This window comes from Pseudomonas sp., assembly GCF_049301935.1.
In the GTDB taxonomy this organism is placed as follows: Bacteria; Pseudomonadota; Gammaproteobacteria; order Pseudomonadales; family Pseudomonadaceae; genus Aquipseudomonas.
On the sequence record NZ_JBAQLP010000120.1, the window covers coordinates 1 to 56521 of the forward strand.

Sequence of the window (56521 nt, forward strand, 5' to 3'; positions counted from 1 at the left end):
GAGCCGCACAGCTTGTTGATGGTGGTGCAACCGGTGGCGGCGGGCAGGCCGGCATTCAGCGAGGCCTGACGCGCCGGGCCTTGCTTGAGACCGGCGGGCAGCACGCAGCCCATGATCACTTCCTCTACATCGGCGGCGGCAATGCCGGCGCGCTCAACGGCAGCGCGGATCGCGGCAGCGCCCAGATCGACGGCGGCCACGCTCGACAGGTTGCCCTGGAAACCACCCATTGGGGTGCGTGCGCCGCTGACGATGACGATATCGGACATCGGAAAACTCCTCATGCTGAGCCAAACAAACGGGGTAACGAACAACTGATTCTACTGCGTGACTAAAAATGCCCAAAGAGTCACGGGAAAAATCATTCTTTGGGTTGATTTGGCCGGGCGCGTAGCGCTCTAGATTGGCCGCACTGAAAAAACCGTGAATAAGGTATCGCCATGCTGCAGACCCGCCTGATTGCCCCCGCCGACAACGCCCACCAAGCGCCCTTGTTGATCAAGCGTCTGCTGTTGTCCGGCGTTCGCTATGAGAAAACCCGCGAAATCGTCTACCGCGACCAGCTGCGTTACAGCTACGCCACCCTTAACGAGCGCGTGGCGCGGCTGGCCAATGTGCTGACCGAGGCTGGGGTCAAGGCCGGCGACACCGTAGCCGTGATGGACTGGGACAGCCACCGCTACCTGGAGTGCATGTTTGCTATCCCGATGATCGGCGCGGTGCTGCACACCATCAACATCCGCCTATCGGCTGAGCAGATTCTCTACACCATGAACCATGCCGAGGATAAGTTCGTGCTGGTCAACAGCGAGTTCGTGCCGCTGTACAAAGGCATCGAAAGCCAGCTGACCACGGTGGAGAAGACCATCCTGCTGACCGATGCAGCAGAGAAAACCGCCGAGCTGGGCGGCCTGGTTGGCGAATACGAAAACCTGCTGGCCGCCGCCAGCCCGCGTTACGACTTCGCGGATTTCGACGAGAACTCGGTCGCCACTACCTTCTATACCACCGGCACCACCGGTAACCCCAAAGGCGTGTACTTCAGCCATCGCCAGCTGGTGCTGCACACCATGGCCGAAGCCAGCGTGCTGGGCAGCCTGGACAGCATCCGCCTGCTGGGCACCAACGATGTCTATATGCCAATCACTCCGATGTTCCACGTGCATGCCTGGGGCATCCCCTACGTGGCCACCATGCTGGGGATCAAGCAGGTCTATCCCGGTCGTTATGAGCCGGAAATGCTCTGCCACCTGATCAAAGAGGAGAAGGTGACCTTCTCCCATTGCGTGCCGACCATTCTGCAGATGGTCCTGGCCGCCCAAGGCGCCCAGGGCCACGACTTTGGCGGCCTGAAGATGATCATCGGCGGCAGCGCGCTGAACCGCTCGCTGTACGACGCAGCCAAGGCCCGCGGCATCCAGCTGACCGCCGCCTACGGCATGTCGGAAACCTGTCCATTGATCGCTTGCGCGCATATCAACGATGAGTTGCTGGCCGGCAGCGAAGATGAACGCACCACTTACCGGATCAAAGCTGGCGTACCGGTGCCGCTGGTGGAGGCGGCGATCATGTCTGCCGATGGCACCCTGTTACCGGCCGATGGCGAAAGCCAGGGTGAGCTGGTGTTGCGCGCGCCGTGGCTGACCCAGGGCTACTTCCGCGAGCCGGAGAAGGGCGCCGAGCTGTGGCAGCACGGCTGGCTGCACACCGGTGACGTGGCGACCATCGACGACTTCGGCTTTATCGATATCCGCGACCGCATCAAGGATGTGATCAAGACCGGCGGCGAGTGGATCTCCTCCCTGGAGCTGGAAGACCTGATCAGCCGTCACCCTGCAGTACGCGAAGTGGCGGTGGTCGGCGTGGTCGATCCGCAGTGGGGCGAGCGGCCGTTTGCCCTGCTGGTATTGCACGAAGGCCAGAGCCTGGATGCCAAGGGGCTGAAGGAGCACCTCAAGCCCTTTGTCGACCAAGGCAGCATCAACAAGTGGGCGATACCCTCGCAAATCGCTCTTGTTACCGAAGTTCCCAAAACCAGTGTCGGCAAGCTGGATAAGAAACGCATTCGCCAGGATATCGTCCAGTGGCAGGCTGCCGGCAGCCCGTTCTTGTCGACTGTTTAATGCCCTGTGGCACGGGCAGCGCGCAGGTTTTGTCCGTGAATAAGCTTGCCTTGCAGTAGCGGGAAAGCCCATGGATAAAGGCTTCTGGACGATTCCGGAGGATTTTTCAGGGATGGTCTGCAGGAGCGCCGAGCGGTTGTTTACGCCAGGCCAGCAAAGTCACTTTTGGTGACTGATCAGTCAAACAAGCGTTTGGCTTGGTAATTGCTGTTCCAAGCCATTCTTGCTTGTGATGGTTGTGCAAAACACGCCGAAACCTGCGAGCCAGAGTGCCTGGGGGCTGCAAATCACACTTTAGAGGGATCAAGCAGAAGTACCCGCTGGCTATAGTCCGCACCATCCATAACAAAAACACATGGAGTAGCGTCGATGACAAAAACCAAACAAACCTGGCGCCTGGCAAAACTGCCGCTGGCCGTCAGCCTCGCATCCACTCTCGCCGCTCCCGCGTTCGGCGTTACCTTCAACATCGGTGAAATTGAAGGCCAGCTCGACTCGTCCTTGTCGGTCGGTGCCAGCTGGTCGGTGCGTAGTGCAGACCCGGATCTGATCGGCACCCGTAACGGTGGCCAGGCCTCCTCGCAAACGGGCGACGACGGCCGTCTGAATTTCAAGCGCGGCGAAACCTTTTCGAAAATCTTCAAGGGTATTCATGACCTTGAATTGAAATACGGCGATACCGGGGTTTTTGTTCGTGGCAAGTACTGGTACGACTTCGAACTGAAAGACGAAAGCCGCCTGCTGTACGATATCAGCGACAGCAACCGTAAAGAGGGCGCCCAATCATCAGGTGCGCAAATTCTGGATGCCTTCGTTTATCACAACTACGAAGTCGCTGAGCAGCCTGGCTCGGTTCGTCTGGGTAAGCAGGTGGTTAGTTGGGGTGAAAGCACCTTTATCCTCAACAGTATCAACGCGATCAACCCGGTTGACGTCGCTGCATTCCGCCGTCCGGGTGCCGAAATCAAAGAAGGTCTGATTCCGGTCAACATGTTCTATGTGTCCCAGAGCCTGGGCGAGAACCTCTCGGCTGAAGTCTTCTATCAGCTGGAGTGGGACCAGACCATCGTCGATAACTGCGGTACCTTCTTCTCGATTGACGTGTTGGCCGATGGCTGTACCGACCGTCTGGCCGTTGCCGGTAGCGATTTTGATGGCCCTGGCACACCAGGCTATCGCTATGTAGGTCGTTCCGGTGACCGTGACGCGCGTGACAGCGGGCAGTATGGTCTTGCCCTGCGCTGGTTCTCGCAGGAGCTGGACACCGAGTTCGGCTTCTACACCATGAACTACCACAGTCGCACCCCGAGCCTGTCCTATACCGCGGGCCAAAGCGTGTTCCTGTTGCCTAACTCCGTGGAAGATCCAAGCACCGGCGAAATGTTCGCCAAGTACTACCTGGAATACCCGGAAGATATTCGCCTGCATGGCATGAGCTTCTCCACCACAGTTGGCTCCGCCTCGGTTGCTGGTGAACTGAGCTATCGGCCGAATATGCCGATGCAAATCAATACCATCGATCTGACGCTCGGTGCCGTTGCACAAGGCCCGCTTGCTCAAGCGTTGGGTGTGAATGCCAATCTGCCAATCTACACCAGTGGCCATGCGGCCTTTGGTCCGGGTGAAGAGCTGAAGGGCTATGTGCGCAAGCCGCTGACCCAGGCTCAGGTTACCGTTACCCAGTTCTTTGATCAGGTTATGGGGGCCTCGCGCCTGACCCTTGTCGGTGAAGTCGGTTATTCGCACGTCAGCAACCTGGGCAAGAACGAGCTGCGCTTTGGTCGTGCACCAGAGTTTGGTGCCGGTGAGTTCCCAACCAACAGTCTGTGTACTGCCATTGCCAACCCGGCCAACCCGGATGAGTGCAATAACAAGGGCTTTTACACCAATACGTCCTGGGGCTATCGCGCTCGCGCCATCCTCGATTACAGCGACGTGTTTGCCGGTGTAAACCTCAAGCCGAACGTTTCCTGGTCGCATGACGTCGATGGTTACGGCCCAACCTTCAACGAAGGCAACAAGGCCATCAGCCTGGGCCTGGATGCCGAGTACCAGAACACCTATACGGCCAGCCTCGCCTACACCGATTTCTTCGGCGGCGAATACAACACCAACGTTGACCGCGATTTCGTTGCGCTCAGCTTTGGCGTGAACTTCTAAGCAGACAGGAATCTTGAGGAAGAATATGCAGATGAAAACAACAAAAAACCTGTTGCAGACCGGTGTGTTGGCCTTGTCGCTGATGGCATGCAGCGTAATGGCTGCGGTGTCCTCGGACGAAGCCGCCAAGCTGGGCAAGAGCCTGACGCCGGTTGGTGCGGAAATGGCCGGTAATGCCGATGGCTCGATCCCGGCTTGGACCGGTGGCCTGCCAAAAACTGCGGGTACTGCCGACGCCGCTGGTTTCCTGCCGGATCCGTTCGCCAGCGAGCAACCGCTGTTCACCATCACCGCGGCCAACGCGGAGCAGTACAAGGACAAGTTGACCCCGGGTCAGCTGGCGCTGTTCAAGCGTTATCCGGACAGCTACAAGATGCCGGTATTCCCGACTCACCGTTCGGCCAGCATGCCTGATTTCGTGCTGGAAGCGGCCATGCGTAACGCCTCTAACACCAAGATGGTCGAGGGCGGTAACGGTCTGGAGAACTTCGAGCAGGCCATTCCGTTCCCGATTCCCAAGGACGGCCTGGAAGCGATCTGGAACCATATCACCCGCTATCGCGGCGGCAGCGTCAAGCGTCTGGTAACCCAGGCGACTCCGCAGCCGAACGGTTCCTACAGCATGGTGTACTTCCAGGACGAGTTCACCTTCCGTGGTGCGCTGAAGGATGCCGACACCAGCAAGCCAAGCAACGTGCTGTTTTACTTCAAGCAGCGGGTAACTGCGCCGTCGCGTCTGGCGGGTAACGTGCTGCTGGTGCACGAAACCCTCAACCAGGTGAAGGAGCCGCGTCTGGCGTGGCTGTACAACGCCGGTCAGCGTCGCGTACGTCGCGCACCGCAGGTCTCCTATGACGGTCCAGGTACCGCCGCCGATGGTCTGCGTACGTCCGACAACTTCGACATGTACAACGGTGCACCTGACCGTTACGAGTGGAAGCTCAACGGCAAGAAGGAAATCTACATTCCTTACAACAGCTACCGTCTGGACTCGCCGAAGCTGAAGTATGACCAGATCATCAAGGCTGGCCATATCAACCAGGACCTGACCCGTTATGAGTTGCACCGCGTCTGGCATGTGACCGCGACCCTGAAATCGGGCGAGCGTCATATCTATGCCAAGCGTGACTTCTTCATCGACGAAGATACCTGGCAAGCGGCCCAGATTGACCACTACGACGGTCGCGGTACCCTGTGGCGTGTGGCTGAGGCTCATGCTCAGTACTACTACGACATGCAAGTGCCGTGGTACAGCGTAGAGACCCTGTATGACCTGCTGTCCGGTCGTTACCTGGCTCTGGGTATGAAGAACGAAGAGAAGAGTGCTTACCAGTTCAACTACCCCGCGAAGGAAAGCGATTACACCCCAGCGGCCCTGCGCCAGGCGGGCGTTCGCTAAACCTGAGTAACGCTGCATAAAGAACCGGCCTGCAAAGGCCGGTTTTTTTATGCCTGCGCAAAGCCAGTGAATATGCAGCAGATGGATCAACAATCATTGCCGTTTGCTACCTGATGGCCCTAAGGGCTTCAAATACCGGCATCAAGACGCTAGTCTGCAGGGCATTGGTAGTGCCTCTGCCTGACTACTACAAGAACCGCTTGATGACTGATCTGTCTCCAATCCCTGGCTTGGCTGCCGCGCCCTCTGTAGCGGGCGGGCATTTCTATCGACCGCCGTTACCGGCCAGCTACGTATCCCGCCCAGGCTTGTGTGAGCGTCTGCTGAATGGCTTGGCGGGGCGTTTGCTGCTGGTCAGCGCGCCGGCTGGTTTTGGTAAAAGCTCGTTGGCCACCGAGTTCTGTGAGCATCTGCCGGAGCACTGGCAAAGCCTGTGGCTGGGGTTGAGTCCACGCGACAGTGACCCAGGGCGTTTTCTGGAGCGTTTGCTAAGCGGCCTGCAGCTGTTTTTCCCCGGTGTGGGTCAGGAAGCGCTGGGTTTGCTGCGTTTGCGCCAACGGCATCAGCCCTTCGCCTTCGAAGAGTGGCTCGATGGCCTGCTCGATGAGCTGGTACTGCGCCTCGATCCGCAGCAGCCGCTGTTGCTGGTGCTGGATGATTACCACCTGGCCCAGGGCGCGGTGCTCGACCGCTGTTTGCAGTTCTTTCTAAGCCACCTGCCAGCGGGTTTGGTGATGCTGGTAACCAGTCGCCAGCGCCCGGACTGGCACTTGGCGCGCCTGCGTCTGTCCCGTCAGTTGCTGGAGCTGCATGAGCAGGATCTGCGCCTGACGGATAGGGAAAGCACCGAGTTGCTCGCGCTGCAGGGCAGCGTGTTGTCGGCCGATGCGCTGGCTGTTCTGCTGCAGCGCAGCGAAGGGTGGGTGGCCGGTTTGCGCCTGTGGTCGCTGGCTGCCAGCGAAACCCAGGACTCAGCCACGCTACCGGCGCCGGCCCAGGGCGCTGACGGGCTGATCCATGATTACTTGCTCGAAGAGGTGATCGAGCGCCAGCCCGCCGAGGTACAGACTTTTCTCTATCAGACAGCCAGCCAGGAGCGCTTCTGCGCCGAGCTGTGCGACGCCCTGCGCGACGCTTATGACAGCGCCGCGATTCTGCGTCATCTGCAGGCCCATCAGGTATTTCTGGTGCCGCTGGATGAGCAGGGTAAATGGTTTCGCTACCACCACCTGTTTTCTGATTTGCTGCGCAGTCGCCCACAGTCAACCTCAGGCTTGCACTTGCGTGCGTGCCGCTGGTTCAGCGCCGAGGGGCTACTGGACGAGGCCATCGAGCAGGCATTACGCGCCGGTCAGCCGGATGTGGCGGCCAACCTGGTACAGAGCCTCTCCGAAGAGCAACTGCTGGCAGAGCAGAATATCGCCACCTTGCTGCGTTGGAAGATGGACTTGCCGGACAGCCTGCTGACCAGTACGCCACGCCTGATTCTGCTGTATGGCTGGGCGCTGGCGCTGGCCTGTCAGCTGGACGCCGCCGAAGAACTGCTGGCTGCCCTGGGGCGTTTTCTCCCCGCCCGCGAGCGCTGCGAGCAGGAGGGCCTGCTGGCCCAGTGGTTGGCCCTGAGTGGGGTGATTGCCCGCGGTCGGGGTGACAGTGCCAAGGCCCAGGCCTATTGCAGTGAGGCGCTGAGCTGTTTGCCGCTGGATCGTTACGGTCAGCGGCTGATGTGCCTGTCCAGCCTGGCCAACCTGGCCATCGTTCAGGGCGATCTGTGGCGCGCGCGCGGGCTGAACCGCGAGGCCCTGGAGTTGGCGCAGCGGGTCGGTAACCCATTGTTTGAGGCCCTGGCTCATTACGACCGGGCGCGGGTACTGCAGGCCCGGGGGGAAGTGTTGCGTGCGCTGGATGAAGTGCGCCAGGGGCAGCAGCGTCTGGCCAGTCTGCCAGCCCAGCGACAGTATGCCGCGCGCGGGCGGCTGACCCTGTATGAAGGCTATCTGCTAAGCCTGCGCCTGCAGCCGCAGCAGGCGCGGCAGCGCTTGTTGGCTGGGATTGCCGAGGCGCGTGGTTGTCGCGATATCAGTGTGCTGATCGGTTACTGCGTGCTGGCCAGCCTGGAGGGGCGCAGCGGTAACCTGCCGGAGGCCTTTGCCCAGTTGGCCGAGGCCGAACGGCTGATGCATATCTGGGATATTCCGCCGATCTACTACCTGGCGATGATCACTCTGGCCAAATGTGAACTGTGGTTGCGTCAGGGGCAGACCGAACTGGCGGGCGTCTGGCTGAGTCGTCTGCTGGATGCCTATGGCGGTGAGCAGGCCGCTGCGGCCCCGGAGTTTCATCCGCAGTTGCCGTTGCATATCCAATTGCACCTGGCCACCTACGAGCGTCTGCAGGGTGAGCAGCAGCAGGCTGAGCGGCGTTTGCGCGGGCTGATTCAACTGGCGCAGAACGCCGGCGGACAGTTGCTCGGGGCGATTGCGCAGATGCAGCTGACGGCCTTGCTGCGTGATGGCGGACGCGAGCGCGAGGCGCAGCAGCAGTTGCGCAGTGCCTTGCAGGCTGCAGCCGGTGGCGGCCTGCTGCCATTTCATGGGCTGCTGAGTCAGCAACCCGAGTGGCTGCGCGAGCAGTTGCTGGGGCAGGAAGCGAGCCCCTTGCTTGAAGCCTTGCAGCAGCACCTGCCGCCACCAGCGCAGGCGGTCAGTCCGGGCGAGCAGGCCGCCGGGGTCGATGCCCTCAGCTCGCGCGAACTGTCGGTGCTGCAGTTGATTGCCCAAGGCTGCTCCAACCAGGAGATCAGCGACAGCCTGTTTATCTCCCTGCACACGGTGAAGACCCACGCCCGGCATATCAACAGCAAGCTCGGTGTGGAGCGGCGCACCCAGGCCGTGGCGCGAGCCAAGAGCCTCGGCCTATTGCGCTGACTGCGCCGGCACCGATAGGTCGAGGCTGCGCGTCGGTGCTTGGCGCGGTTGCGTTGCGGCCGCCGCGAGCTTGCTCTGCACATCCTGCTGGATGCTCAACAACACCGGTTGCAACTCGCGCATATTGGCCTGCACTTCGGCATAGGCATGCTGCTGGGCAAGCTGCTCGACGCGTTGTAGCAGCGTTTCACGCACCTCCCCACTTAAATGGATAAACAGCTCGGGCAGCTGTTTGCTCAGCTCGGCGCTGTAGAGCACCAGTTCTTCACGGCCAAATTGTTTGGTCAATCCCAGATAGTCCAGGGCGCTGGAGGTGAGCATGGCCGCTGCCGCCTTGGTTTCATGCAGGCCCTGCAGGCGCACCGGGTTGCTTTGCTCGGTTGCCGAGAGGGTCATCCAGAATTCGGTGGTCAGGGTGAACAGCACCGCCTGCTGGCGCAGCGAGTAACTCATCAGGCCCAGCGCCTCGGCGGCATAGGGCTGCTGCACGGCGCGAAAATCAAAGTACAGGCGCATCAGCTCCTTGAGGCGAAACAACGCCTCGCGCGCCTCGTTCTGCCGCAGCTCCAGCGGTGCGTAGATATTCAGCTGCGGACGGAAGTTCTCCTCGCTGACCATGCGCTGGTAAATCGGCCCGGTGAACTCGCCGCTGCGCCGGGGCAGGGCGTTGAGCTGGGTGCTGTCGACTTTGTTTAGCGCTTCCAGCAGTTGCTGGTAGTCGGCGCTGTTCCAGGGTTTGTGGATATCGGGAATCTTCTGCCCGAGGTAGAACAGCTCAGTGGCCTGCACGGGTGACAGCAGAACCAGCAAAAGGATGGCCGGCAGTAGGCAAAGGCGGCGTGTTAGCGTGGTCAGCACAGCAATAATCCTGCGGGGATGGCGTGGCTCAGCGTAACCAGCTTGGCGGCTGGCGTCACCCGCGCCTTGGTTGGGAAGGTGACCATGCAACAGGCGTTGGCCGACTTGGGCGCGGTGCGTGCGGTGTTTGAAGACCTCGGCGGTTACGGCGCGGTGGCCCAGCAGCAGGAGCAGGAGGGCGACGGGCCGCTGATTGGCCATCTGCAGCGCACCAATATCCAGTTGGCGGCGATTCCGGTGTTTGCTCGCAAGGGCCTGGCGGACACCACAGTGAATGACCTGCTGGCGGCGGCCAATGTGTCGCGGCGCACCTTCTACAAATACTTTGCAAACAAGATGCAGGTGCTCGCAGGCATCTACCAGACGGCGGTGTCCCTGCTGCTGTCGCGCTTCAGTGAGATGCAGACTCTCGCCGGCAGCCCGCAGGCCTGGTTGCAGGGCATGGTCGGGCGCTATTTCGACTATCACCTGGCGGTTGGGCCGATTATCCGCCTGATGCAGGAAGAAGCCCTGCGCGCCGATTCACCCCTGGCCACGCATCGGCAGCGGGCCCATACCGAAATGGCGCGGCTGCTGGCTGAGCGGCTACATGGGGCGACCCCAGCGACCGAGCCGCTGACCTACCGCGCGCTGATCTGGGCCATGGAAGCGGCCTCGCTGGAACTGCTCGGCCGCGCCGCCAGCCGCGCCGAAATCGAACAGGCCAAACGCGTGCTTAGCGAGCTGCTGATCGCCTCGCTGTGTCCTGCACCACGCTCAACCTAGGTTAGGCGTCAGGTTGACGTGGACATGCTCTGATAGACCGGATGCGTCTTCCCCATAACAACAATCTAGAGGTGCCTGCATGTCTGCTTCCAGTCTTCCGCTGACGCCACCGCTGGCGGCCGGGTTTGCCCGTCTGGGCTTCGGCGCCCTGCCGCTGGAGCGCCTCAAGGCGCGCTATGGCAATGCCGCCAATGGCTCGCGTTACATCGAACTAGACGGCTTCAATCTGCATTACCGCGATGAGGGCCGCCGCGACAAACCGGTGCTGGTGTTGATTCACGGCGTGGTCGCCTCGCTGCACACCTGGGACGACTGGTTGCCGGCTTTTGCCGCCGATTACCGGGTGATCCGTTTTGATGTGCCGGGTTTCGGCCTTACCGGCCCGGCCCGCGATGGCCTGTACTCCGCCGCGCGGATGATCAAGGTGTTCGGCCTGCTGCTCGACTACCTGGGCGTGAGCAAGGCCTCGATTGTCGGCAACTCACTGGGCGGTTATATCGCCTGGAACTTCGCCCTGGCGCAGCCGCAGCGGGTGGAGAAGCTGGTGCTGATCGACCCGGCCGGCTATCACATGCACAAGGTGCCCTGGATGATTGCCGCCGCCGCTTTGCCCGGTGCCACCGTGGCCATGCCGCTGTGGATGCCGCGCGCGCTGATCGCCCAGGGCATCAAGGAGGTCTACGGTGAGCCGGCGCGGATCAAGCCGGGCGTGGTGGATCGCTACAACGACCTGACGCGGCGGCCGGGCAATCGCCGGGCGATGATGGATATCTTCCGCGTGCTGCTCAAAGTGAATAAGGAAGAGTTGCATGGTACTTCGGCGCGGGTCGCGCAGATCCAGGCGCCGACGCTGCTGCTATGGGGCGAACGTGATCGCTGGATTTCGCCCAAGCATGTGCCGCTGTGGCAGCGCGACCTGCCGGGCATTCAGGTGAAAACCTACCCGGGCGTTGGGCATATTCCGATGGAAGAAATCCCGCAGCAAAGCGCGGCTGATACCTTGCGTTTTCTACAGGGCTGAAATGATCTGATAGCGGCGGCACAAGCCGTCGCTGTCGATGAAATTGACCTGCATAAAAAAGGGAGCCTGTAGGCTCCCTTGTCGTTACTGGCTCTCAGGCTATGCCGCCTGGCTCTGCGCAGGCGCATCAAACTCGCTGCGGGTCTGGTAGAGCAACTCGAGGTTGTTGTGCTGCCAGGGGTGGAAGCCGGGTTTGAAAAAATCGCGGTAGGTGCTGATCAGTGGGCGGAACACGCCTTCCTTGCCCCACATCCACTGGATGCCATCGCGCCACACGCGCCAGTTCCACAGCAGGCCGTCCTGTTTGAGCATATGCGCCAGGCCGCGCGTGGTGTCGAGGACGAAGAAGAAGGTGCCCATGATCATCGCCCGGCGCAGCAGTTTACGGCTGCCGCAGACCTGGTTGTACACGTCGAAGGCCACCGCCTTGTGCTCGGTTTCCTCCAGCGCATGCCAGCGCCACAGGCGCACCATGGTCGGATGGGCGCCGGCCATATGGCGTGGGTCCTTGAGCAGGCCGTCAGCCATGATCGCGGTGATGTGTTCCAGTGCGGCGGTGGCTGCCAGTTGTCGCTGTGGCGAGAACTTTTTCTGGGTGTAGCGAATTCGCGCCTGGGCGCGTTTCTCGATGCGGGTGATGTTGTAACCCAGGTCGCGCAGGCGGTTGCTGTATTCCAGATGCTCGCGGCTGTGGTGGCCTTCCTGGCCGATAAAGCCACGGATCTGCTCTTTCAGCGCCGGGTCGTCGATCTGCTCGCGGAAGTGCCGTACCGAGTCGATAAAAAAGCGTTCGCCGTCGGGAAATAGCACCGACATGGCATCGAACAAATGGCTTTTGAAGGCGTCACCGCCGTGCCAATGGCGGGGCAGAGGATTGGGGAAATCGAAATCCATATGCCGTGGACGAATCTGCAAACCTTCCGGGGTAGTGCTGATCATGCTGACTCCCTGAGTCTGTGACGAAAGCGTGGTTTCACTATGGATCCGCCAGGCGCGTCGGCACAGGTTCACAACAGCCAATATTTCGGTCATTTATGGCCAATATTGCACGGGTGTGCCAAATGCTAGGGCTTGTCCAGGGCCGGGGCTGTGTTACCAAGCGTAGGTGCTAGAGCGCTGCAAGGGCTGAAAAAGCACCCGCGCCATGCCTGCGCCCAACCTTCGGTTGTGGTGATCGGCTGACCAAGTCCTGAGTATGGCTAAAGCCTTCGCATAAACCACGTAGGTGGGCTGACCTGGCACTGCGGCGTAGGGATGCCCTTGTCGGGTTTTGTCGAACAAGGTTATCGTCGCTGTCAGTGGTCATATCTGGCCAGATAATAAGAAGCCCATGAAGCCATCATTTAATTTCTCCGCCGAACTGGTTCCCGTTGCCTACGCGGCGGCTTTGCTCGACCTGGTCGAGGAATTGGGCGTGCCACGCGCGCAGCTGTTTGCCGAGGCGCGGGTACGCCCCGCAGTGCTGGGCAATCCTCAGGGGCGATTGTCCTTTATCGATTTCACTCAGCTCACCAGCAGCGCCTTGCGCTTATGTGATGAGCCGGCGCTGGGTTTACTGCTCGGGCAGCGGCTGAACGTTTCGACCCACGGCATCCTCGGCTATGCGGTGCTGTCCAGTGCCAATCTGGGCAAGGCCATGCAGTTCGCCCTCAAGTACTACCGCGTGTTGGGCCTGACCTACGAGCTGGAAATGGTCGAGCTGGGCGCACGGATTGAATTGCGTGCCAGTGAAACCATGCCCTTGGGCCCGCTCAGTCGTTTCGCCGCAGAGGGCTTGTTGACCAGCCTGTACACCATCGCGCGCTTTCTGGTGGGCGAGCGCTTGCAGGACGTGGAGGTGGGGTTTGCCCATGCCGCGCCGCATTATGCCGAGCGCTACGAGCGGCTGTTTGGCGTCGCGGTGGCGTTTGATCAGCCCTACCACCGCCTGAGTATGCCGATTGCCTACCTGGACCGGCCCATGGCCCTGGCCAACCCGGCTACGGTGCAGATGTGCGAGCAGCAATGTGAAGCCCTGCTGGCCAGCCTGGATGTGCAGGACGGCCTGCTGACCCGCGTGCGCCGCCTGCTGTTGGCGCGCCCGGGCGACTTCCCCGACCTGGCCAGCGCCGCCGAGGCCCTGCACACCAGCGGCCGCAGCCTGCGTCGGCACCTGTCCAGCATGGGCACCAGTTACCAGCAAGTGCTCGATGAAGTGCGCAAGAGCCTGGCCCTGCAATACCTCACCACCACCCACCTGCCGTTGTATGAAATCGCCTACCTGCTGGGCTTTAGCGACCCGTCGAATTTTCGCCGTGCGTTCAAGAAATGGACGGGTAAACTGCCCAGTGATTACCGCGCTGAGGAATAACCATGAGTTCTGCCGCAACCCCGACCCTGATCCGCGAAACCTTCCCCGTCGGGCCTTTGCAGTGCAACTGCACGATTATCGGTGACCCGCTGACCAAGAAGGCCATCGTCGTCGATCCGGGTGGCAATCCCGAGCTGATCATGGCGCGCCTGGAGGCCCATGGCCTGAAGGTGGTGAGCATCATCCACACCCACGCCCATCTGGATCACTTCCTCGCCTCGGGGCAGATGAAGGAGAAGACCGGCGCGACCTTGCACCTGCATAAGGAGGATCAGTTCCTCTGGGACAATCTGGAGATGCAGTGCCGCATGTTCGGTGTGCCCTACACCCCGGTGCCGGCGCCGGATCAATGGTTGAGTGATGACGAGGAACTGGCCTGCGGTTGTGGTGTGGCCCTGCATACGCCGGGGCATACCCCAGGTTCGATGAGCTTCTGGTTCCCCCAGGACAAGCTGCTGATCGCCGGCGACACCCTGTTCAAGCGCGGTATCGGCCGCACCGACCTGTGGGGCGGCGATTACCCGACTATCGAGCGTTCGATCAAGCAGCGCCTGTACAGCCTGGATGAGGACGCCACGGTGGTCACCGGCCATGGTGCCGATACGCGCCTCGGTGATGAAATGCGCGATAACCCGTTTATTCGCGCATAGTTCCCCGCACTATCACCGCGTGGCGAGGGAACTTTAACCGCGCTTATGGCTCGTAAACTCAGGTATAAACTTTTCCCGATCACGAATTAAAAGGATGTACGCATGAAACTGTGGCGAAATCTGGCTGTTGTTACCCTCGGTCTTGGCGTTCTCGCTGGCTGTACCACCAACCCCTATACCGGTGAGCGTGAGGCGGGCAAGGCAGGCATCTACGGTGGTGTCGGCGCAGTGACCGGTGCGGTGATCGGTGCGGCCACGTCCAGCAAGAAAGACCGTGCCAAAGGTGCCTTGATCGGCGCGGCAGTCGGTGGTGCCGCAGGTGGTGGCTATGGCTACTATGTCGACACTCAGGAAGCCAAACTGCGCCAGACCTTGCAGGGCACTGGCGTGCAGGTGCAGCGCAATGGCGATGAGCTGAAACTGATCATGCCGGGCAATATCACCTTCGCCAGCAACTCGGCGGATATCTCCAGCAGTTTTTACCCGACCCTCAATTCCCTGGTCACGGTGTTCAAAGAGTTCGACAAGAACGGGATCGATATCGTCGGCCATACCGATAGCACGGGCTCCCTTGAGTTGAACCAAAATCTGTCGAATCGCCGTGCGCAGAGCGTGGCGTCCTACCTCAGTGCCAACGGCGTTCAGGCGTCGCGGATTTCCTCCTATGGCGCAGGCCCGAACCAGCCGATTGCCAGCAATGCCAATGAAGCAGGCCGCGCGCAGAACCGTCGGGTAGAGATCAACCTGCGTCCGCTGTAAGCGCAGGCTGCATAAAGCCGTGCATTCGCCCGAATGCGCGGCTTTTTTGGTTCTGTCATTTAGCTCGGCCAAGCGTTCAAACCGTGACTAGGCTGCGGGCGGTGGTTCCAATAATCCTGCCGCATCGGCGCGCTGCCTGGAAGCGTTGATCGTCTGGCAGTGGCAGGTCTTCGAGCAGCGCGAGCGTGAGCAGAACCAGCAGCGCTTCGAGTTGGAAGCCAGGGTATTGGTCAGCGCGTGAAAAGCTGCATGCGTGCCTATGAAATGGTCTTGCGCGGTGTGCCCGGGTTGATGAGCGGCAGTGATCACGTTGCCCTGACCGAATCGGACCGCGCCATCGATCAGCTGCTGCTACAGGAACGCTATCCGGGCATCCCGGGCCTGGCGTGGTTGCGTTGTCTGCCCGCCGATCAGCTCGATGCCCATCTGGCCACGCATTTCCCACGGGGGGCGTGAGCACTATCTGTTGATCGACTAAATCAGCCCGCTGGCTAGGCGGGCTTGAGAATGCAGCGAGAGAGGCTTAGCGCGCGGGATAACGCTGCTTCAGCTCGTCGAGCTGGGCATCCTTGTCCAGCCACAGCTGGTTGACCCACTGCTGGAACTGCAGGCGGTAGGCTTCGTCCTGATCGTAGTTGCCGCCGATAAATTCCTCGGGAATCTGCAGCTGATCGAAGCGCACCACCACTTGCTTGATTCGCCCGCATAACAGGTCCCAGAAACCTGGGGTGCCCTGCGGGTAATGAATGGTGACGTTGACCAGGCTGTGCAGCTGTTCGCCCATGGCATCCAAGACAAAGGCAATACCGCCGGCCTTGGGTTTGAGCAGGTGCTTGAACGGCGACTGCTGCTGCGCATGTTTAGCCGGCGACAGGCGCGTGCCTTCGAGGAAGTTGAACACCGACACCGGGTTGCTCTTGTAGCGCGCGCAGGCCTTGCGTGTGGTGGCCAGGTCCTGACCGCGCTTTTCCGGATGCTTGGTCAGGTATTCCTTGCTGAAGCGCTTCATAAAGGGGAATTCCAGCGCCCACCAGCACAGGCCGATCACCGGCACCCAGATCAGCTCCTGCTTGAGGAAGAACTTGAGAAAGGGGATGCGCCGGTTGAGCTGGTATTGCAGCACCAAGATATCCACCCAGCTCTGGTGGTTACTGGTCACCATATAGGAGTGCTGCATGTCGAAACCCTTGAGTCCTTCGACATTCCACTCGGTATTGCCCACCAGGTGCATCCAGAATTTATTGGCGGAAATCCAGAACTCGGCAGTCGCATGCATGGCTGAGCGCAGCGCGCGCTGCACCTTGGGAATGGGCAACAAGAATTTCAGTAGGGCGCCGATAAACAGCGGCCAGCAACAGATCAGGGTGTTAACGGCGAGCAGCAGGCTGGCAAGCAGACCGCGCAAGGGAGCAGGCAGAAAATGCAGCATGGGGACAGGTGCCTCCAAAAATGGGCATAGGCCCCGTTTTATCTGTGCCTGTGGTTTTCCACCACAGATCGGTCGGCGCACAGGTTAACGCCTGTGCATCGAACTGCAAGCCTTTCGAAACGCTGGTAATCGCTGCGGTTCGCGGATTTTTAGCGCTTTTGCCTGGCCAGGACGGCTCTAACAGGCCGTTGAAAAATGTAGGCGAGGCAGGCAAGGCAAGGCGAAAACGGCCGAAAAAGCGGAGTTTACGTGCTGTAAATGAGCATTTTGAGGCCGTTTTCAACGCAGTATTGCCAACGCAGGTAGTTTTTCAACGGCCTGCTAAGCCTGCCCTGGCGGCGCATTACTGCGGCAGATTGGCCGCCTGAATTGCGGTTAGGGCAATGGTGTAGACGATATCGTCGACCAGTGCGCCGCGTGACAGGTCATTCACCGGCTTGCGCAGGCCCTGCAGCATCGGCCCGACGCTGACGCAATCGGCGCTGCGTTGCACCGCCTTGTAGGTGGTGTTGCCCGTGTTCAGGTCAGGGAAAATAAACACCGTGGCGCGGCCGGCGACCGGGCTGCCGGGGGCTTTCTGCCGGCCGACACTTTCGATTGCCGCCGCGTCGTATTGCAGCGGGCCGTCGAGCAACAGTTGCGGGTCGATGGCCTTGGCGAGGCGGGTGGCTTCACGGACTTTTTCGACTTCTTCACCGCTGCCGGAATCACCGGTGGAGTAGCTGAGCATCGCCACCCGTGGGCTGATGCCAAAGGCGCTGGCCGAGGCCGCGCTTTGCAGCGCAATTTCTGCCAGTTCCACTGCGGTTGGGTCAGGATTAACCGCGCAGTCGCCGTACACCAGCACCTGGTCGGGCAACAGCATAAAGAAGATCGATGACACCAGCCGATAGCCCGGTGCGGTCTTGATCAGCTGCAGCGCCGGGCGGATGGTGTTGGCGGTGGTGTTGATCGCCCCGGAGACCAGACCGTCGACTTCATCCAGGGCGAGCATCATGGTGCCCAGCACCACGCTGTCTTCCAGTTGCGCGGCGGCCATCGGGGCGTTCAGGCCTTTGCCCTTGCGCAGCTCAACCATGGGTGCGACATAACGCTCGCGGATCAGGTCCGGGTCGAGGATTTCCAGCCCTTCCGGTAATTCGATGCCATGGACGCGGGCTACTGCGTGGACGTCTTCCGGCTTGGCCAGCAACACGCAGCGGGCGATGCCGCGCGCCTGACAGATGGCGGCGGCCTGCACGGTGCGCGGTTCGCTGCCTTCCGGCAGGACGATGCGCTTGTTGGCTGCCTTGGCGCGTTGCACCAGCTGATAGCGGAACGCCGGTGGCGACATGCGCAGCTCGCGCGGCGCGGCGCAGCGGGCCAACAGCCAGTCGTGGTCGATATGGCTGGCGACGAAGTCGGCGACTTTTTCCGCGCGCTCCTTGTCGTCGACCGGGATTTCCTTGTTCAGGCGGTTGAGGTTGTTCGCGGTGTCGTAAGAGCCAGTGCTTACCGTCATTACCGGCAAACCGCCCTGCAGTGCGCCACGGCACAGCTCCATGATCCGTGGGTCGGGGGCAAAGTCGCTGCACAGCAGCAGGCCCGCCAGTGGCATGCCGTTCATCGCGGCCAGGCTGGCGGCGAGGATGATGTCGTCGCGGTCCCCCGGCGTCACCACCAAGGTGCCGGGTTTGAGCAGTTGCACGGTGTTGGCCACGGCGCGGGCGCAGAGCACGATCTTCAGCATGCGCCGCTGCTCGTAATCACCGGCATTCAGCACCCGCGCGCCGAGCAAGTCGGCGATATCGCGGGTACGCGGGGCGTTCAGTTCGTCCTGCCAGGGGATGCAGCCGAGCAGGCGGAAATCCTCGCCCTTGAGCAGCGGCGAGAGCTCTTTCAGGCGAGTGGCGAAGGCGTCGATGCCCTCGTCACTGCGCACCTTGTTGAGGATCACGCCGAGCACTTTCTCGTCTTTCGGCCCGCCAAACAGCTGGGCCTGAATTTCCACCCGGTCGCTCAGTTCGCTGAGGCTTTCCTGTTCTGGCGCGGAGACCAGAATCACCTCGGCATCCACGCTCTTGGCCAGGTGGAAGTTGACCCGCGCGGCGTAGCTGGCCTGACGCGTCGGCACCATGCCTTCGACGATCACCACGTCTTTGCCTTCGGCGGCCTGCTGATAGAGGCTGATGATCTCTTCCAGCAGCTCATCCAGCTGGCCATCACCGAGCATGCGCTCGACATGCGCCAGGGCCAGTGGTTTTGGCGAATGCAGGCCATGGGTGCGGGCGATCAGCTCGCTGGAACGCTCCGGGCCCATATCGCCCTGATGCGGCTGGGCGATGGGTTTGAAGAAACCGACCTTGAGGCCGGCACGCTCCAAGGCGCCGACCAGGCCCAGGCTGATCGAGGTCAGGCCGACACCAAAACCGGTGGGGGCAATAAAGAAGGTGTGCATGCGCGCTCCGTAGTAGTCAGGTGACGATCAGGCTTCGAGTAGCGCCAGGGTGTCGAGGGCAATCTGGCGTTCTTCATTGGTCGGTACCACCAGCACGCGCGGGTGGCCGTGCGCCTGGATCGGCCCGGACGCGCCGCGTACGGTGCGGGCGTTGGCTTGGTCATCGAGGGCCAGGTTGAGCAATTTCAGGTGGGCAATGGTCTTGCTGCGGATCAGCGCCGAGTTCTCGCCGATACCGCCGGTGAAGATCAGCCCGTCGAGTTGCGGCAGGGCGCAGCTCATGGCCGCCAGGGACTTGGCCAGGCGGTAGCAGAACACCTCGATGGCCAGGGTGGCGCCGGCATGGCCCTGTGCGCGGGCCAGCTCCAGGCTGCGCATATCGTTGGACAGGCCGGACAGGCCGAGCAGGCCGCTGTCCTTGTTGAGCATGGCGTCGATCTGTTCCAGGCTCCAGCCCAGGGTGCGCGCCAGGTGGCTGTGCAGGTTGGGGTCAACATCGCCGCTGCGGGTGCCCATCACCACGCCTTCCAGCGGGGTCAGGCCCATGCTGGTGTCGCGGCTCTGGCCATCGACGATGGCGCAGGTCGAACAGCCGTTGCCCAGGTGCGCCACCAGCCAGCTGCTGGCATCCACCGGCAGGCCGGCCATTTCCGCAGCGCGCTGGCTGACAAAGCGGTGGCTGCTGCCGTGGAAGCCATAGCGGCGCACGCCATGCTCGCGATACAGATGGTCGGGCAGGGCATAGCGGTAGGCGTGTTCGGGCAGGGTCTGGTGGAAGGCGGTGTCGAACACGGCGACCTGAGTTAGGGTTGGGAACAGTTTGATCGCTGCCTCGATACCCAGCAGGTTGGCCGGGTTGTGCAGCGGAGCCAGCGGCGTGGTGGCACGAATCGCCGCGAGGCTCAGGGCATCCAGGCGGCAGGCCGCCGTGAAGTGCTCGCCGCCATGCACCACGCGGTGACCGATACCATGTAACTGGCCGCCCGCGACGGCTTGCACCAGCGGCAACAGCTGGGCGAGGGCGGCGCGGTGATCAGCATGGGGCAGAATCAGGCTGTCCTTACTGTTGCCCTGTTGCCAGTGAACTTGCGCATCCGGGCTGCCCAGGCGTTCGGCCAGGCCGCTGAGGATAAAAGCATCTTGCGCTTCATTGATCAGGGCAAATTTGATCGATGAGCTGCCGCAGTTGATCACCAGAATATTGCGTGCGGGCATTTACCGCTCCTTGTTCAAACCTTGCTTCAGGCGTTCTGTCAGCGCCTCGCTTGCGGCATATTCAGTCGCGCACCAGCCACACAGGAAAGGTTCGCCAACGTGCGCTTGGCGCTGCTGCGCATCCAGCACCCAGGCGCGATTCTGCCAGGGCGGCTGGTGGCGCAGGTGCTGAGTATGGCCGCAGGATAAGACGGCCAGCCAATCGCCGTGCTCATCCTGACGAAAATCAAGTACGCGCACTAAAGCCACGCTTGGCCGTCCGTCTGTGTGCGGTTCGCTTTCGCGCGTGCCCTTGGGTAAACTTGCCCGCTCTTTATTTCCAAGCAAAAGGTCTCGCCCCATGCTGATCGCCGCCAATAAGGCCGTCTCCATCGACTATACCCTGACTAACGATGCCGGTGAGGTGATCGACAGTTCCGCAGGCGGCGCGCCGCTGGCTTATCTGCACGGTGCCGGCAACATCATCGGCGGCCTGGAAAAAGCCCTGCTGGGCAAGCAGGTTGGCGACGAGCTGGACGTTGCCGTTGAGCCGGAAGATGCTTACGGCGAATACAGCGCCGAGCTGGTAGCCACCCTCAACCGCTCGATGTTTGAAGGCGTCGATGAGCTGGAAATCGGCATGCAGTTCCACGCCTCCGGCCCGGACGGCGGCATGCAGATCGTCACCATCCGCGAACTGGAAGGCGATGATGTGATCGTTGACGGCAACCACCCACTGGCAGGCCAGCGCCTGCACTTCAAGGTCAAGGTTGTCAGCGTACGTGATGCCAGCGAAGAAGAAGTCGCGCATGGGCATATCCATGGCGAAGGCGGTCATCACCACTAAGGTTTAGCCTTATGTCATAGCCGCGAGTCGACTTATGGTCGTATCAACCGCCGGCTCGACTGCTAAGCTGCAACAGAACAAAGGCACCTTCAAATAGGTGCCTTTTTTATGGCCCGCCATCCTTGGCGGCCACCCTGCGGGCCGTCGCGGTGCGACGTTAACAATGGCTCCCGGCCATTTTTGTCCGCTATACGTAATTTGTGTGTTCTCAAGGAGTTAACCATGAGTGCCTTTCACGACCTCAACCTGCGTGCACTGGATGGCCAAGAGCTGCCGCTGGCACCCTTCAAGGGGCAGGTGGTGTTGGTGGTCAATGTGGCCTCCAAGTGCGGCCTGACGCCGCAGTACGCCGGCCTGGAAAAGCTCTATCAGCAGTACAAGAATCAGGGCTTCAGCGTGCTGGGCTTGCCGTGCAACCAGTTTGCCGGGCAGGAGCCGGATAGCGAGGAAGCGATTCGTGAGTTCTGTAGCCTCAACTACGGCGTGACCTTTCCGCTGGGCAGCAAGCTTGAGGTGAATGGGCCGGAACGCCATCCGCTGTACCGTCTGCTGGCGGGCGAGGGTGCCGAATTTCCGGGTGATATCACCTGGAATTTCGAGAAATTCCTGGTTGGCCACGACGGCCGCGTGCTGGCGCGTTTCTCCCCACGCACTGCGCCGGATGATCCGAGCCTGATCCAGGCGATCGAAAAGGCCTTGGGTTAAGGCCATTTGCGCCAAGGCTGCGGACTAAGCCGGTACACGGCTTGTTCGTGGCTGGGCATCGCGGCTTAATCGGGCAACCTGCCGAGGATGCCCCGATGAGCCTGTTTCCCGCTGACACTGCCATTTCCCCCGCCAGCCCTGCCGCACTGCGTGAGCTGATCGAGGGCCGCCGCGCGGTGCGCCGCTTTACCGCCGAGCCGGTTCCCGATGCGGTGGTGCGTGATTGCCTGGAGCTGGCGGTGCTCGCGCCCAACTCCTGCAACCTGCAGCCCTGGAGTTTTCAGGTGATTCGCGATCCGGCGTTGTTGGCGCGTTTGCACCCGGTGTGCATGAGCCAGAACGCCGCCAAGGCGCCGCTGATCATTGCCGTGCTGGCACGCCCGGATACCTGGAAACAGGCCTGCCAGAACATCATCGACTACTGGCCGGAGCCGCAAGTACCGGCGCGGATTCGCAGTTTCTACAACAAGACTGCACCCTTTCAGTACAACCAGGGGCCATTCGGCCTGCTAGGGCTGTTCAAACGTCAGCTGCTGCGCGTGGCGGCCTGGCGCAAGCCGCTGATGCGCGCGCCTAACAGCCGCGCGCAGATGCGTATCTGGGCGGTGAAATCTACGGCATTGGCAGCGCAGAACCTGATGCTGGCCTTGCAGAGCCATGGCTATGCCACCTGCCCGATGGAAGGCTTTGATGAGGTGCGTTTGCGCAAGACCCTGAACATCCCGCGCCAGGCCTTGCCGATCATGCTGCTGGCGGTGGGCAAGCAGGACGAGAAGGGCGTGTACAACCCGCGCCTGCGCTTTCCGCTGGAGCAGCACGTCACCTGGCTATAGGGTTAGTGCACGCGAAACAGTTTCGGATCTCGCTCTAGCTCGCGAGATCCTGGCCGGATTCTTAAAGTACGCCGGCCTTTTTCCAGGCCAGATAACTGCTCACCAACTGCGGCCCCAGCTCGCTTGGCCGCGCATCCAGCACCGGCACCTTGTTGGCAAACAGGCGTTCGTGCAGGCCGGCGCGGGCATTCAGGTAGTCCAGGGTGCCGCAGTAATCCAGGGCGCTGGAGAGGTCCTGCACCGGGGTGTGGCGCAGGGTGTCCAGCACTTCTTCGCGCAGGCTGGCGACCAGCACGCGGTGCTGGCGGCTCATGCGTTTAACCGCGCCGAGCAGCGCCTGATCATCCTCATCACGCAGGTTGGTCACCAGCACCACCAAGGCGCGGCGGCGCTGACGGCTAAGCAGGTTTTCCACGGCGGCGGTGAAGTCGGCGGGTTGCTGGGTGCTGCGCAGGTCGTACAGGGCATTGAGCAGCACATTCAGTTGCGCCTGGCCTTTGACTGGGGCGAGGAAGCGGTTCTGCTCGCCGGCAAAGGTCGACAGGCCCACCGCATCACCCTGGCGCAGCGCCACGTAGCTGAGCAGCAGGCAGGCGTTAAGGGCGTGATCGAAGTGCGACAGCTCGCCGTCCTGGCTGCGCATGCGCCGGCCACAGTCGAGCAGGAAGATGATCTGTTGGTCGCGCTCGTCCTGATACTCGCGGGCAATCGGTGTGCGTTTGCGTGCGGTGGCCTTCCAGTCGATCTGCCGCAGGGTGTCGCCGTCGCGGAATTCGCGCAGCTGGTGGAACTCCTGACCGAGGCCGCGGCGTTGTTGCTGGCGCACGCCAAGCTGGCTGAGCCAGTCATCCACCGCCATCAACTGCGCGCCATACAGGCGGGCAAAGTCCGGGTAGACACGGGTTTCACCGGCCACTGGCAGGTAACGCTGAGCGCGCCACAGACCCATGGGGCTGGGCAGGCTGACTTCGCACTGGGGAAAGTGGAAGTGCCCGCGCAGCAATGGCCGCACGCGGTAACTGACCTGAGTCTGTTCGCCGGGGTGCAGATCCACTTTGAGCGGCAGGTGCTCGAAGGCCATATCACCGGGCAGATGGTCGAACACTTCCACCTGCAGCGCACGGTTGTAGCTGTGGTGCAGATTCAGCCGCACTTCGCTCCAGCGGCCCAGTGGCAGGTTGCCGGGCAGCTGGCGTTCGATGCGCGGCGAGGGCGCCTGGCGCAGCAGCAGAGCGTCGACCAGGGCCAAGCCGAGCAGAACCAGCAGCAGGCCCCAGTAAATCGGCGTGAAGCTACGCGGCACGGCGATGGCCAGGGCGCTGCAGACGCCCAGCGCAATGCCGAGGACGAACAAAGCGGCGAGCAGCGCCAGCAGCGCGCGTGAGGGTTTCATGCCGTTGCGCCTTGCAATACGTGCTTCATAGGCGCGGTGCCGGAACCTGATCGAGCAGTTGTTGCAGCACCTGATCGACCGACAGGCCTTCGATATCCAGCTCTGGCGACAGGCGAACGCGGTGGCGCAGTACGGCCAGGGCGCAGCCCTTGATGTCATCCGGCAGAACGAAATCACCGCCGCGCAGCAGGGCGCGGGCCCGGCCGCAACGTACCAGGGCAATCGAGGCACGCGGCCCGGCGCCGATGGCCAGGCCCGGCCAGGTGCGGGTGGCGCGGGCAATACGCACGGCGTAGTCGAGCACCTGCTCATCGATTGGCAGGTCGCTGGCGATCTTCTGCAGCGCCAGCACATCGCGGGCTTGCAGCAGGGTGCGCAGCGGCGTGACTTCGAGCATGTCGGCCTTGCTCGAACGCGCCACCTGGCGAACCATGTTCAGCTCTTCGCTCTGTTCGGGGTAGTCCATGCGCAGCTTGAGCATAAAGCGGTCGAGCTCGGCTTCCGGCAGCGGGTAGGTGCCTTCCTGCTCGATCGGGTTCTGCGTGGCCAGCACCATAAACGGCAGTGGCACATTGAGGGCGCGGCCTTCCAGGGTGACTTGACGCTCCTGCATCACTTCCAGCAGCGCCGCCTGGGTCTTGGCCGGCGCGCGGTTGATTTCGTCCGCCAGCAACAGGTTGGTGAACACCGGGCCCTTGCGCAGCTTGAACTGCTCGCTCTGCAGGTCGTACACGGCGTGGCCGGTGACGTCGCTGGGCATCAGGTCCGGGGTGAACTGGATGCGTGAGAACTCACCGCCGAAGCAGCGCGCCAGGGCACGCACCAGCAGGGTCTTACCGAGGCCGGGAACGCCTTCGACCAGCACATGGCCGCCGGCGATCAGGGCGCTGAGCACGTCGTCGATCACCGTCGTCTGGCCGATCAGGGCTTTCTGCAACTCCGCGCGTAGCGCCTGAGCCAACTGGCTGGCGCGTTGGCGCTGCACACTCAGATTGGCCGCCGCAGCTGGCGGGGCAACTGGTGCTGGTGCAGCAGCCGGTGCCGCGATGACGGGCTCAGGGGTTACGGCAGCGGGTTCAACTTCGCTTTCCGGTTGTGCGGGTATGTGTTCGCTCATAGGGCATTCCTGAGGGTTTGCAGGTTGGCGACCTGGCGGGTGAAGTCGGCGGCGGCCAGACGCTGCTTGGGCAGCGGCCGCATGGCTTGGCTGATAACGCTGGACGGCTGGCGGGTCAGGCGACTAAGCACCTGCCACTGCTCGGCCACGGCGAGGCGTTCGAAACCGGGGTGACGATGGCGGGCGCGGCGCTGAATATCCTGTTGCAGGCCTTGTAACAGGCTGTGCTGGCCGTTGTGGCGCAACAGAAAATCGGCGCTGCCGCGCAGGTGCTCCTGCAACTGGCGGCGATTGCGGCTGGCGGGCAACAGCAGCGGGCCCTGGCGCATGCCCAGGTGCCACAGGCCGAATGCCAGCAACAGCGCCAGGGCGACCAGCGCCTGGGGGAAGTGCTCAAGCAGCAGGCTGAACAGGTCATCGCGGTCGGCGCGGTAGAGCAGGGTGACCTGGCTGTCCTGGGTCATGTACCAGAGCAGCCAGGCGTTGTCGTATTCGCCGATGCCCTGGTTCTGCCAGATCCAGCTGTCGCTGACCACGCTGATCAGGCCGTCGCCATGGTAGAGCTGTAACAGATGGGTGGCGGCGTCGCTGTTGGCCCAGGCGTGGGCGCGGTTTTCGGCATCGTAAAGGTGAAAGTCGGTGTCGAAGCTGAAGTAGGCCGGCGCCTCTTCGTTTTCCAGATACAGCTGGGTCAGCTCCGGGTAGGCATTGTCTGAACCCGTGGTTGCATCTGCCGCAGCCTGCGGTTCGGTTTGTTGCCCAGCGTCGGCCATGTCTTCTGCAGAGGCGTCTTCTTCCGCTGCTGCGCTGGCGTCCTCGTCGAGTTCTTCGCTTTCGTATTGCTGGATGCCCAGGCTGTCGAGCAGCAGGTCGCCGCTTTTGCCTTCTTCTTCATCCCACAGCCGTTCGGCGACAAACAGCAGGTGGCCGCCTTTGGCGGTCCAGGCCAGCAGGCGCTCGGCCTGTTTGGGCGTCATGCGGTTGCGATCGCCGAGCAGCAGCAGGGTCTGGCCGGCGCTAGGCAGGTCTTGCATGACCTCCAGGCCATCGGCGCGTTGTACTTGCAGGCCTTGTTTGCGCAGAAAGTGCTCGGCGGCGAGGTAAGGGTTGGCCCGCGCTTCGGGGGCGGGGCCGTGCTCGAGGGTTTCCTGATAGGGCGTGAGCTTGTCCAGCAGGTAGATGCCGAGCAGACCGAGCACCAGTAACAGGCCTGCGCCGAGAAGGAGCTGGATGCGCCGGTTCATGCCTGCGTCCCTTGTTCGAACAGGCGCCGCCAGGCCGTGCACAGGCCCTGCTTAAGCGCAGCGGGCGGTAGGCGATGGCCGTAGGCGAGGTTCTGCCAGTGGCGGGTCAGGGCCTGGCTGAAGTGGCTGAGGTCTTTCTGCTGCAGCGCCTGCACCAGTTGCAGCACTTCGGCTTCGGTGTGCGCGCTTTTCAGCGGCAGGCGCTGTTCATGCAGCATACGGCTGAGCAGGGCGCGGTAAAGCAAGCCAAGGGCCGCGCGTGGCTGTTCATCCCAGAGCCGTTCAACTTCGCCGGGGATATCCGCTGGCAGGCTTTGCGGCGCCACTTCCAGGCCGAACAGCTGTTCTGGCGGCTGATAGGTGCGCGCTTGCGGCAAACGCAGGCGCCCGGCAAAGGTGCTCAGCCAGTCGCGGTAACGCCACAGCAGCCAGGCGATCAGGCTGAACAGCGCCGCCCACAGCAGCACCTCGAAGAACAGCGCCACGGCGTCGATGCTTTTCCACAGCTCGGTGAGTTTGAAGAACTTTTCCAGCAGCTCGAGCAGGGCTTTGGCGTCTTCTTCGCTGGGCTCCTTGGGTTCTTCGCCGAGGCGCCAGCGGGTGACTGTTTCGCGGTGTTCGAAAGGCGGCTGGTCGAGCAGTTGGCCAATGCTCTGCTGCGCGTCCAGGCTGGTCAGCGGCTGTTTGAGCAGGCGCTCGGCCTCTGGTCCCATGGGGTCTGCAATCGGCAGTGGACAACTGCTGGCGGCGGCCATGGCGCTGTTTGGTACTTGCATTAACAGCAGGCCGCAGCCCAGTAGCAGGGCATAGGCCACGCCGGTCAGGCGCTGGCGCAAGCGGCGGAACACCAGTTCAATGTCCCAGGCTTCCAGGGCGGTGCGGCGGTTCAGGTAGAGGGTGAAGCCGCAAGCCACATAGATTGGCTCCCAGAGAATCAGCAGCAGGACATAGATCAGGTTGGACAGGTGCTCCAGCCATAGCCATTCGCCGGACGCGGCATTGATCAGGCTGTCCCAGGTCCAGTCCAGCTCCATCTGCGCCGGCAGCAGCATATAGACGAAGCTGATGATGCCGAACCACAGCGCCATTTCCAGGTGTACGCCGACGATGGTGAGCCAACTGGCACCGCCGGCATCGCGCTGGCCGAGGACGATCAGGCGCTGGCTGCGGGCCTTGCCGGACAGGCCTTCGAGCTGCAGCACAGGCAGGCCGAAGCTGCGTGTGGGGCTCAGGCGGCGCCAGGTCAGGCTGGCCAGTAGTTGCGGCTTGAGCAGGCCGGGCAGGGCTTTTAGCGCCTGCTTGAGGCTCGGCGTGGCGCCGAATAAAGCATGCGAGAGGATATACAGCGGCAGGCGCTCGTAGGCCGGTTTCAGCCACCAGAAAATCAGCAGGGCGATACTTGGGTAATCCCACAGCAGCAGGCATAGCAGGGCGAAGATCGGCACGGTTACCAATGCCCAACTGAGCATTAATAGGCCAGCATGCTGCTTGGCCAATAACACGCCGAGGTCGACGGCTTCCCAGGCGCTGCGCGGGCGGATGGCGACGCTGGCGTCAGTCAGGCGCATGCACACCTCGGCCAGCCAGCAGCAGGTAGCTCAGCACCAACAGCCAGAGTGCGCCGCCGACGGTGTATTTGAGCGCGGGGCTGGCCAGGTCCATGGATGACCAGTAGGCCTCGATAAAGGCCGCCAACAGCAGAAACACGATCACCCCGCCGACCAGCCGCACGCTGCTGCCAGCGGCAATGCGCAAGGCTTCGCCGCGTGGCAGACGGCCGGGCACCAGCAGCGCCCAGCCGAGCTTCAGGCCCGCCGCGCCGGCCAGGGCAATCGCGGTCAGCTCGAATGCGCCGTGGCCGATGACGAAGGACCAGAAGGTCTCGCCGTAGCCGATTTGCGTTAGATGGCCGGCTACTGCGCCGATCATTAAACCGTTGAACAGCAGGAAGAACAGGCTGCCCAGGCCAAACAGCAGGCCGCTGGCAAAGGTCTGAAAGGCGATGCCTATGTTGTTCATGATGTAGTAGCCGAACATCATCCAGTCATCGCCGGAGTCGCGTTCGCTGAAGCGGCCGATGCGCCTGGCATCGGGGTCGTACATCTTTTCCATCTCGGCGACCTGGTCGGGGGCCATCACGCCGTAGACCAGATCGGGGAAGTGATACACCAGCGTGCCCATCAGCAGCAGGCTGCCAAAGAACAACAGGCTGGCGGCGACGACAAAACGCCATTCGGCACGCACCAAGCGCGGAAAACCGGCCAGGATAAAGCCGAGCAATTGGCCGCCCAGCGGGCTGCGATGACGATAGAACTGCTGATGGCCGCGCATGGCCAGTTGCTGCAACTGCTCGATCAGGTGGCTGCTGTAGCCCCGGCTCTGCGCCAGGGCCAGGTGCTGGCACAGGCTGCGGTAGTCGGCGGCAAAGGCCTTGCACTGCTGGCTATCGGCCTTGCCACGCTCAAGGGCTTCGAGCTGCGTGTTAAAGGCTTGCCAGGCGGCCTGGTGCTGGTGTTCAAACAGGCTCTGTTTCATGTCGCCCCCACCAAACCGCGGGCGATGCCGTGGATCTGCTGTTCGGCCTGCTCGGCGGGCACCTGCAAGGGTTCGGCAAGAATACTCGCCAGCTCCTGGCGCCGTGCGCTGGACAGGTTCTGCGCACGTTCGGCAAAGCTGAGCAGGGCGCGTTGTTCACTCAAACTCATGCTGAAGGGGGCACGCAGGGCTTCGGCGGGCGGCAGTTCAGGGGCTACCAGGGCGGTATCGCGGTAGACCACCAGGGTGCCTGCGGCAATATCGCCCAGGCGCTTGAACGCCGGGTGATTAAGGCAGCTGAGAATCCCCAGGGTGTAGCCAAACGGCAGGATGTCAACGAAGCGCAGCAGGTTGCGCGTGAGCGAGGCGGCCCAGCCAATCGGCGTGCCATCGTCATGAATCACCCGCAGGCCCATCATCTGCTTGCCGGGTGAGCGGCCCTGATTGAGTACTTCAAACAGCACCATGTACCACCAGGTCACCAGAAACAACAGGATAGTGCCCAGGCCCATACCGAACTGGCCGAGCAGCGCCAGTACGGCAAACAGCGCCGCCAGTAGCAGGCCGCGAATCAGCAGGTCGATAGCGAACGCCAGCGCGCGCGGCACCACACCCGCCGGGCGCAGGATCAGGTCGATGCCTTCCGGCGTTTCCACCCTGTAGCGGGTATCCAGCAGCGGGCGAGCGGCAGCAGAATCGGAGATTGGCGTGGGCGACATCGGCAGACTGCATCGAGGAAAGCCCGATGCTAGCCAGCCGCCGTAGGCTAAGCAACCTGTCTGCATGCAATCTGCGGTTTAGTTGCGCATATGCCGCGGGTCTTTGGCCGCGAGGGCCAGGCAGGCGGTGCTAGACTGCCTGCGCCTCAGCATCAGGACGCGACTGTGACTTCCAGCCTATTTTGGTACGACTACGAAACCACCGGAATTGACCCGCGGCGCGACCGGCCGCTGCAGGTCGCCGGGATTCGCACCGATGAAAATCTCAATGAAATCGGCGAGCCGCTGAATATCTACTGCCAGCCCAGCGACGACATCCTGCCGCATCCGGCGGCCTGCCTGGTGACCGGGATTACCCCGAGTAAACTGGCGCAACATGGCCTGGATGAGGCCGAGTTTATGACGCGGGTGCATGCCGAGCTGTCGCAGCCAGGCACCTGCGGGGTGGGCTACAACAGCCTGCGGTTTGATGATGAAGTGACGCGCTACAGCCTCTATCGCAACTTCTTCGATCCCTACGCCCGTGAATGGCAGGGCGGCAATAGCCGCTGGGACCTGATCGACCTGGTGCGTACCGCCTATGCATTGCGCCCGGAAGGCATTGTCTGGCCGGAAGAAGAGGGTCGGGTGACGCTCAAGCTGGAGCGCCTGACTGCGGCCAACGGCATCGAACATGGTCAGGCCCACGATGCGTTGTCCGATGTGCGGGCCACCATCGCCTTGGCGCGCTTGCTGCGCAGCAAACAGCGCAAACTCTACGACTATCTGTATCAACTGCGCAGCAAACAGCGGGTGCAGGATCAGATACGCCTGTTACAACCCTTGGTGCATATCTCCGGGCGTTACGCCGGGGCGCGGCATTATCTGGCGGTGGTCTTGCCGCTGGCTTGGCACCCGCGTAATCGCAATGCGCTGATCGTCTGTGATTTGCAGGCCGATATAGCGCCGTTGTTCAATGAATCCGCTGAAACATTGCGTACGCGCCTGTACACCCGTCGCGATCAACTGGCCGAGGCTGAATTGCCGGTGCCGCTGAAGTTGCTGCATATCAATCGTTGCCCGGTTGTTGCACCGATGAATGTATTGCGTGCAGAGGATATTCAGCGACTGCAGCTCGATGTGCCGGCCTATCAGGCGCAGGCCGAACAACTGTGCGCTAATCCTGGGCTATGGCAAGGCAAACTGGCGCAGGTGTATGCCGAGGAGCCGTTCGCTGCCAATCAAGACCCTGAGCAGCAGCTATACGATGGCTTTATTGGTGATCGTGATCGCCGACTGTGCGAGCAGGTTCGGCGTGCCGAGCCGCAGCGTTTGGCCGAAGCGGTCTGGCCTTTTGATGATGGGCGTTTGCCGGAGCTGTTGTTTCGTTACCGGGCGCGCAACTTTGCTGCGAGCCTGAATGCGGACGAGCAGCAGCGCTGGCGAGCATTCTGCCAACAGCGGTTGAGTCAGCCCGAATACGGTGCGCCGAATACGCTCGAACAGTTCAGTCTGGCACTTGCCGCAGTACTTGCAGATAGTAGCGCGGAGCAGCAGGCTATTTTGCTGGAGTGGCGTGATTATGCAGAGCAGTTGCGCCAGCGTTATAGCCTGTAACGCCCAAGGGTAAATACTGCTTGCACTACTGCAACTGGCTGTTGGGCTTCGCTGCGCTCAGCGCCAACCTAGCACTTGCATGCAGCACGCGATTGGGGCAGAGCCATAAAAAAGGCTATGTACCCATTATGTGTTACAGGCCGATTTTGTAGGGTGGGTTAGCGGCGCAGGAGGGGTGGTTATGGGGGCACCACGCCATTCGGGCGCCGCGTAACCCACCATTGCGGTTTCCCGGTAGACCACCATGGTGGGTTACGGCACGTTGAGAGTCGATGGTGTTTGCTTGTTCCCGGCTCGCGCCTAACCCACCCTACGTATTACCGCGCTTCATGCACTGTAAAACTGTTCGAGACGATTCAACACATAACAGGTACATAGCCATAAAAAACGCCAGCATTGCTGGCGTTTTGCTTGAGGCGTGTATCGCTTGAGCGGCAGGCTTAGCCCAGCAGGGTTGCCCAGCCTTCAACGACGTCACTGCCCCACTTGGCTTTCCACTCTTTTAGCGTCTTGTGGTTGCCGCCTTTGGTCTCAATCACTTCGCCGGTGTTCGGGTTTTTGTACTGCTTAACTTTGCGTGCGCGCTTGGTGCCAGTGGTTTTGCTGGCGCGGGTGATTTTGCTGCCTTTGGTATCTGGATCGAGCATGGCAATGATGTCACGCAGCGACTTCTGGTATTCACCCATCAGCGCGCGCAGTTTGCCTTCAAATTCCAGTTCTTTTTTCAGTTTGTCGTCTTGTGACAGATTCTTCAGGCGATCTTGCAGCTCTTTGATGGCTTCTTCGGTGGCGCGGTATTCGTTGATCAGTGACATGTGCAGATACCTGTATTTGCAGTTGGCGATTAACTGAGAACAATAGTAGTCAGGCACTTTTCACAAGTAAACCGCTTTATCACTATTTTTATAAATTAGATTGCTCGGTAACTTGTGGAATGCCTTGCCTATTGTGTCTGTCCAGTTATTCGCCAGTTATGGCCGCGCTGTTTGCGCTGTTTGCGTTGCAGTAACTGTTCGCTCTTGCGCTGGCGCCCGCTGCTTGAGTACTGCAGTTTTTTCCGGCTGTGACTAGAATGGCCGACTTTATTTGAGCGCTGGAGCCGTTGATGCGTACTTTTCGATTGGTCATTGCCTGTCCGGATCGGGTCGGGATCGTGGCCAAGGTCAGTAATTTTCTGGCCACCTATAACGGTTGGATTACCGAGGCCAGCCATCACTCGGATAACCAGAGTGGTTGGTTTTTTATGCGCCACGAGATTCGCGCCGACTCGCTGCCCTTTGATCTGGAGGGTTTCCGCCAGGCCTTTGCGCCGATTGCCCGTGAGTTCTCCATGGAGTGGCGGGTGACCGATTCGGCGGTGAAGAAGCGCGTGGTATTGATGGCCAGTCGCGAATCGCACTGCCTGGCCGATTTGCTGCACCGCTGGCACAGCGATGAACTGGATTGCGATATTCCCTGCGTGATCTCCAACCACGACGACCTGCGCAGCATGGTCGAGTGGCACGCCATTCCGTACTTCCATGTAGCGGTCAATGCGCAGGATAAACAGCCGGCCTTTGATGAAGTGGCGCGCCTGGTGAAAGCCCATGCCGCTGATGTGATTGTGTTGGCGCGTTATATGCAAATTCTGCCTGCGCCACTCTGCGCCGAGTTTTCCCAGCGGGTGATTAATATCCATCACAGCTTTCTGCCATCGTTTGTCGGGGCCAAGCCCTATCACCAGGCATCGCTACGTGGGGTCAAGCTGATTGGTGCGACTTCGCACTACGTGACCGAGGAGCTGGACGCCGGGCCGATCATCGAGCAGGACGTGGTGCGCGTCAGCCACCGCGACAGCATCGAAGAGATGGTGCGCCTGGGTAAGGATGTAGAGAAGATGGTGCTGTCGCGTGGTCTACGCTATCACTTAGAGGACCGAGTGCTGGTGCACGACAACAAGACAGTGGTGTTCGACTGAGAGGGGCATGCGGCGGTTCGGTTCAGTACAGACAGAGGAATTTACTGATGCTTAAGTCAATCAAAGTACGTGATTACATGACCCGCAATCTGGTGACTTTCCGTCCTGAAATGAACCTATTCACCGCCATCAATCGTTTGCTCGAGCACCGTATTTCCGGTGCGCCGGTGGTCGATGGTCAAGGGCATTTGGTGGGCTTGTTGTCGGAAGGTGATTGCTTGCGCGGTATCCTTTCCGGGGCTTATTACGAGTCGGCGGGCGGCGATGTCAGCGCTTATATGACCACCGAGGTGGAGGTGATTTCGCCCGAGGCGGACATTATCGAAATCTCCGAGCGTTTTCTGCGTGGCCGGCGTCGGCGTTTGCCGGTGGTCGAAGACGGTCGTCTGATCGGTCAGGTCAGCCGCAGCGATGTGCTGCGTGCAGTCAAGGAGTTCGCCCAGCATGATGAAGGTCATGTGGCGGTTAACTGAGGTTCGGCGCAGTGCACTGGAGGTGTTATGACGGATCCGCTTGCGCGTGGCACATCCAGCGCGCCACCGGTGCTTGGCGAGGGTTGTACACAGCGCTATGACCCGCAGGCTTTGAGCCCCGAGAACGGTAGCGAATTTGCCGATGCCGCCGAGCTATGGCGGCAGTTGCAGCAAGACGTGCAGTTGCCAGCGAACAACGACAAGCAGAAATAAAAACGGGGCACTCACTGAGCGCCCCGTTTGTTTTTGCTACCGCCTGTTTTTAATGCCACAGGGCCGACCCGCAGCCGATCGCGGCAAACAGCTTAAATGCGGAAGCTGTCGACCAACTGCTTGAGCCGACTGGCCTGTTGCTCCAGATCGCCGCAGGCGCGCAGGGTGGCATTGAGGTTTTCCACGCCTTCCTGGTTAAGGGTGTTGATTTCGGTGATGTCGACGTTGAGCGACTCGATGACCGAGGTCTGCTCCTCGGTGGCGGTGGCCACCGACTGGTTCATGCCATCAATCTCGCCGATGCGCTCGGTGACGCTGCTCAGGCGGGCGCCGGCCTGGTTGGCAATCTCCACGCTCTCTTCGCTGTAGCGCTGGCTTTCGGTCATGGTGGTGACCGACTCGCGCGAGCCGACTTGCAGCTCTTCGATCATCTTCTCGATCTCTTGCGCCGACTCCTGGGTGCGGTGGGCCAGGTTGCGTACTTCATCGGCGACTACGGCGAAGCCGCGACCGGCTTCACCGGCGCGCGCCGCTTCGATGGCGGCGTTGAGCGCGAGCAAGTTGGTTTGCTGGGAGATGCTTTTGATCACCTCAAGAATCTGGCCGATGTTCACCGTCTTGCTGTTGAGGGTTTCAATATTGCTGCAGGACGTGCTGATCTTGGCTGATAGCTCGTTCATCGCCTGGATGGTCTTTTCTACGACCTGACGGCCGTCTTCAGCCAGATGGCGTGCATCGGAGGCCTGGGTCGACGCATCGGCAGCGTTGCGCGCGATTTCCTGGGCTGCGGCGCCCAGTTCATTGATCGCCGCAGCCACGCTGTTGGTGCGGCTGGCCTGTTCGTCGGAGTTGATCATCGAGGAATTGGAGGCACCGACCACTAGCTTCGCCACTTCATTGACCTGGCGGGTGGCTGACGACACTTCGCGGATCGAGCTGTGGATACGCTCGACGAACTGGTTGAACGCACTGGCCAGGCGGCCGAACTCGTCGTTGGACTGAATGCTCAGGCGCTTGGTCAGGTCGCCTTCGCCCTGGGCAATGTCCTCCATGGCTTTACCCATGATATTCAGCGGCTGCATCAGCACGCTGATCAGCATGCTCAGCAGCAACATGATCAGCACCACCGCGATGATGGTGGCGATGATCGCCGAGGCGCGGAATTCGCTGAGCATCGAATAGGCCTTGGCCTTGTCGATGGACAGACCGACATGCCAGTTCACCGAGGGCAGGCCCTTGACTGGGGCAAAGGTGAGAATGCGGGTTTCGCCATTGAGCTCCGTTTCGCTGAACTCGCCGCTGATTCGTGGGGTGTTCTGCGGGTAGACCTCGCTGAGGTTTTTCATCACCAGGGATTTGTCCGGGTGTACCAGGATCTTGCCGTCGGCACTGATTAGAAAGGCAAAGCCCATTCCGGCAAAGTCCAGCGAGTTGATGATCTCGACCAGGGTGTTGAGGCTCAGGTCGCCACCGACGACCCCGGCCGCTTTGGCGGGCGTGGCGATGGTAATGATCAGTGCACTGGTGGCGGCGTCGACGTAGGGCTCGGTCAGGGTACTGCCGCCAGCGCTTATGGCATCCTTGTACCAGGGGCGCTGGCGCGGATCGTAACCATCGGGCATGTCTTCGTCCGGGCGCATGGTGAAGCTGCCGTCGGCGCTGCCCAGGTAGGTAAAGGCAAAAGTAGACGCCAGGACTTTCTGCTCCAGCAGGCCGCTCAGGGCTTCGCCGGAAGCGTCGCGTGCGACCGACTGGGCAACGTTTTCCACCAGCAAAATGCGCCCCGACAACCAGTTGGCAATATTGCTGGCAGTTACATTGCCCATTTCATGCAGGTAGCTTTCCAGATTCTCGCGGATGGCGTTGCGTTGCAGGTAATCGTTGTACAGGGTGAACAGCGAGAATGCGGCGATCACCACCAGCGAGGCGGCGAGCAGAATCTTGTGGCTGAACTTCAGGTTGTTGGTCATGGCTTCTTGCGTCCGGTAAGTTCTGGCATCAGTCTTAATCTGATGTAAGGCAATGGCAACGCCGAGGATGCGACGATGCTGACTGTGTCGGCCTAGTAGCAGTAAAGCTTTAACCACGGAGATAACAAGATGGCGCAAACCGATCAATTTGTTGTGGGGGCCGATTTTGAGGGGTTGCCGGCGGGGCAGGCGTTGCGTCTGGCCAATCGTCACGGGCTAATTGCCGGCGCTACGGGCACGGGCAAAACGGTGACCCTGCAGCGCTTGATCGAAACCTTCAGTGATGCCGGCGTGGCGGTGTTTGCCGCCGACGTGAAGGGCGATCTCTGTGGTTTGGGTGCTGCCGGCTCGCCGCAAGGCAAAGTGGCCGAACGGATTGCCAGCATGCCCTGGCTCAATCACCAGCCGATGGCCTACCCGGTAACCCTGTGGGATGTGCATGGTCAGAGCGGCCATCCACTGCGCACCACCCTCAGCGAAATGGGGCCTTTGCTGCTCGGCGCATTGCTGGAGCTGACTGATAGCCAGCAGGCGGCACTCTATGCCGCGTTCAAGGTGGCGGACCGCGAAGGTTTGCTGCTGCTTGATCTGAAAGACCTCAAGGCGTTGTTGGCGCACCTGAAAAGTCACCCGGAGGTGCTGGGCGAGGACAGCGCGCTGTTTACCGCCACTTCATCACAAGCCTTATTGCGCAAACTGGCTGGTCTGGAGCAGCAGGGCGCCGAGGCGCTGTTTGGCGAGCCGGCGCTGCAACTGGAAGACATTCTGCAGCCGCAGCGCGATGGTCGCGGGCGCATTCATCTGCTCGACGCCAGCCGTCTGGTGCATGAGGCGCCGAAGGTCTACGCGACCTTCCTGCTCTGGCTATTGGCCGAGCTGTTCGAGCAGCTGCCGGAGCGCGGCGACGCCGACAAACCGCTGTTGGCGCTGTTCTTCGACGAAGCGCACCTGTTGTTTGCTGATACACCCAAGGCCTTGCAAGAGCGCCTGGAGCAGGTGGTGCGGCTGATTCGCTCGAAAGGCGTGGGGGTATATTTCGTCACCCAATCGCCAGGCGACTTGCCGGATGATGTGCTGGCGCAGCTTGGCCTGCGAATTCAGCACGGCTTGCGTGCCTTTACCGCCAAAGAGCAGAAATCGCTGCGCGCGGTGGCCGATGGCTTTCGAGCCAATCCGGCCATCGACACGCTGACGGTGCTCACCGAGCTGGGTATCGGAGAAGCCTTGGTCGGCACATTGGAAGCCAAAGGCACCCCGGCCATGGTGCAGCGCGTGGCGGTTGCGCCGCCGCAATCGCGTATCGGCCCGCTGAGTGAGGCCGAGCGGGCGGCCTTGATTCAGCAGTCGCCGTTGCGTGGTCGCTATGACAAGCCCATTGACCGTGAATCCGCGTATGAATTGCTGAGCGCTCGCGCCGAGCAGGCCGCGCAACAGGTAGAGCCAAGCAAGCCGAGCGCGGCGAGCAAGAAAGCCGAGGCTGGCGGCGGGATTGCTGGTGCTGCAGGGGAGCTGCTCGGTGGTCTGGCCAGTCAGGTGATGAAAACGGCCATGCGCCAGGCGGCCAATCAGATTGGTCGGCAACTGGTGCGCGGTCTGTTGGGCTCGCTGATGGGCGGCAAGGGGCGCTGAGTCCGTGGCCATCTCGTTCAGGGATGGCCACGTGCCCTGACATCAGGACGACGGGGCGTCAGCCAGACGCCTCATCGGCCTTGGTTTGCAACTCTTTTTCGATTTTTACCAGCTCTTTTTCAAACGCTTGGTCGAGAAGGTTAGCCTTCTTGCGCCACGGCTTGCGCTCGGGGTCCGGTTGAGCGGCGTAGGTAATGACTTCCCCGCCGTATACATCCTTGTAACGCTGCGCCTGGCGCTCGAGTTCGGCGCGCAGTTCGTCTTTCGTCACGTAGTTACCCATGGTCTTGAACAGAATATTGGCTGGATGCCAGGCATAGGGCCTGGGCACCTGAGACGGCCAAACAGTTTTAGCTCACGCATTTATTAAGCATGGCGAATAGTGTTAACGACTATTGCCGCGCGGGGTTGCCCTTTAATTATGGGTTGCCTGAACCAGTTGTCAGGTTGGTTAAAGGGCTAATTAGGCTGCGCCCGGCAATTATGGCGAAGCCATGTTAAATGTCCAGCCTGCTTAATTGGCGGGTTGTAGACCGTAGCGTTGCACGATGGTTGCAAGCTGGCCGTTATTACGCAGGGTGCTCAGCCCGCGATTGAATGCCTGAAACTGCGCTGGAGTGACTTTCTTACGGGAAAAACCAATGCCGTAAGAGATTGACGCCAAATGCCCGGCGTTGCGCAGTGCGTAGAGATATTCATGCTCGATCAAGTGGCGGGCTACATCACGGTTAAGCACCACCACGCCCTGCTCACCAAAACGCCCGGCATTGAGCATCAATAGCAGGCGATGGTTATTGGTCACCAGTTTAACCTCGACATTCGGGGTGTGTTTCAGGCTTTCCTGCAGTGTGAATGAGGTACCTGAGGGGCCGTACACGCCGACCTGGCGGCCGCGCAAATCGTCTGGCTGGCTGTAGTGGAAGTTATTCGAGCGCAGGGTGTAGAAGTCGTAGCCAGAGGTCACCAGCATTGGGGTTATCAGGAATGCCTGACGCCGTGCGGGAGATTGAATCACGGTGAAAATACCCTCCACTTCGCCGTCTTCGGCTTGCTGCAGGGCGCGGCGCCAGGGCAATACCTCAATTTGGCACTGCCACTTTAAGATTGCGCAGGTGGCTTCGACTATTTCCGGCAGGGCGCCGCTGGCAATGGCCCCGCGCGAATAACTGAAGGGTGGGAATTCCTCGGTAACAAAGTGCAGGTTCTCGGCCGCCGAATTACTGGCAGCAATCAAGGCCGTCAGTGTGAACAGTGCATGGCGTAACAACACGACTAAATCCTTTAATTGCGATGACCGCTTGCTGGCGCTGAATTACCTGGGCGTAGCTAATAAGCACTGCACAGTGCTAGGCATTATTAACCTTGGGTAAGCGTGTTTGCCTAGTGTCTGTTGGCTAGTGGTGTGCGTGGCAGGTTTTGCTCAGGGCGTATTTCTCTTCCAATGCTGCGCCTGACTGCTTGGTAACACCTTGCAAACTCTATGCAATTGAGTAAATCCGTGTGCCTCCCTACATTTGCGCCCGCACCGGTGGGTTCCTCTCAGTGATTGAGCAACCAGTTTGATCAATCAAGGCGGTGGCTACTGGGTCGCGGCCGCACAGGTCGCTAATGGCTGCTATGGAGAACGTTATGCGTAAGTCGATGCAAATGGGTGTGCTGGGTCTGGTGCTGATCGGCCTGGCCGGTTGCGAGGCCGCTGAGCAATCGGCGCAAAAACTTGCCGAAAAGGCCGAGCAGGCAGTTGTGGACGTTGCTCGCGAGGCGGTCGATGAAACCGTGAAAGAGTTCAATAAGCAGGTGGACGAGGTGCAGCAGTCAACCAATGAGTGGCTGGGCAAACCTGCTGACGAGGCTGAGCCGCAACAACCCGAGCAGCCACAGGCTGAGCCGGATGACCAAGCTGCAGCGAAGTCCATCGAGGCCTGAGCCCAGGGTTCAGGGCATCTTCTGCAGCGCTGTACAGCTGGCGCTGTAGTTCTGCTGGCAGGCGCTGGTAAACAGGCGTCTAGCCTGATTGACATCCAACGCTACGCCCTGTGCGCCGCGCAAGTAGAGGTTGCCAAGGATGTGCTGAGCCATCGAATTGCCGCTGGCTGCGGACTGGTTGAGGTACTTAAGCATCTGCTGTGGGTTGTTGAAATCTGGATTGTCGCGGCCGGTATACAGGTAGGCCAGGCTGACGGCGGCCATGGCGTGGCCCTTGTCGGCGGCCAGCTTCCACCAATATTCGGCTTGTTTGAGGTTCTTGTTCGGCTTGCCGACAAAGTACAGGCTGCCGAGCTGAAACTGGCTGTCGAGATCGCCGCGGTTGGCCTGGCTGCGTAGGTTGGCTTCGGCAACGCTGTTTTCGCCCGGAGCAGTGGCAGTCTGGGCGGGCTGTTCGGTTTGATGCTGCTCCGGCTGGCTGGCGCAACCGCTCAGCAGCAGAGCTGCACCGAGCAGTAACAACAATGGGTGATGGCGTAATGGTGCAATGTTCATGCGGATCGTTATTCCCTTAATGTGGCGTTGAGCGTTATGTCGAACCGTAGCGGGTAAATACCAGACTGCGGACGTGCATCTAAGTTGCGCGGCGGTCAAGCTGTCGGCTGCATTGAGCGTCCCTCACAGGTCGCAGAATCCATATCAGTTTGTCGCCTGCAGCGTTTCGCCCGCGCGCCAGAGCTGCGATTCTGGGTCATCTTCGCGCCTCTGCGCGCATCCAGGTTTTCGAGGTATTTATGCAGATCAGTGCCAACTTCGACAGCGGCAATATCGAGGTCATCGACGCCAGCAACCCCCAGCAGGTGCTGCTGGCGATTCGGCCGGACCTCAACAGTGGGCATTTCCAGTGGTTCCACTTCAAGGTCGAGGGTTTGCAGCCTGGCCAGCACTATGGCTTCAGCCTGGGTAATGCCGGGCAGTCATCTTATAAAAATGCCTGGAGCGGTTACCACGCCGTGGCCTCTTACGATCAGCGCGACTGGTTTCGCGTGCCCAGCCGCTTCGCAGAAGGCGCGCTGAGTTTCGCTATCGAGCCACAGCATGGGCAGATCTGGTTCGCCTATTTCGAACCCTACAGCCGCGAGCGCCATAGCCTATTGATCGAGGATGCGCAGCGCCTGGCTGGGGCCGAGCTGTTTGCCACGGGTAAGAGCATCGAGGGGCGGCCGATCGAGCTGCTGCGCATCAGCCGTAACCCGCAGGCGCAGCGCAAGGTCTGGCTGATCGCCCAGCAGCATCCCGGCGAGCATATGGCCGAGTGGTTTATCCAGGGGCTGCTGGAGCGCCTACAGCGGCGTGATGATGCCGAGCTGCATGCCCTGCTGGAGAAAGCTGATCTGTACCTGGTGCCGAACATGAATCCGGATGGTGCCTTCCGTGGCCATCTGCGCACCAACGTCGCTGGGCGTGACCTTAACCGCGCCTGGCAGTCGGCCAGTGAGGCGGACAGCCCTGAGGTGTATTTCGTCCAGCAGCAGATGCGCGCGGTGGGCGTCGATCTGTTTCTGGATATCCATGGCGATGAGGAAATTCCTCATGTGTTTAGTGCTGGCTGCGAAGGCAATCCGGGCTACAGCCCGCGCCTGGAGCGCCTGGAACATCAGTTCCGTCAGTTGCTGATTGATAACGGCGCCGAGTTCCAGACCCGCTATGGCTACCCGCGTGACGAGCCGGGTCAGGCCAACACCACTCTTGCGTGCAACGCAGTGGGCATGGAGTTCGATTGCCTGGCCTTTACCATCGAGATGCCGTTCAAGGACCACGACGACCGCCCCAATCCACACACCGGCTGGAATGGCGCACGCTCGATGCAACTGGGCAAGGATGTGCTTAGCGTCTTGGCGGCGATGGTCGACGATGTGCGCTGATAAATAAAACCCCGGACATGTCCGGGGTTTTATTTAACAAAAAAGTTACTGCGGTGTACTTTCCAGAGGCTCTGGGGTGGGCACTGGCACGACTTTCACATCGTCCACTTCGCGCTGGATCTGTTCAAGCAGCGAGCCCGGTGCGGGCTTCTCTTCGACCTGTGGCTGCTGAGTGACCTGCGGGGTGGTGACGCCGCTGTCTTCGCCCAGGATGGCCTGGTCGCGGCTGACGCCCGGCATAAAGTCGCCAGACAAGCCGACAAGCTGGTCGTCGGCATTGAAATTCACGCTGACGCGCTCCTGCAGGCGCTTACCGCCGCCCGGCTGGATGCTGTACAGGTAATCCCAACGATTGGCGTGGAAAGTGTCAGTGAGCAGGGGGTTGCCCATGATAAACCGCACTTGCTTGCGGGTCATTCCCGGACGCAACTGGTCTATCATGTCCTGCGTGACGACATTGCCCTGTTGGATGTCGATTTTATAAACCCCGGGGAATGAACAACCGGCGAGTGCGAGTAGCCCCGTCAGGGTGAGGCTGGTCAGCAGGAGTTTGGTTTTTTGCATCGGTGGGCGACTTCCACTATCTTGGCTGGGCAATATAACCCCGGATCATACCCGCAATAAAGGAAGCTGCGAAGCCGCTTCCGTGAGAAAGCAGACCATGGTTGAAAATAGCGAACTACGCAAGGCTGGCCTGAAAGTGACCCTGCCACGGGTCAAGATACTGCAAATGCTCGACCACGCCGGTCAGCGTCACATGAGTGCTGAAGATGTCTACAAGGCGCTGATGGAGGCGGGTGACGACGTAGGTCTGGCAACTGTCTACCGCGTACTGACCCAGTTTGAAGCGGCAGGTCTGGTGGTTCGTCATAACTTCGATGGCGGTCATGCGGTCTTCGAATTGGCGGACAGCGGCCATCACGACCATATGGTCTGTGTCGATTCCGGTGATGTGATCGAGTTCTTCGATGCCGAGATCGAAAAACGCCAGAAAGAAATCGTCAAAGAGCACGGTTTTGAGCTGGTTGATCACAATCTTGTGCTCTATGTGCGCAAGAAAACCTGATTGATCTGTGTATGAAAAGGCGACCCTCGGGTCGCCTTTGTGCTTTCTAGGGGCTGTGCAGTCAGGCCTGGGCGCTGCCGACCATCTGCCGGGCGTGGGCCAGGGATTCCTCCGTGAGGTCCACGCCGCCGAGCATGCGTGCGATTTCCTCGACCCGCTGCGCCGGGCTCAGTTTGCTGACTGCGGTGCGGGTGGCATCGCTTTCGCGCACCTTGTGCACGAACAGGTGCTGATGGCCTTGCGCCGCGACTTGCGGCAGGTGGGTGACGGTGAGTACCTGGCCGCGCTCACCGAGGCGGCGCAGTAGCTGGCCGACCACTTCGGCAGTGGGGCCGCCGATGCCCACGTCCACTTCATCGAATACCAGGGTCGGCACCCGCGAGGTTTGTGCGGTGATCACCTGAATCGCCAGGCTGATGCGCGACAGCTCGCCGCCCGAGGCGACCTTGGCCAAGGCTTTCAGCGGTTGGCCGGGGTTGGCGCTGACCAGAAATTCCAGCTGCTCCAGGCCGTTGGGGTGCGGTTCGCTGTTGTTGTTGGCGCTGAGTTTGATATTGAAACGGCCCCCCGGCATGCCCAGGGTCTGCATTTCCTGCTCGACCGCGCTGGCCAGCTGGCTGGCAGCATTGTTGCGCAGGGTGCTGAGTTCCGCCGCTTTCTCCTGATAATGCCGTTCGAAAGCGGCCAGTTCGTCGCTCAGGCGTTCGGCGGCCTGGTCGTCGGCGTTGAGGCTTTCCAGTTCCTCGAACAGCTGTTGCTGCATGGCGCCCAGCTCGGTTGGCTGGATGCGGTGCTTGCGCGCCAGGGTGTAGATAGCGTCCAGACGTTCTTCCATTTGCTGCAGGCGCTCGGGGTCGGCGTCGAAGTGGTCGAGAAAACGGTTCAGCTCGCCGACGGCTTCTTCTACTTGGATCTGTGCGCTGGCCAGTAGGTTGCTGGCTTCGCTCAGTGCGCCGGGATGGCCCTGGAAGGCACTGAGGCGATTAAGGCTGCTGGTCAGGGCCGAGAGCACGTTGCCTGCGTCATTCTCGCTGCATTGCTCGATGACCAGGCGGCAGGCGCTGAGCAGACTTTCGGCGTTGGTCAGGTTTTTATGTTCCTGCTCCAGGTTGTCCAGCTCATCTTCGCCGAGGGCCAGGCTGTCGAGTTCTTCCAGTTGGTAGCTGAGCAGCTGATGACGGGCGCGCTGTTCATCGCCGATGCTGGAAACCCGCTCCAGCTCGTTCTTGGTCTGCTTCCAACGCTGCGCGGCGAGTTGCACCTGGCGCGCCAGCTCCTGGCTGCCGGCGTATTCATCGAGCAGGCGGCGGTGGGTCTCGGGTTTGAGCAGGGACTGGTGCTCATGCTGGCTGTGGATATCGATCAGCAGCTCGCCCAGGGCCTTGAGGTCACCTTGCGGGCAAGGTGAGCCGTTGATATAGCCGCGCGAGCGGCCTTCAGCGGTGATCACCCGGCGCAGAATGCATGGGCCGTCCTGATCTTGGTTCTGGCCCAGATCGCGTTCGGCCAACCAGGCACGGGCTTCGGGAATATCACTCAGGTCGAAGCTGGCGAGAATATCCGCCTTGTCCGCTCCGGGGCGCACCACGCCGCTGTCGGCACGATCACCCAAGGTCAGGCCGAGGGCGTCGAGCATAATCGACTTGCCGGCGCCGGTTTCCCCGCTGATCACGCTCATGCCGGCGTCCAGCTCTAGATCAAGGTGTTCAACGATGGCGTAATTGTGTACGGACAGGTGCACCAGCATGGTGGGGGCCTCCCAAGTTCATGTCTGGTTATTTATACAGTGTTTTTTTGTGGGCTGACAATCCGTCTGCTGTCCTTGAAACCACATTTTTTGACCCCATATAGCGGTCAGGCACGTGAGCTGAGGCTCGCGTCGGATTTTAAGAGGAGAGACGCATGGCTGACGAACAGACCCTGGACACGCAGAACCCCGATGTACAAACAGCTGCCGAAGCGGCTGCGGGTGATGACCTGGTTGCCCGCGTGCAAGCGCTGGAAGAGCAACTGGCTACTGCGCAGGATCAGTCGCTGCGCATGGCTGCCGATCTGCAGAACGTGCGCCGCCGCGCCGAGCAGGATGTAGAAAAGGCGCACAAATTTGCGCTGGAGCGGTTCGCCAACGATCTGTTGCCGGTGGTGGATAGTCTGGAGCGCGGCCTTGAGCTGTCGAATCCGGATGATGAGGCGATCAAGGCAGTACGAGAGGGCATGGAACTGACGCTCAAGTTGTTCCACGACACCCTCAAACGCTACCAGCTGGAAGCCATTGACCCGCATGGTGCGCCGTTCAATGCCGAGCATCATCAGGCCATGGCGATGCAGGAAAGCACCCATGTTGAGCCCAATAGCGTGCTCAAGGTGTTCCAGAAGGGCTACACGCTCAATGGCCGTCTGCTGCGCCCCGCCATGGTGGTGGTCAGCAAGGCGCCGGTCGAAGCGCCGCCATCGATCGATGAGCAGGCTTGAAATTCGCCGAGCCGCCCCCATTAAACAGCCAAGCGTTTTAGTGCTACCGCCGCTGACAACGATCAGCGGCGGGATTATCAAAGTTTCGGGAGAGTGAAGATGGGCAAAATTATTGGTATCGACCTGGGAACCACCAACTCCTGCGTCTCCATTCTGGAAAATGGCAGCGTCAAGGTTATCGAGAACGCCGAAGGCGCGCGCACCACGCCGTCGATCATCGCGTACGCCGGCGATGGCGAAATCCTCGTCGGTCAGTCGGCCAAGCGCCAGGCGGTGACCAATCCGCATAACACCCTGTACGCGGTGAAGCGCTTGATCGGTCGTCGTTTCGACGAAGATGTCGTGCAGAAAGACATCCAGATGGTGCCGTACAAGATTGTCAAAGCCGACAACAACGACGCCTGGGTAGAAGTGAACGGCCAGAAGATGGCGCCGCCACAAATCTCGGCCGAAATTCTGAAGAAGATGAAGAAGACCGCCGAAGACTACCTCGGCGAGCCAGTGACCGAAGCGGTTATCACAGTTCCTGCGTATTTCAACGACAGCCAGCGTCAGGCCACCAAAGACGCCGGCCGCATCGCCGGTCTGGACGTCAAGCGCATCATCAACGAGCCTACCGCAGCCGCTCTGGCTTACGGTATGGACAAGGCCAAGGGCGATCACACCGTGATCGTCTATGACCTGGGTGGCGGTACCTTCGACGTGTCGGTGATCGAGATCGCCGAAGTCGACGGTGAGCACCAGTTCGAAGTGTTGGCCACCAACGGTGACACCTTCCTCGGCGGTGAAGACTTCGACATTCGTCTGATCGACTACCTGGTTGACGAGTTCAAGAAAGAAAGCGGCATGAACCTCAAGGGTGACCCGCTGGCCATGCAGCGCCTGAAAGAAGCCGCTGAAAAAGCCAAGATCGAGCTGTCCTCGAGCCAGTCGACCGATGTGAATCTGCCTTACATCACTGCAGACGCCAGCGGTCCTAAGCACCTGAACGTGAAGATTTCCCGCGCCAAGCTGGAATCGCTGGTCGAAGACCTGGTGCAGCGCACCATCGAGCCTTGCCGTATCGCGCTGAAAGACGCCGGTATCGACATCGGCAAGATCAACGACGTGATCCTGGTCGGCGGTCAGACCCGTATGCCGCTGGTGCAGAAGCTGGTGACCGATTTCTTCGGTAAAGAAGCGCGTAAGGACGTCAATCCGGACGAAGCGGTGGCCATGGGCGCGGCTATCCAGGGCGCGGTACTGGCGGGTGACGTGAAAGACGTGCTGCTGCTCGACGTCAGCCCGCTGACCCTGGGTATCGAAACCATGGGCGGCGTGATGACTGCGCTGATCGAGAAGAACACCACCATCCCGACCAAGAAATCCCAGGTGTTTTCCACCGCCGACGACAACCAGGGCGCGGTGACCATTCACGTGCTGCAGGGCGAGCGCAAGCAAGCCGCGCAGAACAAGTCGCTGGGCAAGTTCGACCTGGCCGAGATTCCGCCGGCTCCGCGTGGCGTGCCGCAGATCGAAGTGACCTTCGATATCGATGCCAACGGCATCCTGCACGTCGGCGCGAAAGACAAGGCGACCGGCAAGACGCAGTCGATCGTGATCAAGGCCAACTCCGGTCTGTCCGAGGAAGAAATTCAGCAGATGGTTCGCGATGCTGAAATCAACGCCGAGGAAGACCGCAAGTTCGAAGAGCTGGCCACTGCGCGTAACCAGGGCGATCAGTTGGTGCACGCCACCCGTAAGATGATCGTCGAGGCGGGCGACAAGGCCACTGCTGAGGAAAAGGCTGCGATTGAAACCGCATTGAGCGCACTGGAAGTGGCGATCAAGGGCGACGACAAGGCTGACATCGATGCCAAGATGACCGCGCTGTCCGAAGTGACCGCACCACTTGCGCAGAAGATGTACGCCGAGCAGCCGCAGCCGGGCGCTCAGGCCGCCGGTGGTGAGCAAGCCAAGGACGCAGCGGACGACGTGGTCGACGCTGAGTTCGAAGAGGTCAAAGACAGCAAATAAATAGGCGCAAGCTTATGCCGCTCTGGCCGGGCGCGACACGAGTCGCGTTCGGCATGATCCGCCGCGCGGGAGCTTGCTCCCGCGTTGGCGTGTCTGGAGTAGACGATTTAAAGGTGTTGAAGACTTATGGCTAAACGCGATTTTTACGAAGTGCTCGGTGTCGAGCGCGGTGCCAGCGAAGCGGAGCTGAAAAAAGCCTACCGCCGCCTGGCCATGAAGTATCACCCGGACCGTAATCCTGACGATAAAGCCTCGGAAGAGAAGTTCAAGGAAGCCAACGAGGCTTACGAAGTGCTCTCCGATGCGGCCAAACGCTCGGCTTACGATCAGTACGGGCATGCCGGTGTTGATCCGCAGATGGGCGGTGGCGGTGGCGGCCCGGGGGGGGCGAACTTCTCCGATATTTTCGGCGACGTATTCAGCGATTTCTTCGGTGGCGGCGGTCGTGGTGGCTCACGCGGCGGCGCGCAGCGCGGCAGTGACCTGCGTTACACCCTGGAGCTGGACCTGGAAGAAGCGGTGCGCGGCACTACGGTGACCATTCGCGTACCGACCCTGGTCAACTGCAAACCCTGCGATGGCTCGGGGGCGAAGAAGGGCACCAGTCCGGTGACCTGTACCACCTGTGGCGGTATTGGCCAGGTGCGTATGCAGCAGGGCTTCTTCTCGGTGCAGCAGACCTGCCCGCGCTGCCACGGCAGTGGCAAGATGATCACCGACCCGTGCGGTACCTGTCACGGCCACGGCCGGGTCGAAGAACACAAGACCCTGTCGGTGAAAGTCCCGGCCGGCGTCGACACTGGCGACCGTATTCGTCTGTCCGGTGAAGGCGAGGCGGGTGCCATGGGTGGTCCAGCGGGCGATCTGTACGTGGTGGTGAATGTGCGTGAGCACGCGATCTTCCAGCGCGATGGCAAGCACCTGTACTGCGAGGTGCCGATCAGCTTTGCCGATGCGGCCCTGGGCGGCGAGCTGGAAGTGCCGACCCTGGATGGCCGGGTCAAGCTGAAAATTCCGGAAGGCACCCAGACCGGCAAGATGTTCCGCCTGCGTGGCAAGGGCGTCGCCCCGGTGCGTGGTGGCGGTGCCGGCGACCTGATGTGCAAGGTGGCGGTGGAAACCCCGGTGCATCTGAATAAGCGTCAGCGCGAACTGCTCGACGAGTTCCGCAAGACCCTGGAAGGCGACAGCTCGCATTCGCCAAAGGCCAATGGCTGGTTCGAAGGCGTTAAGCGCTTCTTTGGCGATCTGTAAATCCCGCTGACAGGCTGTGCGCCGCTGAATGGCGGCTGCAGCCTGAGGCGACAGCTTGGAGCTGATAGTTATGCAACGTATTGCTGTGATGGGCGCCGCCGGGCGCATGGGCAAGACCCTGATCGAAGCCGTGCAGCTGGTCGATGGCGCACGCCTGAGTGCGGCGATTGATCGTGCCGACAGCAGCCTGGTCGGTGCGGATGTCGGAGAGCTGGTGGCGCAGGGCAAGATTGGTGTCAATCTGTCCGGTGACCTGAATGCGGTGCTCGATCAGTTCGATGTGCTGATCGACTTCACCCATCCATCGGTGACTCTGAAAAATCTGGAAATCTGTCGCCAGGCCGGCAAGGCCATGGTGATTGGCACCACCGGCTTTTCCCTGGAGGAAAAACAGCTGCTGGCCGATGCTGGTAAGCAGATTCCGATCGTGTTTGCCGCCAACTTCAGCGTCGGCGTCAATCTGTGTCTGAAATTGCTCGATACCGCAGCGCGCGTGCTCGGCGATGATGTAGATATTGAAATCATCGAAGCCCATCATCGCCACAAGGTCGATGCGCCGTCCGGTACCGCTCTGCGTATGGGGGAGGTGGTGGCCAATGCGTTGGGGCGTGATCTGCAGAAAGTCGCCGTCTATGGCCGTGAAGGCCAGACCGGTGCCCGCGAGCGCGAAACCATCGGGTTTGCCACGGTAAGGGCAGGCGATGTGGTGGGCGATCACACCGTGCTGTTCGCTGCCGATGGCGAGCGGGTGGAAATCACCCACAAGGCCTCCAGTCGTATGACCTTCGCCAAAGGCGCGGTGCGCGCGGCGCTGTGGCTGCAGGATCGTAAGCCGGGTCTGTACGACATGCAGGACGTTCTGGGGCTGAATTGAGGTTTAGCTGGGGCATTCTGTCGCAGGAATACGTTTTACCTGGGTATCAGGCGCAACTGGCGGTGGACCAAAAAGGCAGTTTCCTGTAAGCTTTCTGCTTTAGTGTGTCCACTAAAGTTGCGCAGAATGAATCAGATAAAAAAGCGGGGTGACGGTCGATACGTCATCCCGCTTTTTTACAATCTGCGTTTGCTTCACGTTTTGATTTCCGGAGGTTTTCTTGAGTAAGCCAGCCCTTAAACCTGCCATTTTGGCTCTTGCTGATGGCAGTATTTTTCGCGGCGAGGCCATCGGTGCCGATGGCCAAACTATTGGAGAGGTGGTTTTTAACACCGCCATGACCGGTTATCAGGAAATCCTTACCGATCCTTCCTATGCCCAGCAGATCGTCACCCTGACCTATCCGCATATCGGCAACACGGGGACTACTCCCGAGGATGCCGAGTCCAATCGCGTATGGGCTGCTGGTCTGATTATCCGTGACCTGCCGCTGACCTCCAGCAACTGGCGCAACAAACAGCCACTGGATGAGTACCTCAAGGCAAACGGCACCGTCGCCATCGCCGGTATCGATACCCGCCGCCTGACCCGCATTTTGCGTGAGAAAGGCTCGCAGAACGGCTGCATTCTGGTCGGCGCTGACGCCACCGAGGAAAAAGCCCTGGAGCTGGCGCGCAGCTTCCCCGGCCTCAAGGGCATGGACCTGGCCAAGGTGGTCAGCTGCACCGAACGCTACGAATGGCGCGCAAGCACCTGGAACCTGCAAGACGACAGCCATCCAGAAATCCCGGCCAGTGAGCTGAAGTACCATGTGGTGGCCTATGACTATGGCGTTAAGTGGAACATCCTGCGCATGCTGGTCGAGCGCGGTTGCCGCCTGACCGTGGTGCCGGCGCAGACGCCTGCTAGCGATGTGCTGGCGCTAAATCCCGATGGCGTATTCCTGTCCAACGGCCCTGGCGATCCCGAGCCGTGCGACTACGCGATCCAGGCGATCAAGGACGTGCTGGAAACCGAGATTCCGGTCTTCGGCATCTGCCTCGGCCACCAGCTGCTGGCCCTGGCCTCCGGTGCCAAGACCCTGAAAATGGGCCACGGCCACCACGGTGCCAACCACCCGGTGCAGGACCTCGATACCGGCGTGGTGATGATTACCAGCCAGAACCACGGTTTTGCCGTGGATGAGGCCACGCTGCCGGGCAATCTGCGGGCGATCCACAAGTCGCTGTTCGACGGTTCCCTGCAGGGCATCGAGCGTACCGACAAGGACGCCTTCAGCTTCCAGGGGCACCCCGAAGCGAGCCCCGGCCCAGCCGATGTGGCGCCGCTGTTCGACCGCTTTATCGAAACCATGGCCAAGCGCCGCTAAACCTCGCCGACTGACCCAAGGATTCGAGTAACTGCTATGCCAAAACGTACAGACATTAAAAGCATCCTGATCCTCGGCGCTGGCCCGATCGTTATCGGCCAGGCCTGCGAGTTCGACTATTCCGGTGCCCAGGCGTGTAAAGCGCTGAAAGAAGAGGGCTACCGGGTCATTCTGGTCAACTCCAACCCAGCCACCATCATGACCGACCCGGCCATGGCGGACGCCACCTATATCGAGCCGATCAAGTGGTCCACCGTGGCCAAGATCATCGAGAAGGAGCGCCCGGATGCGCTGCTGCCAACCATGGGCGGCCAGACTGCGCTGAACTGTGCGCTGGACCTGGAAAAGCACGGCATCCTGGAAAAATTCGGCGTCGAGATGATCGGTGCCAACGCCGACACCATCGACAAAGCCGAAGACCGCTCGCGCTTCGACAAGGCGATGAAAGACATCGGCCTGGCGTGCCCGGTTTCCGGTATCGCGCATAACATGGAAGAAGCCTACGGCGTGCTGGAGAAGGTCGGCTTCCCTTGCATCATCCGTCCGTCCTTCACCATGGGTGGCACCGGTGGCGGTATCGCTTACAACCGTGAAGAATTCGAAGAAATCTGCGCCCGCGGCCTGGATCTGTCGCCGACCAGCGAACTGCTGATCGACGAATCGCTGATCGGCTGGAAGGAATACGAGATGGAGGTGGTCCGCGACAAGAAGGACAACTGCATCATCGTCTGCGCCATCGAAAACTTCGACCCGATGGGCGTGCACACCGGTGACTCGATCACCGTGGCCCCGGCCCAGACCCTGACCGATAAGGAATACCAGATCCTGCGTAACGCCTCGCTGGCGGTGCTGCGTGAGATCGGCGTGGAAACTGGCGGCTCCAACGTGCAGTTCGGCATCTGCCCGAACACCGGGCGTATGGTGGTGATCGAGATGAACCCGCGCGTATCGCGGTCCTCGGCTCTGGCTTCCAAGGCTACCGGCTTCCCGATCGCCAAGATCGCTGCCAAGTTGGCCGTGGGTTACACCCTCGACGAGCTGTCCAACGACATTACCGGCGGTCGCACCCCGGCCTCGTTTGAGCCGGCCATTGACTATGTCGTGACCAAGATCCCGCGTTTTGCCTTCGAAAAATTCCCCAAGGCCGACGCGCGCCTGACCACCCAGATGAAATCGGTCGGTGAAGTCATGGCCATCGGCCGCACATTCCAGGAATCTCTGCAGAAAGCCCTGCGCGGTCTGGAAGTCGGCGTTTCGGGCCTCGATCCGATGCTCGACCTGGCCGATCCTGAAGCCGAAAGCACCCTTCGCCGCGAACTGACCGTGCCGAGCGCTGACCGTATCTGGTATATCGGCGATGCCTTCCGTGCCGGTAAGACCGTAGCCGAAGTGTTCGAGCTGACCAATATCGATGAATGGTTCCTGGTACAGATCGAAGACCTGATCAAGGACGAAGAGCGGATCAAGACCCTGGCGCTGTCCAGCATTGATCGTGACTCGATGTACAAGCTCAAGCGCAAAGGCTTCTCCGACATCCGCCTGGCCAAGCTGCTGGGCGTGACCGAGAAGACCCTGCGCAGCCAACGCCACAAGCTCAAGGTGTTGCCGGTGTACAAGCGCGTGGACACCTGCGCCGCCGAGTTCGCCACCGACACCGCTTATATGTACTCGACCTACGAGGAAGAGTGCGAAGCCAATCCGTCGGCCCGCGACAAGATCATGATCCTCGGTGGCGGCCCGAACCGAATCGGTCAGGGCATCGAGTTCGACTACTGCTGCGTGCACGCGGCCCTGGCCCTGCGTGAAGATGGTTACGAGACCATCATGGTCAACTGCAACCCGGAAACCGTCTCCACCGATTACGATACCTCCGATCGCCTGTACTTCGAGCCGGTGACCCTGGAAGACGTGCTGGAAATCGTCCGCGTCGAGCAACCCAAAGGCGTGATCGTGCAGTACGGCGGGCAGACCCCGCTGAAGATCTGTCGCGCCCTGGAAGAGGCTGGCGTGCCGATCATCGGCACTAGCCCTGACGCCATCGACCGCGCCGAAGACCGCGAGCGTTTCCAGCAGATGGTGCAGCGTCTGGGTCTGCGTCAGCCGGCTAACGCCACCGCGCGCAGCGAAGACGAAGCCCTGGCGCACTCCAAGACCATCGGCTATCCGCTGGTGGTGCGTCCGTCCTATGTACTGGGCGGCCGCGCGATGGAAATCGTCTACCAGGAAGACGAACTCAAGCGCTATATGCGCGAAGCGGTAAAAGTCTCCAATGACAGCCCGGTGCTGCTCGACCACTTCCTCAACTGCGCCATCGAAGTGGACGTGGATGCGGTGTGTGACGGCGAAACCGTGGTGATCGGCGCGATCATGCAGCACATCGAACAGGCTGGTGTGCACTCCGGTGACTCGGCCTGCTCGCTGCCGCCCTACTCGCTGCCGGCGCACATCCAGGACGAGATTCGTGACCAGGTCAAGAAAATGGCCCTGGAACTCAATGTGGTCGGTCTGATGAACGTGCAGATGGCCGTGCAGGGCGAAGACATCTTCGTTATCGAAGTCAATCCGCGCGCCTCGCGTACCGTGCCGTTTGTCTCCAAGTGCGTCGGCGTCTCGCTGGCCAAAGTGGCGGCGCGCGTCATGGCGGGCAAGTCGCTGGCTGAGGCCGGCTACACTGCCGAAATCATCCCGCCGTATTTCAGCGTCAAGGAAGCGGTGTTCCCGTTCGCCAAGTTCCCAGGCGTCGACCCTATCCTCGGCCCAGAAATGAAGTCCACCGGTGAAGTCATGGGCGTCGGCGATACCTTCGGTGAGGCCTTCGCCAAGGCACAGTCGGGTGCCAGTGAAATTCTGCCGAACGCCGGCGTGGCCTTTATCAGTGTGCGTGACGACGACAAGCCGCTGGTGGCTGGCGTGGCCCGCGACCTGATCGAGCTGGGCTTTGAGGTGGTGGCCACCGCCGGTACCGCCAAGTTGATTGAAGCCGCTGGCCTGCCCGTGCGCCGGGTCAACAAGGTGACCGAAGGCCGTCCACACGTGGTCGACATGATCAAGAATGACGAAGTCACCCTGATCATCAACACCACTGAGGGGCGTCAGTCGATTGCCGACTCCTACTCCATTCGTCGTAACGCTCTGCAGCACAAGATCTACTGCACCACCACCATCGCGGCAGGGCAGGCGATCTGTGAGGCGCTGAAGTTCGGTCCCGAGAAGACCGTGCGCCGGCTGCAGGATCTGCACGCAGGAATCAAGGCATGATCAAATATCCCATGACCGTCCAGGGCGCGCGAGCCCTGGAAGAGGAGCACGCTCACCTGACCAAGGTGGTGCGCCCCAAGCTCAGCCAGGACATTGGCACCGCGCGCGAGCTCGGTGACCTCAAGGAGAACGCTGAATACCATGCCGCACGCGAGCAGCAGGGCATGGTCGAGGCGCGTATCCGTGATATCGAAGGTCGCCTGCAAAATGCGGTGATTATCGACGTCACCAGCATCGAGCACACCGGCAAGGTGATCTTCGGTACCACCGTTGAAATCGCCAACTGCGAAACCGATGAAAGCGTGACTTACCAGATCGTCGGTGAGGATGAGGCTGACATCAAGCAGCGCAAGATCTCCGTCGGCTCACCTATCGCCCGCGCCCTGGTCGGCAAGAGCGAGGGTGACGTGGTCGTGGTGCAGACGCCGAGCGGCGCGCTGGAGTATGAGATTGTCGAGGTTCGCCATCTCTAAGCCGGGTAGGCGCGATGCTGGCGCAATCAGCTGGCTGCTGGCGCAGACGCTTTGGGTCGGCGGTCTCTGGCTCCTGCATTTTCTGTTGCTGCCGGCAATTGCCAAGATTGGCCTGGCGTCACTGCTGATCGAGGAAATCGGTAATGCCCTGCGCCCGCTGTTGATCGGTTTGGCAGCGGTGTGTGCCGGGTTGCAGGTGCTGGTGCTGGTTCGCGCCGAACGCCTGGCAAGCCTGTGGCGTGATCCTCGCGGGCAGTTGCTGCTGGTCGTGGTGGCTATGGCGGGCAGTTACTTCGCGGTGCGCCAACTGCTGCCCGGGTCTGAACTCTGGTTGATGTTCAGTTATCTGGTCATGGCGTTTTGCGGGTTGTTATTGGTCTTGCAGCCAGTACCGCAAAAACTCAGGCATAGGCTCTAAGCCGCAAGATTGGCCAGGTAGGGGGTTGCAAAGGCGCTGACGCGCCTTGCAGCGGCTGATCAATCAGCCGTGATGACGGTGAACGTTGGACAGGTTTTTGTTCACTTTCGGGTTCTTGCGGTAGATCAGCGCCATTTTGCCAATCACCTGAACCAGTTCGGCTTTGCCGGCTTTGCACAGCTCACTGATGGCCGTCAGGCGGTCTTCACGCTCGGTGATGCGTAATTGCACTTTAATCAGTTCATGATCGCTCAGGGCGCGTTCCAGTTCGGTCAGCACACCTTCGGTCAGGCCGTTATCAGCCACGATCAATACAGGCTTCAAATGGTGACCGATAGATTTGAATTGTTTCTTCTGCTCTTGAGTGAGCGGCATAATCTGATTCCTGCAATCTGGTAAATAAACAGCTCTGGTAAAAGCGGCGCTCAGTTTACCCGAGCGCTCTCGGAGCCGCCCAGATATTCATGCTTTGTACAGTTCGAGGTATTGCGTGGCCCGTTCCAAGACCAGTCAAGGTTGGCTGAAAGAGCATTTCAACGACCCCTACGTGAAAATGGCGCAGAAGGATGGCTATCGTTCGCGCGCCAGCTACAAGCTGCTGGAGATTCAGGAGAAGGATCGCATCCTGCGGCCTGGCATCACTGTAGTTGATTTGGGGGCTGCGCCTGGCGGCTGGTCGCAGGTCACCAGTCGGGTGATCGGTGACAAGGGGCGCTTGATCGCTTCAGATATTCTGGAGATGGACAGCATCCCCGACGTTACCTTTATCCAGGGCGACTTTACCGATGATGCGGTGTTTGCACAGATTCTCGAAGCCATCGGCGAACACCCGGTAGACCTTGTGATTTCCGATATGGCCCCCAATATGAGTGGAGTAAGGGAATCGGATCAGCCGCGCGCGATGTACCTGTGCGAGCTGGCGCTGGATTTGTCGACTCGGGTGCTGCGGCCGGGTGGTGATTTTCTGATCAAGATTTTCCAGGGTGAAGGTTTTGATCTGTACCACAAGCAGGTGCGCCAGCTGTTCGACAAGGTGCAGATGCGCAAGCCGCTGTCCTCGCGTGACCGCTCCCGCGAGCAATATATGCTGGCGCGAGGCTTTCGCGGCCTCTGATGGTTGCAGGCTTTGCGGCGAATTGTGGTGGGGTTTTGCGGTCTCACAACAAATAAAGGGTTACAGACGGCGTCTGCCAGGGGTGGGCGTTGTGTAGTAAGTTAGATCGGTACATAACTGGTCGTCATGCGAAGTACGCTTCGACACGGGGCCTGCTTCAGAGGGTAGCTAATTGAACGACATGGCAAAGAATCTGGTCCTGTGGCTGATCATCGCCGCCGTCTTGGTGACGGTGATGAACAATTTTTCCAGCCCGACTGAGTCGAACAAACTCAACTATTCGCAGTTTATCCAGCAGGTTCAGGATGGCGGCGTTAAGCGGGTGACGGTGGATGGTTTCATCATCAGCGGTACCCGTACCGATGGTTCATCGTTCGAGACCGTGCGTCCGGCGATTCAGGACAATGGTCTGATCAAGGACCTGATGGACAACAACGTCGAGATCGTCGGCAAGCAACCTGAGCAGCAGAGCATCTGGACTCAGCTGCTGGTGGCCAGCTTCCCGATTCTGGTGATCATCGCGGTGTTTATGTTCTTTATGCGCCAGATGCAAGGTGGCGCAGGCGGCAAGGGCGGGCCGATGAGCTTCGGCAAGTCCAAGGCGCGCCTGCTCTCGGAAGATCAGGTCAAGACCACCTTTGCTGACGTCGCCGGTTGCGACGAGGCCAAGGAAGAAGTCAGCGAGCTGGTTGAATTCCTGCGTGATCCGGGTAAGTTCCAGCGCCTTGGCGGTCGTATTCCGCGCGGTGTGCTGATGGTTGGCTCGCCTGGTACCGGTAAAACCCTGCTGGCCAAGGCAGTTGCCGGCGAAGCCAAGGTGCCGTTCTTCACCATTTCCGGTTCGGACTTCGTGGAAATGTTCGTCGGTGTCGGCGCATCCCGTGTGCGCGACATGTTCGAACAAGCGAAAAAGCACGCGCCGTGCATCATCTTTATCGACGAGATCGACGCCGTGGGCCGTCATCGTGGCGCTGGCATGGGTGGCGGTCACGACGAGCGTGAGCAGACCCTCAACCAGTTGCTGGTCGAGATGGACGGCTTCGAAATGAACGA

At 60.7% G+C, this 56521-nt stretch carries 51 protein-coding genes and 1 pseudogene (1 of these 52 cut by a window edge); 31 read left to right on the plus strand and 21 right to left on the minus strand.

Annotated elements, in window-relative coordinates:
- A pseudogene (locus tag WA145_RS15760) lies at positions 1-269 on the minus strand (acetyl-CoA C-acetyltransferase); the annotation flags it as partial.
- Positions 270-440: 171 nt separating this feature from the next.
- Between WA145_RS15760 and WA145_RS15765 the strand changes: the two are divergent.
- The 4 genes from WA145_RS15765 (at position 441) to WA145_RS15780 (ending at position 8609) form a co-directional block, all read left to right on the plus strand.
- Entirely contained in the window at positions 441-2123 is a 1683-nt protein-coding gene (locus WA145_RS15765) for a fatty acid--CoA ligase (protein WP_422582472.1), read from the plus strand.
- 369 nt (positions 2124-2492) lie between these two features.
- Positions 2493-4283: a DUF1302 domain-containing protein gene (locus WA145_RS15770; RefSeq protein ID WP_422582473.1), complete on the plus strand. Its 1791-nt coding sequence runs from the start codon at positions 2493-2495 to the stop codon at positions 4281-4283.
- 31 nt (positions 4284-4314) lie between these two features.
- On the plus strand, positions 4315-5682 hold the full coding sequence (locus tag WA145_RS15775) for a DUF1329 domain-containing protein (RefSeq protein WP_422582474.1): 1368 nt from the start codon (positions 4315-4317) through the stop codon (positions 5680-5682).
- Positions 5683-5885: 203 nt separating this feature from the next.
- Entirely contained in the window at positions 5886-8609 is a 2724-nt protein-coding gene (locus WA145_RS15780; protein ID WP_422582475.1) for a LuxR C-terminal-related transcriptional regulator, read from the plus strand.
- On the opposite strand, the gene WA145_RS15785 is transcribed toward WA145_RS15780, so the two are convergent.
- Complete coding sequence (locus tag WA145_RS15785; protein WP_422582526.1) at positions 8598-9464, minus strand: hypothetical protein; 867 nt, start codon at positions 9462-9464, stop codon at positions 8598-8600. The two genes, WA145_RS15780 and WA145_RS15785, sit on opposite strands and share 12 nt — an antisense overlap.
- Positions 9465-9551: 87 nt before the next feature.
- Between WA145_RS15785 and WA145_RS15790 the strand changes: the two genes are divergently transcribed.
- Positions 9552-10232: a TetR/AcrR family transcriptional regulator gene (locus WA145_RS15790; protein WP_422582476.1), complete on the plus strand. Its 681-nt coding sequence runs from the start codon at positions 9552-9554 to the stop codon at positions 10230-10232.
- A gap of 79 nt (positions 10233-10311) precedes the next feature.
- Positions 10312-11253 (plus strand): alpha/beta fold hydrolase, encoded by a 942-nt coding sequence (locus WA145_RS15795; protein WP_422582477.1) that lies wholly within the window; start codon positions 10312-10314, stop codon positions 11251-11253.
- A gap of 99 nt (positions 11254-11352) precedes the next feature.
- Here WA145_RS15795 and WA145_RS15800 read toward each other — a convergent pair whose 3' ends face one another.
- Entirely contained in the window at positions 11353-12192 is an 840-nt protein-coding gene (locus tag WA145_RS15800) for a metal-dependent hydrolase (RefSeq protein WP_422582478.1), read from the minus strand.
- Between the two features lie 391 nt (positions 12193-12583).
- Between WA145_RS15800 and WA145_RS15805 the strand changes: the two genes are divergently transcribed.
- The 4 genes from WA145_RS15805 to WA145_RS15820 all read left to right on the plus strand — a co-directional run bounded on the left by WA145_RS15805 (position 12584) and on the right by WA145_RS15820 (position 15468).
- The gene (locus WA145_RS15805) at positions 12584-13603 is read left to right on the plus strand and encodes an AraC family transcriptional regulator (protein ID WP_422582479.1); all 1020 of its coding nucleotides are present in this window, start codon (positions 12584-12586) and stop codon (positions 13601-13603) included.
- 2 nt (positions 13604-13605) lie between these two features.
- Positions 13606-14253, plus strand: coding sequence for an MBL fold metallo-hydrolase (locus tag WA145_RS15810; protein ID WP_422582480.1), 648 nt, complete (start codon positions 13606-13608; stop codon positions 14251-14253).
- Positions 14254-14355: 102 nt separating this feature from the next.
- Complete coding sequence (locus tag WA145_RS15815) at positions 14356-15012, plus strand: OmpA family protein (protein WP_422582481.1); 657 nt, start codon at positions 14356-14358, stop codon at positions 15010-15012.
- Positions 15013-15261: 249 nt separating this feature from the next.
- Positions 15262-15468, plus strand: a complete 207-nt coding sequence (locus tag WA145_RS15820) for a hypothetical protein (RefSeq protein ID WP_422582482.1) — start codon at positions 15262-15264, stop codon at positions 15466-15468.
- Between the two features lie 67 nt (positions 15469-15535).
- On the opposite strand, the gene WA145_RS15825 is transcribed toward WA145_RS15820, so the two are convergent.
- The 4 genes from WA145_RS15825 to WA145_RS15840 form a co-directional block, all read right to left on the minus strand.
- Positions 15536-16441 carry an acyltransferase gene (locus WA145_RS15825; RefSeq protein ID WP_422582483.1) on the minus strand — a complete coding sequence of 302 codons (906 nt, stop codon included), beginning with the start codon at positions 16439-16441 and terminating at the stop codon, positions 15536-15538.
- A 343-nt stretch (positions 16442-16784) separates the two neighbouring features.
- Positions 16785-18878: a phosphate acetyltransferase gene (gene pta / locus WA145_RS15830; protein WP_422582484.1), complete on the minus strand. Its 2094-nt coding sequence runs from the start codon at positions 18876-18878 to the stop codon at positions 16785-16787.
- 27 nt (positions 18879-18905) lie between these two features.
- On the minus strand, positions 18906-20093 hold the full coding sequence (locus tag WA145_RS15835) for an acetate kinase (RefSeq protein ID WP_422582485.1): 1188 nt from the start codon (positions 20091-20093) through the stop codon (positions 18906-18908).
- A complete protein-coding gene (locus WA145_RS15840) occupies positions 20094-20465 on the minus strand; it encodes a DUF3565 domain-containing protein (protein WP_422582486.1) in 372 nt (123 codons plus the stop codon).
- On the opposite strand from WA145_RS15840, the gene WA145_RS15845 reads away from it, so the two are divergent.
- The 3 genes from WA145_RS15845 to WA145_RS15855 all read left to right on the plus strand — a co-directional run bounded on the left by WA145_RS15845 (position 20434) and on the right by WA145_RS15855 (position 22457).
- Positions 20434-20919: an FKBP-type peptidyl-prolyl cis-trans isomerase gene (locus WA145_RS15845; protein WP_304863111.1), complete on the plus strand. Its 486-nt coding sequence runs from the start codon at positions 20434-20436 to the stop codon at positions 20917-20919. The two genes, WA145_RS15840 and WA145_RS15845, sit on opposite strands and share 32 nt — an antisense overlap.
- Positions 20920-21141: 222 nt before the next feature.
- Positions 21142-21624, plus strand: coding sequence for a glutathione peroxidase (locus tag WA145_RS15850; RefSeq protein ID WP_422582487.1), 483 nt, complete (start codon positions 21142-21144; stop codon positions 21622-21624).
- A 95-nt stretch (positions 21625-21719) separates the two neighbouring features.
- Positions 21720-22457, plus strand: coding sequence for a nitroreductase family protein (locus WA145_RS15855; RefSeq protein ID WP_422582488.1), 738 nt, complete (start codon positions 21720-21722; stop codon positions 22455-22457).
- Positions 22458-22518: 61 nt separating this feature from the next.
- Here WA145_RS15855 and WA145_RS15860 read toward each other — a convergent pair whose 3' ends face one another.
- The 6 genes from WA145_RS15860 to WA145_RS15885 are packed head-to-tail and all read right to left on the minus strand — an operon-like array spanning position 22519 to position 29465.
- Positions 22519-23850, minus strand: a complete 1332-nt coding sequence (locus WA145_RS15860; RefSeq protein WP_422582489.1) for a DUF58 domain-containing protein — start codon at positions 23848-23850, stop codon at positions 22519-22521.
- Between the two features lie 25 nt (positions 23851-23875).
- Positions 23876-24967, minus strand: a complete 1092-nt coding sequence (locus WA145_RS15865) for an AAA family ATPase (protein WP_422582490.1) — start codon at positions 24965-24967, stop codon at positions 23876-23878.
- Positions 24964-26211 (minus strand): DUF4350 domain-containing protein, encoded by a 1248-nt coding sequence (locus WA145_RS15870; RefSeq protein ID WP_422582491.1) that lies wholly within the window; start codon positions 26209-26211, stop codon positions 24964-24966. The genes WA145_RS15865 and WA145_RS15870 overlap by 4 nt, the downstream gene beginning before the upstream one ends.
- Positions 26208-27779, minus strand: coding sequence for a DUF4129 domain-containing protein (locus WA145_RS15875; RefSeq protein WP_422582492.1), 1572 nt, complete (start codon positions 27777-27779; stop codon positions 26208-26210). The genes WA145_RS15870 and WA145_RS15875 overlap by 4 nt, the downstream gene beginning before the upstream one ends.
- Positions 27766-28746, minus strand: a complete 981-nt coding sequence (locus WA145_RS15880) for a stage II sporulation protein M (protein WP_422582493.1) — start codon at positions 28744-28746, stop codon at positions 27766-27768. Before WA145_RS15880 ends, WA145_RS15875 begins: the two co-directional genes overlap by 14 nt.
- A complete protein-coding gene (locus tag WA145_RS15885) occupies positions 28743-29465 on the minus strand; it encodes an RDD family protein (protein WP_422582494.1) in 723 nt (240 codons plus the stop codon). The genes WA145_RS15880 and WA145_RS15885 overlap by 4 nt, the downstream gene beginning before the upstream one ends.
- Positions 29466-29630: 165 nt before the next feature.
- Between WA145_RS15885 and sbcB the strand changes: the two genes are divergently transcribed.
- Positions 29631-31061, plus strand: a complete 1431-nt coding sequence (gene sbcB, locus WA145_RS15890; protein ID WP_422582495.1) for an exodeoxyribonuclease I — start codon at positions 29631-29633, stop codon at positions 31059-31061.
- A 440-nt stretch (positions 31062-31501) separates the two neighbouring features.
- On the opposite strand, the gene mvaT is transcribed toward sbcB, so the two are convergent.
- Complete coding sequence (mvaT, locus tag WA145_RS15895) at positions 31502-31876, minus strand: histone-like nucleoid-structuring protein MvaT (RefSeq protein WP_422582496.1); 375 nt, start codon at positions 31874-31876, stop codon at positions 31502-31504.
- A gap of 290 nt (positions 31877-32166) precedes the next feature.
- On the opposite strand from mvaT, the gene purU reads away from it, so the two are divergent.
- Genes purU through WA145_RS15910 form a run of 3 tightly spaced genes read left to right on the plus strand, consistent with a single transcriptional unit; the run spans position 32167 to position 33704 of the window.
- The gene (gene purU, locus WA145_RS15900) at positions 32167-33018 is read left to right on the plus strand and encodes a formyltetrahydrofolate deformylase (protein WP_422582497.1); all 852 of its coding nucleotides are present in this window, start codon (positions 32167-32169) and stop codon (positions 33016-33018) included.
- Positions 33019-33065: 47 nt separating this feature from the next.
- Positions 33066-33491 carry a CBS domain-containing protein gene (locus WA145_RS15905; RefSeq protein ID WP_422582498.1) on the plus strand — a complete coding sequence of 142 codons (426 nt, stop codon included), beginning with the start codon at positions 33066-33068 and terminating at the stop codon, positions 33489-33491.
- 27 nt (positions 33492-33518) lie between these two features.
- The gene (locus WA145_RS15910) at positions 33519-33704 is read left to right on the plus strand and encodes a hypothetical protein (protein ID WP_422582499.1); all 186 of its coding nucleotides are present in this window, start codon (positions 33519-33521) and stop codon (positions 33702-33704) included.
- 92 nt (positions 33705-33796) lie between these two features.
- Here the strand turns inward: WA145_RS15910 and WA145_RS15915 are convergent, their stop codons facing one another.
- The gene (locus WA145_RS15915; RefSeq protein ID WP_422582500.1) at positions 33797-35674 is read right to left on the minus strand and encodes a methyl-accepting chemotaxis protein; all 1878 of its coding nucleotides are present in this window, start codon (positions 35672-35674) and stop codon (positions 33797-33799) included.
- 129 nt (positions 35675-35803) lie between these two features.
- Between WA145_RS15915 and WA145_RS15920 the strand changes: the two genes are divergently transcribed.
- Positions 35804-37303 (plus strand): helicase HerA-like domain-containing protein, encoded by a 1500-nt coding sequence (locus WA145_RS15920; RefSeq protein ID WP_422582501.1) that lies wholly within the window; start codon positions 35804-35806, stop codon positions 37301-37303.
- 58 nt (positions 37304-37361) lie between these two features.
- Here the strand turns inward: WA145_RS15920 and WA145_RS15925 are convergent, their stop codons facing one another.
- Together WA145_RS15925 and WA145_RS15930 are read right to left on the minus strand one after the other, a co-directional pair.
- The gene (locus WA145_RS15925) at positions 37362-37574 is read right to left on the minus strand and encodes a hypothetical protein (RefSeq protein WP_304863260.1); all 213 of its coding nucleotides are present in this window, start codon (positions 37572-37574) and stop codon (positions 37362-37364) included.
- 243 nt (positions 37575-37817) lie between these two features.
- Complete coding sequence (locus WA145_RS15930; RefSeq protein WP_422582502.1) at positions 37818-38573, minus strand: substrate-binding periplasmic protein; 756 nt, start codon at positions 38571-38573, stop codon at positions 37818-37820.
- Between the two features lie 359 nt (positions 38574-38932).
- On the opposite strand from WA145_RS15930, the gene WA145_RS15935 reads away from it, so the two are divergent.
- A complete protein-coding gene (locus WA145_RS15935) occupies positions 38933-39229 on the plus strand; it encodes a hypothetical protein (protein ID WP_422582503.1) in 297 nt (98 codons plus the stop codon).
- Positions 39230-39238: 9 nt separating this feature from the next.
- Here WA145_RS15935 and WA145_RS15940 read toward each other — a convergent pair whose 3' ends face one another.
- Positions 39239-39784, minus strand: a complete 546-nt coding sequence (locus WA145_RS15940) for a tetratricopeptide repeat protein (RefSeq protein ID WP_422582504.1) — start codon at positions 39782-39784, stop codon at positions 39239-39241.
- A gap of 239 nt (positions 39785-40023) precedes the next feature.
- Here WA145_RS15940 and WA145_RS15945 point away from each other — a divergent pair, with 239 nt between their 5' ends.
- The gene (locus tag WA145_RS15945) at positions 40024-41154 is read left to right on the plus strand and encodes a M14 family metallopeptidase (protein WP_422582505.1); all 1131 of its coding nucleotides are present in this window, start codon (positions 40024-40026) and stop codon (positions 41152-41154) included.
- Between the two features lie 45 nt (positions 41155-41199).
- On the opposite strand, the gene WA145_RS15950 is transcribed toward WA145_RS15945, so the two are convergent.
- Positions 41200-41718: an outer membrane protein assembly factor BamE gene (locus tag WA145_RS15950; RefSeq protein WP_422582506.1), complete on the minus strand. Its 519-nt coding sequence runs from the start codon at positions 41716-41718 to the stop codon at positions 41200-41202.
- Positions 41719-41815: 97 nt separating this feature from the next.
- On the opposite strand from WA145_RS15950, the gene fur reads away from it, so the two are divergent.
- Positions 41816-42220, plus strand: a complete 405-nt coding sequence (fur, locus tag WA145_RS15955; protein WP_311090729.1) for a ferric iron uptake transcriptional regulator — start codon at positions 41816-41818, stop codon at positions 42218-42220.
- A gap of 61 nt (positions 42221-42281) precedes the next feature.
- Here fur and recN read toward each other — a convergent pair whose 3' ends face one another.
- Positions 42282-43967: a DNA repair protein RecN gene (gene recN, locus WA145_RS15960; RefSeq protein WP_422582507.1), complete on the minus strand. Its 1686-nt coding sequence runs from the start codon at positions 43965-43967 to the stop codon at positions 42282-42284.
- Between the two features lie 155 nt (positions 43968-44122).
- On the opposite strand from recN, the gene grpE reads away from it, so the two are divergent.
- The 8 genes from grpE (at position 44123) to WA145_RS16000 (ending at position 54354) form a co-directional block, all read left to right on the plus strand.
- The gene (gene grpE / locus WA145_RS15965; RefSeq protein WP_422582508.1) at positions 44123-44692 is read left to right on the plus strand and encodes a nucleotide exchange factor GrpE; all 570 of its coding nucleotides are present in this window, start codon (positions 44123-44125) and stop codon (positions 44690-44692) included.
- A gap of 99 nt (positions 44693-44791) precedes the next feature.
- Complete coding sequence (dnaK, locus tag WA145_RS15970; protein WP_422582509.1) at positions 44792-46708, plus strand: molecular chaperone DnaK; 1917 nt, start codon at positions 44792-44794, stop codon at positions 46706-46708.
- A gap of 126 nt (positions 46709-46834) precedes the next feature.
- Positions 46835-47962, plus strand: coding sequence for a molecular chaperone DnaJ (gene dnaJ / locus WA145_RS15975; protein WP_422582510.1), 1128 nt, complete (start codon positions 46835-46837; stop codon positions 47960-47962).
- Between the two features lie 70 nt (positions 47963-48032).
- The gene (gene dapB / locus WA145_RS15980; RefSeq protein ID WP_422582511.1) at positions 48033-48836 is read left to right on the plus strand and encodes a 4-hydroxy-tetrahydrodipicolinate reductase; all 804 of its coding nucleotides are present in this window, start codon (positions 48033-48035) and stop codon (positions 48834-48836) included.
- Positions 48837-49056: 220 nt separating this feature from the next.
- Complete coding sequence (gene carA, locus WA145_RS15985; RefSeq protein ID WP_422582512.1) at positions 49057-50205, plus strand: glutamine-hydrolyzing carbamoyl-phosphate synthase small subunit; 1149 nt, start codon at positions 49057-49059, stop codon at positions 50203-50205.
- 36 nt (positions 50206-50241) lie between these two features.
- Positions 50242-53463 (plus strand): carbamoyl-phosphate synthase large subunit, encoded by a 3222-nt coding sequence (gene carB, locus WA145_RS15990; RefSeq protein WP_422582513.1) that lies wholly within the window; start codon positions 50242-50244, stop codon positions 53461-53463.
- Positions 53460-53936 carry a transcription elongation factor GreA gene (greA, locus tag WA145_RS15995; protein WP_422582514.1) on the plus strand — a complete coding sequence of 159 codons (477 nt, stop codon included), beginning with the start codon at positions 53460-53462 and terminating at the stop codon, positions 53934-53936. Before carB ends, greA begins: the two co-directional genes overlap by 4 nt.
- Positions 53908-54354 (plus strand): DUF4149 domain-containing protein, encoded by a 447-nt coding sequence (locus tag WA145_RS16000; protein ID WP_422582515.1) that lies wholly within the window; start codon positions 53908-53910, stop codon positions 54352-54354. The genes greA and WA145_RS16000 overlap by 29 nt, the downstream gene beginning before the upstream one ends.
- 63 nt (positions 54355-54417) lie before the next feature.
- On the opposite strand, the gene yhbY is transcribed toward WA145_RS16000, so the two are convergent.
- On the minus strand, positions 54418-54729 hold the full coding sequence (gene yhbY, locus WA145_RS16005) for a ribosome assembly RNA-binding protein YhbY (RefSeq protein ID WP_422582516.1): 312 nt from the start codon (positions 54727-54729) through the stop codon (positions 54418-54420).
- A gap of 115 nt (positions 54730-54844) precedes the next feature.
- On the opposite strand from yhbY, the gene rlmE reads away from it, so the two are divergent.
- Together rlmE and ftsH are read left to right on the plus strand one after the other, a co-directional pair.
- Positions 54845-55468, plus strand: coding sequence for a 23S rRNA (uridine(2552)-2'-O)-methyltransferase RlmE (rlmE, locus tag WA145_RS16010; RefSeq protein WP_275961691.1), 624 nt, complete (start codon positions 54845-54847; stop codon positions 55466-55468).
- 181 nt (positions 55469-55649) lie between these two features.
- On the plus strand, positions 55650-56521 hold the 5' portion of the coding sequence (gene ftsH, locus WA145_RS16015) for an ATP-dependent zinc metalloprotease FtsH (RefSeq protein WP_422582517.1). Its footprint extends 1045 nt past the window's final position; only the first 872 of its 1917 coding nucleotides appear in the window; its start codon is at positions 55650-55652; its stop codon lies off the right edge, out of view.

What these genes read in the sequence shown, in the direction of transcription:
- WA145_RS15885 (WP_422582494.1), bottom strand. Translation starts at nt 29,465, where the DNA reads ATGTCGCCCACGCCAATCTCCGATTCTGCTGCCGCTCGCCCGCTGCTG.
- greA (WP_422582514.1), top strand. Translation starts at nt 53,460, where the DNA reads ATGATCAAATATCCCATGACCGTCCAGGGCGCGCGAGCCCTGGAAGAG.
- WA145_RS15910 (WP_422582499.1), top strand. Translation starts at nt 33,519, where the DNA reads ATGACGGATCCGCTTGCGCGTGGCACATCCAGCGCGCCACCGGTGCTT.
- WA145_RS15915 (WP_422582500.1), bottom strand. Translation starts at nt 35,674, where the DNA reads ATGACCAACAACCTGAAGTTCAGCCACAAGATTCTGCTCGCCGCCTCG.
- WA145_RS15790 (WP_422582476.1), top strand. Translation starts at nt 9,552, where the DNA reads ATGCAACAGGCGTTGGCCGACTTGGGCGCGGTGCGTGCGGTGTTTGAA.
- WA145_RS15875 (WP_422582492.1), bottom strand. Translation starts at nt 27,779, where the DNA reads ATGCGCCTGACTGACGCCAGCGTCGCCATCCGCCCGCGCAGCGCCTGG.
- WA145_RS15810 (WP_422582480.1), top strand. Translation starts at nt 13,606, where the DNA reads ATGAGTTCTGCCGCAACCCCGACCCTGATCCGCGAAACCTTCCCCGTC.
- pta (WP_422582484.1), bottom strand. Translation starts at nt 18,878, where the DNA reads ATGCACACCTTCTTTATTGCCCCCACCGGTTTTGGTGTCGGCCTGACC.
- dnaK (WP_422582509.1), top strand. Translation starts at nt 44,792, where the DNA reads ATGGGCAAAATTATTGGTATCGACCTGGGAACCACCAACTCCTGCGTC.
- WA145_RS15850 (WP_422582487.1), top strand. Translation starts at nt 21,142, where the DNA reads ATGAGTGCCTTTCACGACCTCAACCTGCGTGCACTGGATGGCCAAGAG.
- WA145_RS15855 (WP_422582488.1), top strand. Translation starts at nt 21,720, where the DNA reads ATGAGCCTGTTTCCCGCTGACACTGCCATTTCCCCCGCCAGCCCTGCC.
- WA145_RS15805 (WP_422582479.1), top strand. Translation starts at nt 12,584, where the DNA reads ATGAAGCCATCATTTAATTTCTCCGCCGAACTGGTTCCCGTTGCCTAC.
- WA145_RS15775 (WP_422582474.1), top strand. Translation starts at nt 4,315, where the DNA reads ATGAAAACAACAAAAAACCTGTTGCAGACCGGTGTGTTGGCCTTGTCG.
- dnaJ (WP_422582510.1), top strand. Translation starts at nt 46,835, where the DNA reads ATGGCTAAACGCGATTTTTACGAAGTGCTCGGTGTCGAGCGCGGTGCC.
- WA145_RS15865 (WP_422582490.1), bottom strand. Translation starts at nt 24,967, where the DNA reads ATGAGCGAACACATACCCGCACAACCGGAAAGCGAAGTTGAACCCGCT.
- WA145_RS15840 (WP_422582486.1), bottom strand. Translation starts at nt 20,465, where the DNA reads ATGGAGACGGCCTTATTGGCGGCGATCAGCATGGGGCGAGACCTTTTG.
- WA145_RS15950 (WP_422582506.1), bottom strand. Translation starts at nt 41,718, where the DNA reads ATGCAAAAAACCAAACTCCTGCTGACCAGCCTCACCCTGACGGGGCTA.
- WA145_RS15765 (WP_422582472.1), top strand. Translation starts at nt 441, where the DNA reads ATGCTGCAGACCCGCCTGATTGCCCCCGCCGACAACGCCCACCAAGCG.
- WA145_RS15940 (WP_422582504.1), bottom strand. Translation starts at nt 39,784, where the DNA reads ATGAACATTGCACCATTACGCCATCACCCATTGTTGTTACTGCTCGGT.
- WA145_RS15795 (WP_422582477.1), top strand. Translation starts at nt 10,312, where the DNA reads ATGTCTGCTTCCAGTCTTCCGCTGACGCCACCGCTGGCGGCCGGGTTT.
- WA145_RS15860 (WP_422582489.1), bottom strand. Translation starts at nt 23,850, where the DNA reads ATGAAACCCTCACGCGCGCTGCTGGCGCTGCTCGCCGCTTTGTTCGTC.
- WA145_RS15870 (WP_422582491.1), bottom strand. Translation starts at nt 26,211, where the DNA reads ATGAACCGGCGCATCCAGCTCCTTCTCGGCGCAGGCCTGTTACTGGTG.
- WA145_RS15905 (WP_422582498.1), top strand. Translation starts at nt 33,066, where the DNA reads ATGCTTAAGTCAATCAAAGTACGTGATTACATGACCCGCAATCTGGTG.
- WA145_RS16000 (WP_422582515.1), top strand. Translation starts at nt 53,908, where the DNA reads ATGAGATTGTCGAGGTTCGCCATCTCTAAGCCGGGTAGGCGCGATGCT.
- WA145_RS15935 (WP_422582503.1), top strand. Translation starts at nt 38,933, where the DNA reads ATGCGTAAGTCGATGCAAATGGGTGTGCTGGGTCTGGTGCTGATCGGC.
- WA145_RS15945 (WP_422582505.1), top strand. Translation starts at nt 40,024, where the DNA reads ATGCAGATCAGTGCCAACTTCGACAGCGGCAATATCGAGGTCATCGAC.
- purU (WP_422582497.1), top strand. Translation starts at nt 32,167, where the DNA reads ATGCGTACTTTTCGATTGGTCATTGCCTGTCCGGATCGGGTCGGGATC.
- grpE (WP_422582508.1), top strand. Translation starts at nt 44,123, where the DNA reads ATGGCTGACGAACAGACCCTGGACACGCAGAACCCCGATGTACAAACA.
- carB (WP_422582513.1), top strand. Translation starts at nt 50,242, where the DNA reads ATGCCAAAACGTACAGACATTAAAAGCATCCTGATCCTCGGCGCTGGC.
- WA145_RS15835 (WP_422582485.1), bottom strand. Translation starts at nt 20,093, where the DNA reads ATGCCCGCACGCAATATTCTGGTGATCAACTGCGGCAGCTCATCGATC.
- WA145_RS15920 (WP_422582501.1), top strand. Translation starts at nt 35,804, where the DNA reads ATGGCGCAAACCGATCAATTTGTTGTGGGGGCCGATTTTGAGGGGTTG.
- WA145_RS15780 (WP_422582475.1), top strand. Translation starts at nt 5,886, where the DNA reads ATGACTGATCTGTCTCCAATCCCTGGCTTGGCTGCCGCGCCCTCTGTA.
- recN (WP_422582507.1), bottom strand. Translation starts at nt 43,967, where the DNA reads ATGCTGGTGCACCTGTCCGTACACAATTACGCCATCGTTGAACACCTT.
- WA145_RS15800 (WP_422582478.1), bottom strand. Translation starts at nt 12,192, where the DNA reads ATGATCAGCACTACCCCGGAAGGTTTGCAGATTCGTCCACGGCATATG.
- WA145_RS15820 (WP_422582482.1), top strand. Translation starts at nt 15,262, where the DNA reads ATGCGTGCCTATGAAATGGTCTTGCGCGGTGTGCCCGGGTTGATGAGC.
- WA145_RS15770 (WP_422582473.1), top strand. Translation starts at nt 2,493, where the DNA reads ATGACAAAAACCAAACAAACCTGGCGCCTGGCAAAACTGCCGCTGGCC.
- WA145_RS15845 (WP_304863111.1), top strand. Translation starts at nt 20,434, where the DNA reads ATGCTGATCGCCGCCAATAAGGCCGTCTCCATCGACTATACCCTGACT.
- dapB (WP_422582511.1), top strand. Translation starts at nt 48,033, where the DNA reads ATGCAACGTATTGCTGTGATGGGCGCCGCCGGGCGCATGGGCAAGACC.
- fur (WP_311090729.1), top strand. Translation starts at nt 41,816, where the DNA reads ATGGTTGAAAATAGCGAACTACGCAAGGCTGGCCTGAAAGTGACCCTG.
- WA145_RS15815 (WP_422582481.1), top strand. Translation starts at nt 14,356, where the DNA reads ATGAAACTGTGGCGAAATCTGGCTGTTGTTACCCTCGGTCTTGGCGTT.
- mvaT (WP_422582496.1), bottom strand. Translation starts at nt 31,876, where the DNA reads ATGTCACTGATCAACGAATACCGCGCCACCGAAGAAGCCATCAAAGAG.
- yhbY (WP_422582516.1), bottom strand. Translation starts at nt 54,729, where the DNA reads ATGCCGCTCACTCAAGAGCAGAAGAAACAATTCAAATCTATCGGTCAC.
- WA145_RS15880 (WP_422582493.1), bottom strand. Translation starts at nt 28,746, where the DNA reads ATGAAACAGAGCCTGTTTGAACACCAGCACCAGGCCGCCTGGCAAGCC.
- WA145_RS15825 (WP_422582483.1), bottom strand. Translation starts at nt 16,441, where the DNA reads ATGCTGCATTTTCTGCCTGCTCCCTTGCGCGGTCTGCTTGCCAGCCTG.